The organism is Chloroflexota bacterium, assembly GCA_018829775.1.
Classification (GTDB): Bacteria; Chloroflexota; Dehalococcoidia; order Dehalococcoidales; family RBG-16-60-22; genus E44-bin89.
This window is the reverse complement of record JAHJTL010000061.1, coordinates 1-54687: the sequence shown is the minus strand read 5'-3', so window position 1 is coordinate 54687 and position 54687 is coordinate 1. Positions and strand designations below refer to the sequence as shown.

General features: G+C 53.7%; 71 protein-coding genes and 2 tRNA genes (1 of these 73 only partly in view). 51 read left to right on the top strand and 22 right to left on the bottom strand.

Translation table 11 applies throughout. The features are described from left to right. The 36 genes from rpsG to rpsI form a co-directional block, all read left to right on the top strand. On the top strand, positions 1-6 hold the 3' end of the coding sequence (gene rpsG, locus KKD83_06125; GenBank protein MBU2535723.1) for a 30S ribosomal protein S7. Its footprint begins 465 nt before the window's first position; 6 of the gene's 471 nt are visible here — the last part of the coding sequence; its start codon lies off the left edge, out of view; it ends in the stop codon at positions 4-6. Positions 7-70: 64 nt separating this feature from the next. After that, positions 71-2158, top strand: coding sequence for an elongation factor G (fusA, locus tag KKD83_06120; protein MBU2535722.1), 2088 nt, complete (start codon positions 71-73; stop codon positions 2156-2158). After that, on the top strand, positions 2151-2459 hold the full coding sequence (gene rpsJ / locus KKD83_06115; GenBank protein MBU2535721.1) for a 30S ribosomal protein S10: 309 nt from the start codon (positions 2151-2153) through the stop codon (positions 2457-2459). The genes fusA and rpsJ overlap by 8 nt, the downstream gene beginning before the upstream one ends. 14 nt (positions 2460-2473) lie before the next feature. After that, positions 2474-3097, top strand: coding sequence for a 50S ribosomal protein L3 (rplC, locus tag KKD83_06110; protein MBU2535720.1), 624 nt, complete (start codon positions 2474-2476; stop codon positions 3095-3097). Positions 3098-3101: 4 nt separating this feature from the next. Beyond that, complete coding sequence (gene rplD, locus KKD83_06105) at positions 3102-3755, top strand: 50S ribosomal protein L4 (protein MBU2535719.1); 654 nt, start codon at positions 3102-3104, stop codon at positions 3753-3755. After that, a complete protein-coding gene (gene rplW / locus KKD83_06100; protein MBU2535718.1) occupies positions 3742-4026 on the top strand; it encodes a 50S ribosomal protein L23 in 285 nt (94 codons plus the stop codon). The genes rplD and rplW overlap by 14 nt, the downstream gene beginning before the upstream one ends. A gap of 22 nt (positions 4027-4048) precedes the next feature. Then, positions 4049-4879 carry a 50S ribosomal protein L2 gene (gene rplB, locus KKD83_06095; protein MBU2535717.1) on the top strand — a complete coding sequence of 277 codons (831 nt, stop codon included), beginning with the start codon at positions 4049-4051 and terminating at the stop codon, positions 4877-4879. An 8-nt stretch (positions 4880-4887) separates the two neighbouring features. Beyond that, the gene (gene rpsS / locus KKD83_06090; GenBank protein MBU2535716.1) at positions 4888-5175 is read left to right on the top strand and encodes a 30S ribosomal protein S19; all 288 of its coding nucleotides are present in this window, start codon (positions 4888-4890) and stop codon (positions 5173-5175) included. A 25-nt stretch (positions 5176-5200) separates the two neighbouring features. Then, complete coding sequence (gene rplV, locus KKD83_06085; protein ID MBU2535715.1) at positions 5201-5539, top strand: 50S ribosomal protein L22; 339 nt, start codon at positions 5201-5203, stop codon at positions 5537-5539. After that, entirely contained in the window at positions 5540-6718 is a 1179-nt protein-coding gene (rpsC, locus tag KKD83_06080; GenBank protein ID MBU2535714.1) for a 30S ribosomal protein S3, read from the top strand. Next, entirely contained in the window at positions 6696-7118 is a 423-nt protein-coding gene (rplP, locus tag KKD83_06075) for a 50S ribosomal protein L16 (GenBank protein ID MBU2535713.1), read from the top strand. Before rpsC ends, rplP begins: the two co-directional genes overlap by 23 nt. Before the next feature lie 26 nt (positions 7119-7144). Then, a complete protein-coding gene (gene rpmC, locus KKD83_06070) occupies positions 7145-7345 on the top strand; it encodes a 50S ribosomal protein L29 (GenBank protein MBU2535712.1) in 201 nt (66 codons plus the stop codon). 4 nt (positions 7346-7349) lie between these two features. Then, a complete protein-coding gene (rpsQ, locus tag KKD83_06065; protein ID MBU2535711.1) occupies positions 7350-7631 on the top strand; it encodes a 30S ribosomal protein S17 in 282 nt (93 codons plus the stop codon). A gap of 18 nt (positions 7632-7649) precedes the next feature. Further along, positions 7650-8018, top strand: a complete 369-nt coding sequence (rplN, locus tag KKD83_06060; GenBank protein ID MBU2535710.1) for a 50S ribosomal protein L14 — start codon at positions 7650-7652, stop codon at positions 8016-8018. Positions 8019-8030: 12 nt separating this feature from the next. After that, positions 8031-8342, top strand: a complete 312-nt coding sequence (rplX, locus tag KKD83_06055) for a 50S ribosomal protein L24 (GenBank protein ID MBU2535709.1) — start codon at positions 8031-8033, stop codon at positions 8340-8342. Then, positions 8343-8894 (top strand): 50S ribosomal protein L5, encoded by a 552-nt coding sequence (rplE, locus tag KKD83_06050; protein MBU2535708.1) that lies wholly within the window; start codon positions 8343-8345, stop codon positions 8892-8894. A 2-nt stretch (positions 8895-8896) separates the two neighbouring features. Then, positions 8897-9082, top strand: coding sequence for a type Z 30S ribosomal protein S14 (locus KKD83_06045; GenBank protein MBU2535707.1), 186 nt, complete (start codon positions 8897-8899; stop codon positions 9080-9082). Between the two features lie 18 nt (positions 9083-9100). Then, complete coding sequence (gene rpsH / locus KKD83_06040; GenBank protein ID MBU2535706.1) at positions 9101-9499, top strand: 30S ribosomal protein S8; 399 nt, start codon at positions 9101-9103, stop codon at positions 9497-9499. A 22-nt stretch (positions 9500-9521) separates the two neighbouring features. Next, positions 9522-10073, top strand: a complete 552-nt coding sequence (gene rplF, locus KKD83_06035; GenBank protein ID MBU2535705.1) for a 50S ribosomal protein L6 — start codon at positions 9522-9524, stop codon at positions 10071-10073. Positions 10074-10075: 2 nt separating this feature from the next. Beyond that, the gene (gene rplR, locus KKD83_06030; protein MBU2535704.1) at positions 10076-10441 is read left to right on the top strand and encodes a 50S ribosomal protein L18; all 366 of its coding nucleotides are present in this window, start codon (positions 10076-10078) and stop codon (positions 10439-10441) included. 37 nt (positions 10442-10478) lie between these two features. Next, complete coding sequence (gene rpsE / locus KKD83_06025) at positions 10479-10991, top strand: 30S ribosomal protein S5 (GenBank protein MBU2535703.1); 513 nt, start codon at positions 10479-10481, stop codon at positions 10989-10991. Beyond that, positions 10984-11175 (top strand): 50S ribosomal protein L30, encoded by a 192-nt coding sequence (gene rpmD / locus KKD83_06020; protein MBU2535702.1) that lies wholly within the window; start codon positions 10984-10986, stop codon positions 11173-11175. The genes rpsE and rpmD overlap by 8 nt, the downstream gene beginning before the upstream one ends. Continuing rightward, positions 11162-11626 (top strand): 50S ribosomal protein L15, encoded by a 465-nt coding sequence (gene rplO, locus KKD83_06015; GenBank protein MBU2535701.1) that lies wholly within the window; start codon positions 11162-11164, stop codon positions 11624-11626. Before rpmD ends, rplO begins: the two co-directional genes overlap by 14 nt. Positions 11627-11633: 7 nt before the next feature. Continuing rightward, positions 11634-12917 (top strand): preprotein translocase subunit SecY, encoded by a 1284-nt coding sequence (gene secY, locus KKD83_06010; protein ID MBU2535700.1) that lies wholly within the window; start codon positions 11634-11636, stop codon positions 12915-12917. An 8-nt stretch (positions 12918-12925) separates the two neighbouring features. Beyond that, positions 12926-13591, top strand: coding sequence for an adenylate kinase (locus tag KKD83_06005; GenBank protein ID MBU2535699.1), 666 nt, complete (start codon positions 12926-12928; stop codon positions 13589-13591). Next, positions 13588-14337, top strand: a complete 750-nt coding sequence (map, locus tag KKD83_06000) for a type I methionyl aminopeptidase (GenBank protein ID MBU2535698.1) — start codon at positions 13588-13590, stop codon at positions 14335-14337. Before KKD83_06005 ends, map begins: the two co-directional genes overlap by 4 nt. Position 14338: 1 nt before the next feature. Further along, positions 14339-14557 carry a translation initiation factor IF-1 gene (infA, locus tag KKD83_05995; GenBank protein ID MBU2535697.1) on the top strand — a complete coding sequence of 73 codons (219 nt, stop codon included), beginning with the start codon at positions 14339-14341 and terminating at the stop codon, positions 14555-14557. Positions 14558-14573: 16 nt separating this feature from the next. Then, positions 14574-14687 carry a 50S ribosomal protein L36 gene (rpmJ, locus tag KKD83_05990; GenBank protein ID MBU2535696.1) on the top strand — a complete coding sequence of 38 codons (114 nt, stop codon included), beginning with the start codon at positions 14574-14576 and terminating at the stop codon, positions 14685-14687. A 22-nt stretch (positions 14688-14709) separates the two neighbouring features. Then, entirely contained in the window at positions 14710-15099 is a 390-nt protein-coding gene (rpsM, locus tag KKD83_05985) for a 30S ribosomal protein S13 (protein ID MBU2535695.1), read from the top strand. A gap of 19 nt (positions 15100-15118) precedes the next feature. Then, positions 15119-15511, top strand: coding sequence for a 30S ribosomal protein S11 (rpsK, locus tag KKD83_05980; protein MBU2535694.1), 393 nt, complete (start codon positions 15119-15121; stop codon positions 15509-15511). Between the two features lie 12 nt (positions 15512-15523). Then, positions 15524-16150, top strand: a complete 627-nt coding sequence (gene rpsD, locus KKD83_05975) for a 30S ribosomal protein S4 (protein ID MBU2535693.1) — start codon at positions 15524-15526, stop codon at positions 16148-16150. A 21-nt stretch (positions 16151-16171) separates the two neighbouring features. Next, positions 16172-17218, top strand: a complete 1047-nt coding sequence (locus tag KKD83_05970; GenBank protein MBU2535692.1) for a DNA-directed RNA polymerase subunit alpha — start codon at positions 16172-16174, stop codon at positions 17216-17218. Further along, positions 17208-17561 carry a 50S ribosomal protein L17 gene (gene rplQ / locus KKD83_05965; protein ID MBU2535691.1) on the top strand — a complete coding sequence of 118 codons (354 nt, stop codon included), beginning with the start codon at positions 17208-17210 and terminating at the stop codon, positions 17559-17561. The genes KKD83_05970 and rplQ overlap by 11 nt, the downstream gene beginning before the upstream one ends. 60 nt (positions 17562-17621) lie before the next feature. Further along, positions 17622-18371 (top strand): tRNA pseudouridine(38-40) synthase TruA, encoded by a 750-nt coding sequence (gene truA, locus KKD83_05960; protein ID MBU2535690.1) that lies wholly within the window; start codon positions 17622-17624, stop codon positions 18369-18371. Next, positions 18320-18826: a 50S ribosomal protein L13 gene (gene rplM / locus KKD83_05955; protein ID MBU2535689.1), complete on the top strand. Its 507-nt coding sequence runs from the start codon at positions 18320-18322 to the stop codon at positions 18824-18826. Before truA ends, rplM begins: the two co-directional genes overlap by 52 nt. Further along, on the top strand, positions 18827-19225 hold the full coding sequence (rpsI, locus tag KKD83_05950; GenBank protein MBU2535688.1) for a 30S ribosomal protein S9: 399 nt from the start codon (positions 18827-18829) through the stop codon (positions 19223-19225). Positions 19226-19313: 88 nt separating this feature from the next. Here the strand turns inward: rpsI and KKD83_05945 are convergent, their stop codons facing one another. From KKD83_05945 to ahcY, 6 genes are all read right to left on the bottom strand, one after another. Beyond that, positions 19314-20750, bottom strand: coding sequence for a phosphoglucomutase/phosphomannomutase family protein (locus tag KKD83_05945; protein MBU2535687.1), 1437 nt, complete (start codon positions 20748-20750; stop codon positions 19314-19316). Continuing rightward, positions 20734-21459 (bottom strand): diphthine--ammonia ligase, encoded by a 726-nt coding sequence (locus tag KKD83_05940; GenBank protein MBU2535686.1) that lies wholly within the window; start codon positions 21457-21459, stop codon positions 20734-20736. Before KKD83_05940 ends, KKD83_05945 begins: the two co-directional genes overlap by 17 nt. Further along, a complete protein-coding gene (gene aroF / locus KKD83_05935; GenBank protein MBU2535685.1) occupies positions 21443-22459 on the bottom strand; it encodes a 3-deoxy-7-phosphoheptulonate synthase in 1017 nt (338 codons plus the stop codon). Before aroF ends, KKD83_05940 begins: the two co-directional genes overlap by 17 nt. Positions 22460-22580: 121 nt before the next feature. Then, the gene (locus KKD83_05930) at positions 22581-23141 is read right to left on the bottom strand and encodes a hypothetical protein (GenBank protein ID MBU2535684.1); all 561 of its coding nucleotides are present in this window, start codon (positions 23139-23141) and stop codon (positions 22581-22583) included. 37 nt (positions 23142-23178) lie between these two features. Further along, positions 23179-24387, bottom strand: coding sequence for a methionine adenosyltransferase (metK, locus tag KKD83_05925; GenBank protein ID MBU2535683.1), 1209 nt, complete (start codon positions 24385-24387; stop codon positions 23179-23181). A gap of 30 nt (positions 24388-24417) precedes the next feature. Continuing rightward, entirely contained in the window at positions 24418-25680 is a 1263-nt protein-coding gene (gene ahcY, locus KKD83_05920; GenBank protein MBU2535682.1) for an adenosylhomocysteinase, read from the bottom strand. A gap of 129 nt (positions 25681-25809) precedes the next feature. Between ahcY and KKD83_05915 the strand changes: the two genes are divergently transcribed. Next, a complete protein-coding gene (locus tag KKD83_05915) occupies positions 25810-26220 on the top strand; it encodes an archease (protein MBU2535681.1) in 411 nt (136 codons plus the stop codon). A gap of 11 nt (positions 26221-26231) precedes the next feature. After that, positions 26232-27689: an RtcB family protein gene (locus KKD83_05910; protein MBU2535680.1), complete on the top strand. Its 1458-nt coding sequence runs from the start codon at positions 26232-26234 to the stop codon at positions 27687-27689. An 11-nt stretch (positions 27690-27700) separates the two neighbouring features. On the opposite strand, the gene trpS is transcribed toward KKD83_05910, so the two are convergent. Together trpS and KKD83_05900 are read right to left on the bottom strand one after the other, a co-directional pair. Next, entirely contained in the window at positions 27701-28684 is a 984-nt protein-coding gene (gene trpS / locus KKD83_05905; protein ID MBU2535679.1) for a tryptophan--tRNA ligase, read from the bottom strand. A gap of 53 nt (positions 28685-28737) precedes the next feature. Further along, positions 28738-29433: an amino acid racemase gene (locus KKD83_05900; protein MBU2535678.1), complete on the bottom strand. Its 696-nt coding sequence runs from the start codon at positions 29431-29433 to the stop codon at positions 28738-28740. Between the two features lie 149 nt (positions 29434-29582). Between KKD83_05900 and KKD83_05895 the strand changes: the two genes are divergently transcribed. Further along, positions 29583-30428, top strand: coding sequence for an SDR family oxidoreductase (locus tag KKD83_05895; protein ID MBU2535677.1), 846 nt, complete (start codon positions 29583-29585; stop codon positions 30426-30428). A 12-nt stretch (positions 30429-30440) separates the two neighbouring features. Here the strand turns inward: KKD83_05895 and KKD83_05890 are convergent, their stop codons facing one another. The 4 genes from KKD83_05890 to KKD83_05875 are packed head-to-tail and all read right to left on the bottom strand — an operon-like array spanning position 30441 to position 34048. After that, complete coding sequence (locus KKD83_05890; protein ID MBU2535676.1) at positions 30441-31484, bottom strand: hypothetical protein; 1044 nt, start codon at positions 31482-31484, stop codon at positions 30441-30443. Positions 31485-31493: 9 nt separating this feature from the next. Next, positions 31494-32132 carry a corrinoid protein gene (locus KKD83_05885; protein MBU2535675.1) on the bottom strand — a complete coding sequence of 213 codons (639 nt, stop codon included), beginning with the start codon at positions 32130-32132 and terminating at the stop codon, positions 31494-31496. Between the two features lie 14 nt (positions 32133-32146). Further along, positions 32147-33241, bottom strand: a complete 1095-nt coding sequence (locus KKD83_05880; protein ID MBU2535674.1) for an Ldh family oxidoreductase — start codon at positions 33239-33241, stop codon at positions 32147-32149. A gap of 15 nt (positions 33242-33256) precedes the next feature. Then, positions 33257-34048 (bottom strand): SDR family oxidoreductase, encoded by a 792-nt coding sequence (locus KKD83_05875; GenBank protein MBU2535673.1) that lies wholly within the window; start codon positions 34046-34048, stop codon positions 33257-33259. A 123-nt stretch (positions 34049-34171) separates the two neighbouring features. Between KKD83_05875 and KKD83_05870 the strand changes: the two genes are divergently transcribed. Continuing rightward, entirely contained in the window at positions 34172-35335 is a 1164-nt protein-coding gene (locus tag KKD83_05870; GenBank protein ID MBU2535672.1) for an amidohydrolase/deacetylase family metallohydrolase, read from the top strand. Between the two features lies 1 nt (position 35336). Here the strand turns inward: KKD83_05870 and KKD83_05865 are convergent, their stop codons facing one another. Continuing rightward, positions 35337-36332, bottom strand: a complete 996-nt coding sequence (locus KKD83_05865; protein ID MBU2535671.1) for an aldo/keto reductase — start codon at positions 36330-36332, stop codon at positions 35337-35339. A 184-nt stretch (positions 36333-36516) separates the two neighbouring features. On the opposite strand from KKD83_05865, the gene glpX reads away from it, so the two are divergent. After that, positions 36517-37518, top strand: coding sequence for a class II fructose-bisphosphatase (gene glpX, locus KKD83_05860; GenBank protein MBU2535670.1), 1002 nt, complete (start codon positions 36517-36519; stop codon positions 37516-37518). A gap of 36 nt (positions 37519-37554) precedes the next feature. Here glpX and KKD83_05855 read toward each other — a convergent pair whose 3' ends face one another. Together KKD83_05855 and KKD83_05850 are read right to left on the bottom strand one after the other, a co-directional pair. Then, entirely contained in the window at positions 37555-38817 is a 1263-nt protein-coding gene (locus tag KKD83_05855) for a class II fructose-bisphosphate aldolase (protein MBU2535669.1), read from the bottom strand. Between the two features lie 10 nt (positions 38818-38827). Next, on the bottom strand, positions 38828-39943 hold the full coding sequence (locus KKD83_05850) for an ATP-dependent 6-phosphofructokinase (GenBank protein MBU2535668.1): 1116 nt from the start codon (positions 39941-39943) through the stop codon (positions 38828-38830). A 120-nt stretch (positions 39944-40063) separates the two neighbouring features. Here KKD83_05850 and KKD83_05845 point away from each other — a divergent pair, with 120 nt between their 5' ends. Then, entirely contained in the window at positions 40064-41185 is a 1122-nt protein-coding gene (locus KKD83_05845) for a mandelate racemase/muconate lactonizing enzyme family protein (protein MBU2535667.1), read from the top strand. Between the two features lie 14 nt (positions 41186-41199). On the opposite strand, the gene KKD83_05840 is transcribed toward KKD83_05845, so the two are convergent. Then, on the bottom strand, positions 41200-42177 hold the full coding sequence (locus KKD83_05840; GenBank protein ID MBU2535666.1) for an ornithine cyclodeaminase family protein: 978 nt from the start codon (positions 42175-42177) through the stop codon (positions 41200-41202). A gap of 144 nt (positions 42178-42321) precedes the next feature. On the opposite strand from KKD83_05840, the gene KKD83_05835 reads away from it, so the two are divergent. Then, positions 42322-43599 (top strand): ArgE/DapE family deacylase, encoded by a 1278-nt coding sequence (locus tag KKD83_05835; GenBank protein MBU2535665.1) that lies wholly within the window; start codon positions 42322-42324, stop codon positions 43597-43599. A 9-nt stretch (positions 43600-43608) separates the two neighbouring features. Beyond that, on the top strand, positions 43609-44862 hold the full coding sequence (locus KKD83_05830; GenBank protein ID MBU2535664.1) for a Zn-dependent hydrolase: 1254 nt from the start codon (positions 43609-43611) through the stop codon (positions 44860-44862). Here the strand turns inward: KKD83_05830 and KKD83_05825 are convergent. From KKD83_05825 to KKD83_05815, 3 genes are all read right to left on the bottom strand, one after another. Then, on the bottom strand, positions 44829-45161 hold the full coding sequence (locus tag KKD83_05825; GenBank protein ID MBU2535663.1) for an alpha/beta hydrolase: 333 nt from the start codon (positions 45159-45161) through the stop codon (positions 44829-44831). The two genes, KKD83_05830 and KKD83_05825, sit on opposite strands and share 34 nt — an antisense overlap. A gap of 108 nt (positions 45162-45269) precedes the next feature. Further along, positions 45270-46325 (bottom strand): PD-(D/E)XK nuclease family protein, encoded by a 1056-nt coding sequence (locus KKD83_05820; GenBank protein MBU2535662.1) that lies wholly within the window; start codon positions 46323-46325, stop codon positions 45270-45272. Between the two features lie 56 nt (positions 46326-46381). Further along, positions 46382-46657: a hypothetical protein gene (locus tag KKD83_05815; protein MBU2535661.1), complete on the bottom strand. Its 276-nt coding sequence runs from the start codon at positions 46655-46657 to the stop codon at positions 46382-46384. Between the two features lie 151 nt (positions 46658-46808). Between KKD83_05815 and KKD83_05810 the strand changes: the two genes are divergently transcribed. After that, the gene (locus KKD83_05810) at positions 46809-47084 is read left to right on the top strand and encodes a DUF167 domain-containing protein (protein MBU2535660.1); all 276 of its coding nucleotides are present in this window, start codon (positions 46809-46811) and stop codon (positions 47082-47084) included. Between the two features lie 225 nt (positions 47085-47309). On the opposite strand, the gene KKD83_05805 is transcribed toward KKD83_05810, so the two are convergent. The 3 genes from KKD83_05805 to KKD83_05795 all read right to left on the bottom strand — a co-directional run bounded on the left by KKD83_05805 (position 47310) and on the right by KKD83_05795 (position 49440). Beyond that, positions 47310-47385, bottom strand: a tRNA-Ala gene (locus tag KKD83_05805). Between the two features lie 49 nt (positions 47386-47434). Beyond that, on the bottom strand, positions 47435-48241 hold the full coding sequence (locus tag KKD83_05800; GenBank protein MBU2535659.1) for a transcription elongation factor GreA: 807 nt from the start codon (positions 48239-48241) through the stop codon (positions 47435-47437). Positions 48242-48261: 20 nt separating this feature from the next. Then, a complete protein-coding gene (locus tag KKD83_05795) occupies positions 48262-49440 on the bottom strand; it encodes an NAD(P)/FAD-dependent oxidoreductase (GenBank protein MBU2535658.1) in 1179 nt (392 codons plus the stop codon). A gap of 172 nt (positions 49441-49612) precedes the next feature. Here KKD83_05795 and KKD83_05790 point away from each other — a divergent pair. The 6 genes from KKD83_05790 to KKD83_05765 all read left to right on the top strand — a co-directional run. Further along, positions 49613-49689: transfer RNA gene (locus tag KKD83_05790), tRNA-Pro, on the top strand. A 103-nt stretch (positions 49690-49792) separates the two neighbouring features. Then, a complete protein-coding gene (locus tag KKD83_05785) occupies positions 49793-50770 on the top strand; it encodes a tyrosine-type recombinase/integrase (protein ID MBU2535657.1) in 978 nt (325 codons plus the stop codon). 90 nt (positions 50771-50860) lie between these two features. Further along, positions 50861-51697 (top strand): hypothetical protein, encoded by an 837-nt coding sequence (locus KKD83_05780; GenBank protein MBU2535656.1) that lies wholly within the window; start codon positions 50861-50863, stop codon positions 51695-51697. A gap of 423 nt (positions 51698-52120) precedes the next feature. Next, positions 52121-52669, top strand: a complete 549-nt coding sequence (locus KKD83_05775) for a hypothetical protein (GenBank protein MBU2535655.1) — start codon at positions 52121-52123, stop codon at positions 52667-52669. Between the two features lie 467 nt (positions 52670-53136). Then, the gene (locus KKD83_05770) at positions 53137-53718 is read left to right on the top strand and encodes a hypothetical protein (GenBank protein MBU2535654.1); all 582 of its coding nucleotides are present in this window, start codon (positions 53137-53139) and stop codon (positions 53716-53718) included. Positions 53719-53860: 142 nt separating this feature from the next. Beyond that, on the top strand, positions 53861-54687 hold an 827-nt coding region (locus KKD83_05765), incomplete at its 3' end, for a DNA polymerase III subunit beta (protein ID MBU2535653.1).

Below are 54687 nucleotides of genomic sequence, written 5' to 3'. Positions count from 1 at the left end.
TGGTAAAAGGTGAATAATCATTAACACGAAGATTATGACAAAGAACCCGAATCCAGTAAAGGCAAAAGCGATGCCGAGAAGTTTTTCTTTAGAAAAAATCAGAAATATAGGGATTATTGCCCATATTGACGCCGGCAAGACCACCGTTACCGAGCGGATACTGTATTACACCGGCCGTACCTACAAGATTGGAGACGTGGATACCGGTACCGCCGTGATGGACTGGATGGAGCAGGAGCGCCAGCGTGGCATCACCATAACTGCCGCCGCGACCACCTGCTACTGGCATGAGCACCGCATCAACATCATCGATACGCCGGGGCATGTGGACTTCACCGCCGAGGTGGAGCGCAGCCTCAGGGTACTGGACGGCGGCGTGGTGGTCTTTGACGGAGTGGCCGGAGTCGAGGCACAGTCAGAGACGGTCTGGCGACAGGCCAACCGTTATCGCGTGCCCAGAATCTGCTTTATCAATAAGATGGACCGCGTCGGCGCCAATTTCAAACGTACCATCTCCATGATTGAAAAACGCCTGAAGGCGAAACCGCTGCCCACCCAGATTCCTCTGAGCAGCGGTGAATCATTTGAAGGCGTCATCGACCTCATCGAGAACAAGGCGTGGCATTATGACGGTAAGCCCGACTCAGAGCCACAAGAAGCCGCCGTTCCGGAATCGGAACAGAAACGCTGCGATGAATACCGTCATGACCTGATTGAAAAGCTGGCCGAGCATGACGACCATATCCTGGAAGCCTATCTTGAGGGCCATGAGGTCAGCCCATCGATGATAAGACAGGCACTGCGCACAGTAACTCTGGCGAACAAGGGTGTGCCCATTCTCTGCGGCAGCGCCCTGCGTAATAAAGGCGTACAACTACTCCTTGATGCTATTATCAGCTACCTCCCCTCCCCTCTTGACGTGCCGCCGGTGCTGGCGATCGATACTACCTCGGAAGCAGAGGTCGCCCGCCCCGCTAGCGATGAAGCCCCGTTTTCCGCCCTTGCTTTCAAAGTTGTTTCCGACCCGTTTGTCGGTAGACTTGTTTATCTCAGGGTTTACTCCGGAATCATGAAAGCGGGCAGCCAGGTCTGGAACTCAACCACAGGCAAGCGGGAACGCATCGGGCGCTTGCTCCTGATGCATGCCAACCGTCGTGAGGAGGTAGAAGAGGCTGACACCGGCTCCATCGTCGCCACTCTGGGTTTGAAGAATACCTTCACCGGTGACACCCTCTGCGATATTTCCCAGCCGGTGCTGCTGGAATCAATCCGATTCCCCGAGCCGGTTGTCTCCATTTCCATTGAGCCCAAGACCAGGGCCGACCAGGATAAAATGTCCCAGGCCCTGCAGAAACTGACCGAAGAAGACCCCACTTTCAAAGTTACCTACAATGAGGAAACGGGACAGACCATCATCTCCGGCATGGGCGAACTTCACCTTGAGGTCATCGTCAACCGGCTGATAAGCGAATTCGGCGTCGGCGCCAACGTAGGCAAACCAAGGGTCGCCTACAAGGAGACGATTACCGTACCGATACAGGTTGAGGGCCGATTTGTGCGGCAGTCGGGAGGACACGGCCAGTACGGTCACGTATGGCTGGAACTCGAGCCCATGAGTCGGAGCGGTGGTTTTCAGTTTATTAATTCCCTCAAGGGTGGCGTTATCCCCAGGCAATACATCCCTGCCGTTGAGGCAGGTATAAAGGAAGCAATGGAGACCGGCGTCCTCGCCGGCTATCCCGTGGTCGATATCAAAGCCACCATCTATGACGGCAGCTACCACGATGTCGACTCCTCCGAGCTCGCTTTCAAAATGGCCGGCTCTCTGGCGCTGAGAAACGGGGTCAGAAAAGCCAAGCCGGCTCTCCTTGAGCCTATAATGAAACTGGAAATCGTCGCACCGGAGCAGTTCCTGGGGGACATCATTGGCGACCTCAATGCCAAGCGGGGACACATTGAGCATATTGACGCTCAGGGTGATGTGTACGCTATCCAGTGTCTGATACCGCTGGCCGAGACCTTCGGCTATGCCACCAGGGTGAGGTCGCTCACCCAGGGCAGAGCAACACACTCGCTTGAATATTATAAATACAGGGAATTACCGGCCGACCTAACGGAAGAAATAACTGCACAGGCAGTGGGGAGAGGACATGCCTAAACAGAAAATCCGCATCAAGCTAAAAGGATTTGACTATCGGATAATTGACCAGTCGGCAGCTCAGATCGTCGATGCCGTGGAGCGTACCGGCGCGGTGGTGGTTGGGCCAGTACCTTTGCCCACACATATCAAGAAATACAGTGTAATCCGCTCCCCGTTTATTGATAAAGATTCACAGGAGCAGTTTGAGATACGTACGTACAAGCGCATCATTGACATCGTTGAGACCACTTCAAAGACAATTGATGCCTTAACCAAACTGAACCTGCCCTCCGGAGTGGAGATAGATATCAAGTTATAGAAGAGTGAAAAAAGATGGTACAGGGAATTATCGGTAAAAAATTGGGCATGTCTCAGGTGTTCCGTGACAATGGCACACTCTCCGCGGTAACCGCCATTGAGGCCGGGCCGTGCACCGTTACACGGGTGAAAACGACGGAAAAAGATGGTTATAACGCCGTTCAGCTCGGCTTTGGTGAGGTCAAACGACTCAACTCATCGCAGCGCGGGCACCTCAAGGAACTTGGCCATTTTAAATATCTCCGTGAATTCAGGCTGGATGATATCAAGGACATTGAAGAGGGACAGAAGATTGACACCAGCCTTTTTAAGTCAGGTGACCTGGTTGATATTACCGGTCTATCAAAAGGTAAAGGCTTTGCCGGCGTGGTCAAAAAGTATGGCTTTGCCGGCGGGCCCAAAACGCATGGTCAGTCTGACCGACATCGCGCCCGGGGTTCAATTGGCGCCGGTACCTCGCCTGGCCGTGTTTTTAAAGGATTGCGTATGGCTGGCCACATGGGTGACCAGCGCGTGACGGCGCGCAACCTTGAGGTGTTTGAAGCCGACCCGGAACGCAATCTCCTGCTGATAAAGGGGGCCGTACCGGGTGCCAAGAACGGCCTGTTGCTGATAAAGAAGGCAAGGAGGGGGAAGTAAGGAAGTGCAGGTCCCAGTCTACGGTCTCACCGGCGAAGTAATTGACCAGATTGAAATCAGCGACCAGGTCTTTGCCGTGCCTTTCAACGAAGGTGTGGTACATCAGGTGATGGTCGGGACGCTGGCGAACGCCCGTCAGGGCACCGCCTCGACCAAGACCAGAAGCGAGGTCGCCGGGAGCAGCCGGAAGATGTTCCGCCAGAAAGGCACCGGGCAAGCACGGGCGGGCAGTCGCCGGTCACCAACACGGCGGGGGGGAGGCATTACTTTCGGGCCGAGGCCGCGGGACTATCACCAGGATACGCCAAAGAAGATGCGCCGTCTGGCCCTGAAATGTGTGCTCTCGTCCAAGGTGAAGGATGAAGAGTTAAAAGTAGTACAGGAACTGAAGCTTGAACCGAAGACAAAATATATGGTGCAGATGCTCAACGCCCTAGGGGCAGACTCCTCGGCACTGGTGGTAACGGCCGGACCGGAGGAGCATGTGATAAAAGCGGCGCGCAATATAAAGGGAATCAAGACAATGCCGGCAAATCTGCTCAATGTACTTGACATCCTCTCGCACAAGGTGCTATTGATGACGGTGTCCGCAGTACGCCGTATAGAAGAGCTCTGGGGAGAAAAAGCGGTGGAAGAGGTTAAAGATGCATCTGTTTGATGTCTTACAACGTCCGTTGATAACGGAGAAAAATACCATACTGCAGGTGCAGAATAAATATGCGTTTGAAGTGGCCAAAGAGGCGAACAAGCCTCAGATAAAGCAGGCCGTGGAAAAAGCGTTTCGAGTTAAAGTGATTAACGTGCATATTATCAATGTCACAGGGAAGACCAGAAAGGTAGGCAGACGTCTGTACTCCATACCACCCTGGAAAAAAGCGATTGTTACCTTAAGACCTGAGGACAAAATAGAATTCTTTGAAGGTGTTTAGAACGGAAAAAGGGGGATATTGAGTGGCCATCAAGGTATTTCGCCCAACCTCGCCTGGCAGACGGGGAATGAGCGGCCCGACATTTGAAGAGATAACCAAGGACAAGCCGGAGAAATCGCTGCTTGCGCCGCTGAAGAAGCAGGCTGGGCGCAACAACCAGGGGAGAATAAGCGTTCGCCACCGGGGCGGTGGTGCGAAACGGAAACTCCGCGTGATTGACTTCAAGCGCGATAAAACTGGCGTGCCGGGCAGAGTGGCAGCGATTGAGTATGACCCGAACCGCTCCGCCCGTATTGCGCTCATTTATTATGCTGACGGAGACAAGCGGTATATCCTTGCCCCGGTTGGGCTGAACATCGATGATACAGTCATGTCCGGTCCAGATGCCGAAGTAAAGCCGGGCAACGCGCTGCCACTGAAGTCTATCCCAAGCGGTACCCCCCTTCATAATATTGAGATGGAGAGGGGAAAGGGAGGACAGATGGTACGGAGCGCCGGCACGGCAGCGCAGCTGATGGTCAAGGAAGGCGAGTACGCCCTTTTGCGCATGCCTTCCGGTGAAATGCGACGCGTCCGCGGCGAGTGCATGGCGACTATTGGACAGGTGGGTAATGTTGACCACCAGAATATTGAGCTTGGAAAAGCGGGGCGGAAACGGCTGATGGGCTGGCGCCCCACAGTGAGGGGCTCGGCAATGTCGCCGCGAGACCACCCTCACGGCGGTGGTGAAGGCAGAAGCCCCATAGGGATGCCCGGGCCGAAGACGCCATGGGGTAAACCGGCGCTCGGCTACCGTACCCGCAAACCAAAAGCTTCCGATAAATTAATTGTAAAACGAAGAAGCGGTAAGTAGAGGTAACAATGTCAAGGTCGGTAAAAAAGGGACCATATATCGATGCCAAGTTGATGAAGAAGGTTGAGGCCGTCATCAAGTCAGGCCAGAAAGCGGTCATCAAAACCTGGTCACGCTCATCCACCATCCTGCCACAGATGGTGGGGCTAACCATCGGTGTGCACGATGGCCGCCGGCACATGCCCATCTTCATCACCGAGAATATGGTAGGGCACAAGCTTGGCGAGTTCGCCCTGACCCGGACTTTTCGCGGTCATGTCTCCAGGTCGGAAAGAGCAAGCCAGGTGAGAAAATGATAGGCAATTACGGGTAAGGTATCAAATGCAGGTACGAGCTTTTGCCAAAGACACGGGAATATCGGCGCGTAAGGTACGGCCGTTGATTGATATGGTGCGGGGCAAGACGGTTGATGAAGCGCTGACATTGCTCAGGTTTGCGTCATCGCCGAATGCCAGGTTGGTGGCAAAGACAGTAAAGTCCGCCGCCGCCAGTGCGGAGAATAACTACCAGTTGACACCGTCGGATTTGAAAATCATCAGTATCTACGCCAATGAAGCACCAAGGATGAAACGGTTCTATCCCCGGGCGCGCGGTCGAATCAGCCCCATATGGAAGGGTTCCAGTCACATAACGGTTATCGTTGCCGATGAGGAGGCATAATTGGGTCGTAAGGTTCATCCGATAGGCTTTAGAATTGGTATCATACAGGGCTGGCAGGCCAAATGGTACGCCGATAAGCATTACGCCGAGTCGCTGCAGGAAGACCTGAAGCTGCGGCAGGCGATCCAGTCCAAGTATGCGGACGCCTCAATCTCCCTCGTGGAGATTGCCCGGCAGGCAAAGGACGTGGCGGTTACCATCTACACCGCCCGCCCCGGCATCGTCATCGGGCGGGGTGGACAGCGCGTTGATGAGCTGAGCGCTTACCTGGAAAAACTCGTCGGCAAAAAGGTCCGCCTGAATATCCAGGAAATCCGCCAGCCGGAACTGGATGCCGCGCTCGTTGCGCGAACGATTGCCGAGCAGATTCAGCGCCGCATCGCCTACCGCAGAGCGATGAAGCAGGCGATTTTCCGCACCATGCAGGCTGGCGCCAAGGGAATAAGGGTCAGCTGCTCCGGTCGACTAGGTGATTCCGAAATCGCGCGACGTCAGACAATGCACGAAGGGCGGGTTCCCTTACATACATTGCGTGCGGACATTGACTACGGTTTAACTGAAGCACACACCACCTTTGGCAGAATCGGCATCAAAGTATGGATTTTCAAAGGGGAGGTTCTTCCTGAGCCAAAGGAGCTGGCCATAGAGGGAGCGCCCGCAGAAATGGCCACTGAAGCCGAAGCCGTTTCTGAGCCATCCACTGAAGTCAAACCGGAAGCGGAGATGGCTGAACCCGTTGCCGAGATGACCTCTGAAGCCATTGAGGAAGCCGCGCCTGAGGCGGCCCCTGTTGAAGCAGAAGCTGAAGCAGTCCCTGAGGCAGTTACTGAAGAAAAAGTGGAAGAGGTGCCGGCCAAACCATCCCGAAGGCGAAAAGCGGCCGCACCAGCAGAGGAAAAACCGGCTGAGGCTACGGCTGTGGAGACGGTTGAAGCGACTGCGGAAGAGAAACCGGCGGCAAAACGAAAGACCAGAGCCGCGAAGCCTGCTGAAAGGGAAGAGGCCACTTCGACAGAAACCGCCGAGGCGGTTGCCGAAGAGAAGGTCGCCGAAAAACCTGTAAAAGCGACCGTTAAAAGAAGCCGGAAGACGAAATCAACCAGCGAGGCTGTCGCCGAGGCAGAATCTTCCAGCGTAACCGAAGACGAGGAGAAAGATGCTACAGCCGAAACGGGTTAAATATCGCAAATCCCACAAGGGACACCGAAGGGGGAGTGCCCAGGCAGGTAACACCACGCTCTTCGGTGATTATGGCCTGCAGGCACTGGAGTCGGCCTGGATGACCTCGGAACAGATTGAAGCCGCCAGACGTGCTATCACCCGATACATGCGCCGTGGCGGCAAAGTATGGATACGCGTCTTTCCGGATAAGCCGGTCACCAAAAAGCCGGCGGAGACCCGTATGGGCAGTGGCAAGGGCAGCCCTGACCACTGGGTAGCCGTGGTTAAACCCGGGAGAATGCTGTTTGAGCTGGCGGGGGTTGGCGAAAAGACCGCCAAAGAGGCGATACGCCTGGCCTCGCACAAAATCCCGTTTGCTACAAAATTCGTTATCCGGGAGACAAGTGCTACCCTTTAGTGATGACGTTATAAAGGAACTGGCCAATGGTTAGAATTGATGAATTCAGGGCGCTGAGTACGGAGGACCTGAAAAAACAAATAGAAGAATCAAAGCAGGAATTGCTTAACCTGCGTTTTCGGCTGGCAACGAGGCAGCTGGTGAACCATCGTGAGCTGCCGATGGTAAAGAAGCGGATTGCCCGCATTAAAACCATATTGAAAGAAAGAGAACTGGGGATAAGGTAGCGTTATGGAAGAGAAGCGTAAAAGCAGAATTGGACGCGTGGTTAACAACCGTATGGATAAGACGGTGGTGGTTGCCGTCAACACACCCAAACGCTTTCCGAAATACCGAAAAACCATTACATGGGTTGCCAAATACCAGGCGCATGATGAAAAAAATGAGTGCCGGATAGGGGATGTGGTCAGTATCATTGAGACCCGGCCGCTTTCCCGTCACAAGCACTGGCGCGTTGCCGAGATAATCACCAAAGGAGAGGTCGCCGAGGTTCAACCGCAGGATATATCGTAACCATCAGGATTTAAGACTATGATTCAGTCATACACCAGATTGAGAGCCGCAGATAACACGGGAGCCCGGGAAATCATGTGCATCAACGTGCTCGGTGGCACGAGGAGGCGGTACGCCCGGGTAGGCGATATTATTGTCGCCTCGGTGAAAAAAGCCATTCCGGGTGCCACCACGAAAAAGGGCGAAGTGGTGCGGGCGGTGATAGTACGTACCGCCCAGCCCTACCGGCGTCCTGATGGCTCATACATCAGGTTCGATGAAAACGCCGCGGTAATCCTGACCGATAAAAACAATCCCCGGGGAACCCGCATCTTCGGCCCGGTGGCCCGGGAACTCAGGGACAAGGACTTCACCAAGATAATTTCCCTGGCGCCGGAAGTACTTTGAAGGTAAACGCTGATGAATATAAGAAAGAATGATACAGTACAGGTAATGGTCGGTAAGGATAGAGGGAAAAGGGGCAAAGTGCGTTTTGCCTATCCCAAGAAAAACCGTGTAATCGTGGAAGGGATTAACTTCATCAAGAAACACTCCCGGGCACGGGGGCAGGTCAGGCAGGCCGGTATCATTGACCAGGAGGCACAGATTGATGTCTCCAACGTCATGTTACTGTGCGGAAAATGTAATCACCCTACACGCGTGGGTTTCACCTTCCTCGAGGATGGGAGAAAGGTAAGGGTCTGCCGCAAGTGCAGAGAGGTGATTGACTAGATGTCGCGGTTGAAGGATAAATACCGGAAAGAAGTGATATCCGCCCTGATGGAGCGATACGGATATAAAAATGTAATGGAAGTACCGCGCCTGATTAAAGTGGTGCTTAATATCGGCCTCGGCGAGGCGATTCAGAATGCCAAAGCCCTGGAGTCGGCCGAGGCTGACCTGTCCGCCATTTCCGGGCAGCACCCGGTTATCACCCGCGCCAGGAGGTCAATTGCGAACTTCAAGCTGCGGGCAGGCATGCCCATCGGTATGAAGGTAACCCTGCGCGGTGAACGGATGTATGAATTTATTGACAAGCTTATGAACGCAGTTCTGCCCCGGATGCGGGAGTTTTCCGGGGTTCCGCCAAACGCATTTGACGGACGGGGCAATTATACCCTTGGCCTCAAAGAGCAAATCGCGTTTCCGGAAATAGACTACGATAAGATAGAGAAGCTGCGCGGTATGGAAATAGCAGTCGCCACCACCGCAAAGACGGATGAGGAAGGCAGGCATCTTCTCGAGCTGCTCGGCTTGCCTTTTGCCAAGGATGGAACGGAGTAGGAATGGCAAAGAAATCAAAGATAGCAAAAGCGAGTAGACCGAGTAAATTCAGAGTACAGCAGCGCAACCGCTGCTATCTGTGCGGACGGCCGCGTGCTTATATCCGCCAGTTTGGTCTGTGCCGAATCTGTTTCCGCCGACTGGCGCTGGTCGGTCAGCTCCCGGGAGTAAGAAAATCAAGCTGGTAGAAAAATCGAGAGGATAATATGCCTGTTACTGACCCAATTGCCGATATGTTAACCAGAATACGTAACGCCCTGATGGCCAAACATGAGCAGGTGCTGGTGCCGTCGTCAAGGCTGAAACTCTCCATCGCCCGCATTCTGAAGGAAGAGGGCTTCATCAACGATTATGAGGTAGTCCGTGGAAAACCGCAGCGGGTGATTAAAATTCAATTGAAATATTATGACCATAATAAGCCCGCAATCAGTGGCATAAAGCGGGTGAGCAAACCCGGACTGAGAGTCTATGCCGGGGGGAAGGAAATACCCCGTGTCTTTAGCGGGCTTGGCATTACCATTGTCTCCACTTCCAAAGGTGTTAAAACCGGGAACCAGGCGTGGCGCCAGGGAATCGGGGGGGAACTACTTTGTTCTGTATGGTAATCAGAAAACGGGGTGACATCGCATGTCAAGAGTAGGACGGATGCCAATAGCCATACCCTCGGGGGTAACGATAACTATTGATGAAAACCGGGTCAAAGTGACCGGCCCGAAAGGCGAGCTTAGCCGCACTATCAATCCGGAGATTTCCATTACCCAGGAGGATAACACACTCACTGTGGCACGGCCCAGCGACGACCAGGAACACCGTTCCCAGCATGGTCTGGCACGGAGCCTTATCAATAATATGGTAACTGGCGTGTGCAGTGGCTTTGAAAAACAACTGGATATCGTCGGGGTGGGCTACCGGGCAGAGAAAGTCGGGGAAAAGCTGGTTATCCGCGTTGGCTACTCCCATCTAGTGGAAGTGGAACCGCTGCCGGGAATCACCCTATCCGTGGAAGGTAACAACCGTATCAGGGTCACCGGAATCGACAGGGAAGCGGTTGGTGAGATGGCGGCCAGAATTCGCAAAGTTCGCCCTCCTGATGCCTATAAAGGCAAAGGAATCAGATATGCCGGAGAAATAGTCCGCCTCAAGCCGGGTAAGGCCGGCAAGGTTGTCGGGAAGAAGTAGCCATGACCAAAACAACGCCGAGAATAGCAAGACACAAGCGCCACAAAAGGGTGAGGATGCAAATAAAGGGCACAACGAGCAAGCCCCGCCTGTGCGTGTTCCGCAGCCTGAACCATATTTACGTACAGGTCATCGATGACACCAAAGGGCATACGCTGGTTGCCGCCTCAACTCTCGACCCGGAAACCAAGGCTCAGCTGGATGGCAAAACAAAAGCAGGCCAGGCGGAACTGGTTGGCACCGCCATCGCCAAGAAAGCTTTAAGCCAGGGTATCAAAGAGGTTGCCTTCGACCGTGGTGGCTATAAGTACCACGGGCGGATTAAAACCCTGGCTGAGGCAGCCCGGCAAAGTGGTTTGAAATTTTAAAGGAATTATAGAAATGGCCGAAAAACTTATTCAAACGATGAGCAGACTGGACACTACTGACCTGGTCTTGAATGACCGCCTTATGTATATTAATCGGGTGGCCAAGGTGATGAAGGGGGGCAAACGCCTCAGGTTCAGCGCACTGGTGGTCACCGGCGACGGTAACGGTCACGTTGGGCTGGGAATCGGCAAGGCCAATGAGGTACCCGCAGCGATAAACAAGGGCGGCGCTTCGGCGAAGAAGAACCTGATCAGGGTACCCATGGAAGGGGGTACCATACCGCATGAAACAATCGCCGAGTATGGCGCTGCCAGGGTGATGCTCAAACCAGCCGCTCCGGGCACCGGTGTGATTGCCGGCGGCAGCGTTCGTGCCGTGCTTGAGGCCTGCGGCATTAAAGACATCTTGACCAAGTCCCTGGGCAGCGACAATCATGTAAACGTGGCCAAGGCAACGATACTCGGCCTGAGTCAGCTCAGGAACCCGAAAGATGAAGTTGCCCGACGCAAGGCAACGGTCGGTGAAGGGGAGGCGGAAACAGGTGGCTAAGCTGCGCATTACCTGGGTGAAAAGCGCTATCGGCTATAATGAATCTCAGCGACGTACGCTGGTTACGCTCGGTTTCCACCGGCTCAACCAGAGCGTCGTTCATGAGGATTCTATGTCCCTGCGGGGTATGATAAATAAGGTAAGACATCTCGTCAAGGTGGAGGAAGCAAGTGAGGCAAGATAACATCGCGCCACCGCCGGGTTCCAAGAGAGCGCGAAAGAGGATAGGGCGTGGTAATGCCAGTGGCCACGGCACTTATGCCGGACGTGGCCTGAAAGGACAGAAGTCCCGCAGTGGCAATAAGATGCGCCCGGGCTTCGAAGGCGGGCAGTTGCCACTGATCAAACGCCTGCCCCAGAAGCGCGGTTTCGTCAACATTTTCCGCAAAGAGTACAGCATCGTTAATCTGGATAAGCTGAATATTTTTGAGGAAGGCAGCGAGGTTACCCCTGAAAAGCTTCATGCTGCCGGTCTGGTGAAGACGTTAAAGCACCCGGTGAAAATCCTGGCCAATGGTGAGGTCAGTCACGCCGTTATTGTGAAGGCAAACAGGTTTTCCACGGCCGCGAAAGCCAAGATAGAGGCTGCCGGCGGAAAAGCCGAGGAGGTGGAGTATGCGGCCCAGACCAAGTAGGCCGCGCCTGCTCCAGGCAATGCTGGATGCCTTCAGCCTGCCGGACCTGAGGCGCCGCATCCTTATCACCATCGGCATTCTGGTCATCTTCCGCTTTATCGCTCACGTGCCCCTCCCCGGCGTGGACCAGAGCGCCCTGCAGTCGCTGTTTGAACGCAATGCCCTGCTCGGTATGCTGGACATGTTCAGCGGTGGCGCCTTGCGACGGCTCAGCGTGGCGGCGATGGGTGTTTATCCGTACATTACCGCCTCGATTATCATGATGCTTCTGGTGCCGGTAATCCCCCGCCTCAATGCCCTTTCCCGCGAGGGAGAATCCGGTAGAAACAAAATCAATCTCATCACCCACTGGATGGTGGTACCGTTGGCCTCAGTGCAGGGTTACGGACAGCTCGTCTACCTGCAGCGCGAGGGAGTGCTCTCCAGCGCCGCACCGCTGCCCATGGTGTCGATGGTGCTGTCTATGGTGGCCGGTACCATATTCCTGGTATGGCTCGGTGAGCTGATTACGGAATACGGCATTGGCAACGGTATATCAATCATTATTTTTGGCGGCATCGTGTCACAGCTGCCGGAAATGATTGGCCAGGGCTTCCTGGCCAGGGAGAACTTTGCCGGTCTGTCGGCCTATTTGATTATCGTGGTCCTCACCATTATGGTTATCGTCATCTTCACCGAGGCGCACCGCCGCATTCCGGTGCAGTACGCCAAGAGCGTTTTTCGCAGCGGACGTATGTACCGTCAATCCGGAACGACGCACATTCCGCTCCGGGTGAACGCGGCTGGCATGATACCACTCATCTTCGCCATGTCAATCGTCCTCTTTCCGGGCATCGTTGCCAGCTACTTTTCCAACCCGGTCGAGCCAAATTTCGCCGACTGGGTTATGAGACTGTTCAACCCGAATGCTGCCCTGCCCCTGGGGCTGTTCTACTGGGGTCTTTACTTCGCCATGGCGATGGCCTTCGCCTTCTTCTACACCATGGTGATTTACCAGCAGCAGGACCTGCCGGGAGTCCTGCAGCGTCAGGGAGGATTTGTACCCGGCATCCGACCGGGAAAAAACACTCAGAGCTACCTTAACGGTGTCATCAACCGCATCACCTGGGGCGGGGCTCTTTTCCTTGCCTGCATTGCGGTCATGCCTTTCGCTGCCCGGCATATAACCGATGTCCAGGTCATACAGCTCTCCAGCCTGGGGCTTCTCATTATGGTGGGCGTGGTGCTGGACACCATGAAACAGCTTGAAGCACAGCTCGTGATGCGCAGATATGAAGGCTTTATCAGGTAGGTATAAAGTTGTATAATATAATTTTTATGGGAGCACCCGGGGCCGGCAAGGGAACGCAGGCCTCGATGGTTGCCCGGAAATTAAACCTGGTTCATATCTCGTCCGGCGACCTGTTCCGGCAGGCGCTGGAGCAGGGAACGGAGCTGGGGAAAAAGGCAAAAGCCTATATGGAAAAGGGGGTACTGGTTCCCGACGAGATAACCATACAGATGGTCATGGAACGGCTGTCCGCTCCTGACTGCGAGAAGGGGATAATCCTGGATGGTTTTCCCCGCAACTTGCCGCAGGCGGAAGCGCTGGACAGCGCCTTGCGTGAGCAGGGTAAAGCAATTGATAAAGTGGTTTCCATCAGCGTCTCCGAAGAGGAACTGATTCGCAGACTGAGCGGCCGCTGGCTCTGCCGACAGTGCCAGGCGGTGTACAACATGGTTAACTCCCCGCCCGGAGTGGCGGGAAAATGCGATAAGTGTGGGGGTGAGCTTTACCAGCGCCCCGATGATAAACCGGAAACGGTAAAGAAGCGGCTTGACGTATATTTTGCCGAGACAGCACCACTTATAGATTATTATCGCCGTCAGGGCAAGTTACTGGAAATTGAAGGAGAAGGCAGCGTGGAAGAGGTGGCACAAAGAATCGTGGCCGCCCTTCCCGCAGAGAAACTGGCCACTCGATGACGATTATTATCAAAACTGAAGATGAAATCGCGGCCATGCGCCAGGCAGGCAGAATCGTCGCGATGATATTAAAAAAAATAGTGGAGCAAATCAGACCGGGAATGGAAACGAAAGAGCTGGATACCATAGCTGAGAAAGAGCTGAAAAACCACGGGGCTAAATCATCATTCAAGGGCTATCGTGGCTTTCCGGCCAACCTCTGCGTTTCAATAAATGACGAAATAGTGCACGGCATTCCGGGAAATCGGGTGCTGCGTGAAGGTGACATCGTTTCCTTGGATTTCGGAGCCATTTGTAATGGTTTTCAGGGTGATGCGGCATTGACCGTTGGCGTAGGCAGAATAAGCAAGAAAGCGGAAGCGCTCATTGAGACGACAGAAGGTGCCCTGAAAACCGGCATCAGCGCCGCCCGTGCTGGAGCTAAGCTGGGAGATATCTCCTACGCCATACAGAACTACGCCGAATCCAGAGGTTATTCCGTAGTTCGGGAATACACGGGTCATGGTATTGGTCGCGACATGCATGAAGAGCCACAAATACCCAATTTCGGCCTGCCCGATTCGGGTCCGGTGCTGAAAAAGGGAATGATCCTTGCCCTCGAACCGATGGTGAATGCAGGCGACTGGCGCACCCGTGTTGGTGACGACCAATGGACGGTCTTTACGGCTGATGGCAGCCTATCGGCACATTGTGAGCATACCATTGCCATTACTGACGGCGGACCGGAGGTTCTTACCAGAGAATAATATGCCTAAGAAAGAGACAATTGAGGTTGAAGGAACGGTATTGGAAGCGTTACCGAATGCCATGTTTCGCGTTGAGCTGGCGAATGGACACGTTGTGCTGGCCCATATCTCCGGCAAGATACGGATGCACTACATCCGGGTCCTGCCCGGGGACAAGGTGCTGGTTGAGCTTTCTCCATACGACCTCAATCGTGGTAGGATAGTATACCGATTCAAGTGAGTCGAAGGATTTGACAATGAAAGTAAAAGCATCCGTAAAAGTACGATGTGAAAAATGCAAGGTGGTGAAACGGCACGGCGTGGTCAGGGTTATCTGTTCCAACCCGAAGCACAAACAGCGCCAGGGATAAGCCGAGGTAAGGAGGTAGCAGAATGGCACGAATTGCTGGAGTTGACATACCGAGAGATAAGCACACCTGGGTATCTCTGCAGTATATTTACGGTATTGGCCCTCATCTGAGCCGCCGGATTCTGGCCCAGACCAGCATCAACCCGGACACCAAGGTGAGTGAACTTACCGAAGATGAGGTAAATCGCCTCCGCGAGGTTATCGACAAGCAATACAGGGTCGAGGGCGAACTCAGGCGCGAGGTTCAGATGAACGTCAAGCGCCTCATTGAAATCGGCAGCTACCGTGGCAGCCGGCATCGTTATAACCTGCCGGCGAGGGGGCAGCGCACCCGAACCAATGCCCGAGCCCGGCGGGGTGTTCGCAAGACAGTAGCCGGCAGAGGTCAGAGACGAGGCATGGCTAAGAAATAAGTAAGACAAGGAGTCTTTTATGGCACAGAAGAAGCAAGCGAGAACAAGACGGCGGGAACGGAAGAATATTCCAGCAGGGAAAGCCTTTATTCAGTCCACCTTTAACAATACTATTGTTACCCTCACCGACCCCGAGGGCAATGTCATTGCCTGGGGCAGTTCCGGCACCGCCGGTTTCAAAGGCTCCCGCAAGGGTACTCCCTACGCCGCTCAGATGGCAGCTCGTGAGGCGGTACGCAAGGCAATGATGCACGGCCTGCGTCAGGTCGAGGTCTACGTGAAGGGACCAGGTAGCGGTCGTGAGGCAGCCATCCGCTCGCTGCAAAGTTCTGGACTGTATATTACGGGCATTAAAGATGTTACCCCCATCCCCCATAACGGCTGCCGCCCGCCAAAAAGACGAAGAGTGTAGAAGAGAGGGAAAATGGCAAGATACGTTGGCGCAGTATGTCGGATGTGCCGCCGCAGCGGCGTAAAGCTCTTCCTGAAGGGCGATCGGTGCTTTACACCCAAGTGCAGTATTGAGAAGCGGCCGAGGCCCCCGGGACAGCAGTCCCGCCGGCGGCAGAGAATATCCGACCGCGGCATGCAGCTTCGTGAGAAACAGAAAGCCCGCTACAGCTACGGCATGCTGGAGAAACAGTTCCGGAGGACCTTTACCGAAGCGGGAAGGCAGGCAGGCGTTACTGGCGATAACCTGCTCATCCTGCTGGAGAGGCGACTGGACAACATCGTCTATCGCCTAGGTTTCTCTGACTCACGTAATCAGGCGCGCCAGCTGGTCTGCCACGGGCATATTACGCTCAACGATCGGCGGACCGATATCCCTTCGGCACTGGTCAAGGAGGGGGACACGATTAGCTGGCGGAAAGAAAGTGCCAAGTCGGAATATTACAAACAGCTTGCGCAGACCATTGAATCCAAGACAGTGCCAGAATGGTTGAGTCTGGATAAGAAAAAGCTGGTGGGGCAGGTGGTTTCTCTGCCCACACCAGAAGACATAGAAGCCACGTTTGACGGCAAAACAATCGTGGAACACTACTCGCGATAAAGAGTAAGGAGGTAGAGACTTTTGTCTCGTCTGATAATTCCGAAAATCGATTGCAGAGAGAGTAAGGACAACTACGGCCGGTTTACCGCCGAGCCGCTGGAACGCGGTTTTGGCGTTACACTCGGCAATGCCCTGCGTCGTATATTGCTGGGTTACCTCCCTGGTGCGGCAGTAACGCAGGTCAGGATCGAAGGCATCAGGCATGAATTCACCGCCATTCCTCACGCCAAGGAAGATGTCACCGAATTTTTACTCAACGTCAAGGCGATACGGATAAAGCCGCTTTCCGGCCAGCCCGGTAAACTGGTCCTCGATATACAGGGTGAGGGTCAAGTTTGTGCTGCGGATATCAAACCATCAACCGACTTTGAAATCTCCAATCCGGAAATTAATCTGATCACGCTTGATTCACCGGAAGCCAAGCTCTATATTGAGTTTGATATCGAACTGGGCGAGGGTTATCGGACCGCTGAGTCAAATGATAGTATGCCGGTGGGGACAATTCCCGTTGATGCCATCTTCTCTCCGACACGCAAGGCCAATTTCACCACCGAGCCAGTTCACGTGGGGCGTGAGACCAGCCACGAGCGGCTGGTTCTGGAAGTATGGACCGATGGCACTACAACTCCAGTTGATGCCATCAGCCGCGCGGCCAGCATACTTATCGAGCAGCTCAGCCCGTTTGTTGAGTACATCAAGGTATCCCAGATGAAAGCTGAAGAGCAGCTTATCCGTCTCTCCATACCCGATGAGAAATACAATATGCCCGTGGAACAGCTGGACCTCTCGGTGCGGACGATGAACTGCCTCAGGCGCGGCGGCATCGCCACGGTTGGCGAACTTATCAGTAAAAAAGCAAAGGATTTACTCCAGCTGCGCAACTTCGGCCAGAAATCGTTTAATGAGATAGGGGATAAACTGAAGGAACTGGGGCTGTCCCTCTCGTCACAGGTTGGCGCAAAAGAAGAAACGCCGCCAGAAGACGCATCACCAGAAGAGACAGACACGGCCATAGATATGTCAGAAGAAAGCGAGTCGCAATCCGGAGAAGCAGAAGATGAGGCATAACGTAGCGGGAAGAAAATTAGGCAGGACGACCAGTCACCGTAAAGCATTGTACCGCAATCTCGTGACCGACCTGCTGAGATACGAGAAAATCGTTACTACCGAGCCCAAGGCGAAGGAAGTACGTAGCCTCGCCGAAAAAATGGTCACTCTTGGCAAGGAAGGCGGCCTGAGTGCATTTCGGCAGGCACTGTCATTTATTTATGACAAGAATGTGGCGGACAAGGTTTTTTCCGAGCTGGCCACAAGATACGCCGAGCGACACGGCGGTTACACTCGCATTGTGAAGCTTGGTCCCAGACTGGGAGACAGTGCACCCATGGTGCAGCTTTCACTGGTCGAGTAACCACCATCATTATTACAGCAAGAAGAGGTTGTCAGCTTGGCAGAGCACACCAAGATGGTACTGATTATGGAATATGACGGCACAAACTACCACGGTTTTCAACTGCAGGTCAGTCAACCCACCGTTCAGGGCGAGGTTGAGTCGGCATTATTGAAGCTGACCGGAGAAAGAGTTCGCGTGCTGGCGGCAAGTCGCACTGACACCGGCGTTCACGCCCAGGAGCAGGTGGTGAGCTTACGCACCACCTCATCGCTGCCGGAACACGCGTTTATCGGCGGCTTGAATCACTATCTGCCCGATGATATTGCGGTGAGGGACGCTTTCCGGGTCAATGATGTATTCAACGTTCGTCGTAATGCGGTAAGTCGAGAATACCATTACATTATATTGAATCGAACCGCCCGCTCCCCTATCCGGCATCGCTTTGCCCACCATGTTCCGGGCAAACTGGATATAGCGGCGATGAATAAAGCCTGTCAGTGTCTCGCCGGTGAGCATGATTTCGCCTCATTCGCCACGGCTCTGGAAAGCCGTATAAAGAGCACGGTGCGCCGTGTCCACCAGGCCGATGTGATAAAGGATGGCGACCTGATTACTTTTCGCATAATCGCCAATTCTTTTCTGCCCCACCAGGTACGGAATACCGTTGGGGCGCTCATCAGGGTGGGTCTGGGTAAGATGACAGCTGACGAATTTCGTAGTATATTAGAAGCAAGGACACCCGGGCTGGCAGGCCCAACTGCGCCTGCCCAAGGGTTATGCCTGATGCGAGTGAATTATCCACATTCCCGGGAGGAACTGCGCAATTGAAAACCTACAGCACCAAAATAAAGGACGTTGAGCGAAAGTGGCACGTGATTGATGCTTCAGGCAGGACACTGGGCAAGCTGGCCACGGAAGCCGCCGGCCTGCTCATGGGTAAACACAAGCCAACTTTCAGCTACAATCTGGATACCGGCGACCACGTTATCGTAATCAATGCCGAAAAAGTACAGGTTACGGGCAATAAGCTGAAGCAGAAGCACTACTACCGGCATTCCGGCTATCCGGGAGGATTCAAAAGCATATCACTGGAAAAAATGATGCAGGATAACCCAACGCGGGTCGTCGAGCACGCCATCAGGGGTATGCTGCCACATACGCGACTGGGTGCCGAGATACGGAAGAAACTCAGGGTTTATACCGGTGATACGCACCCGCATCTCGCGCAGGTAGCACAATCATCAGGCACCAAGCCAAAGACAGAAGAACAGAGGGTAAGCTAAATGGCAACAAAACAATCCTATTTTCACGGTACCGGACGGAGAAAGACATCTGTAGCTCAGGTAAGGATTATGCCCGGCAACGGCGCCATAATCATCAATGGTGTGCCCTATGAGGAATTGTTCCCCAGCCTGGAGCACCGCCGCGCGATACTGCAGCCTCTTCTGGTCACGGAAAGCCTGGGCAATTACAACGCCATGGTCAAGGTGAATGGCGGCGGCATTACCGGCCAGAGCGGCGCCATCTCACTCGGTATTGCCCGCGCTCTTGTGGAGGCGGACGGGAGCCTCAAGCCCATACTGCGCCAGAACGGTCTGCTTACCCGCGACCCGCGGGTGAAAGAGCGAAAGAAACCCGGGCTCAGGCGAGCGCGCAAAGCACCTCAGTACACCAAGCGTTAAGCCTTAACAATCATTATGGTGAAATATGAGAGAGGGGCTTCCGCCCCTCTCTTTTTTGTCTCTAATAAATTGTTTGAAAATATTAAGCCTATTTCTGTCTGATTCCGGCCAGTTTCTTCCCGGATTCCAGCAGCCTTTCCACTTTGGCGTCAGAGCTGCTCTCTGCGTAGATGCGGAGCACCGGCTCCGTGCCGGAAAACCTTATCAGCAGCCAGCTGTTATCCGCCAGGATATACCGGAAGCCATCGGCAGTATCGATTTTGTTAACTTTTACCCCTTCAATTAAGTCCGGCGGATTGTCGCGCAGTCGATTGATGATTGTATTGCGTTCCGCTTCCGGAAACTCAGCATCTATCCGATGGTAATAGTGCGGTCCGACCCTGTCATAGAGATAGGACAGAAGCTCTGAAGGCGTTTTACCCGTCTTCATCATGAAATCGAGAAAATAGAGGCTCGCCAGGATGCCGTCACGCTCGGCAACGTGGCCGCGGAAACCGTAGCCACCACTTTCCTCCCCGCCAATCAGCGCGTTCTCGGCGTTCATTATCGGGGCCACATACTTGAAGCCCACCGTCGTCTCAAATACCGGTACGTTGTACAGCTCGCCCAACCGGTCAATCATGCTGGAGCTGGTCAGTGTTTTCACCAGCGGTCCCCTCTCCCCACGTGCCTCCAGAAGGTAGAGGCAGAGCATGGCGAAAGTCTGTAGCTGGGTGATGAAGCTGCCATTTTCATCTATTATGCCTACGCGGTCGGCATCGCCATCTGTCGCCAGGCCAATGCTGGCCCCCTGCTCCCTGACCAGCGCCGATAACCTCTTCAGGTTGAGGGCAATCGGCTCGGGTCGCACCATACCTGGGAAAAGCGGATTGCGTTCACCGTTTATCTCGGTTACCTTGGTATCGCCACCCTGCAGCATACTTTTCAAATAACCTATACCGGCACCGTACATGGAATCTATTATTATGTCAAGTCCAGCTTTGCGTATTGCATTTAAGTCTACAAGCTTCGCCACCTGTTTGAGATAAACAGGTGCCAGGTCAATGTGTTCCACCAGCCCCTCTTCCACAGCCTTTTCCAGTGGCATCCGTGCCGGCTGTCCTTCAGCCAGTATCCGATCGATTGCCTTTATTATTTCAGCGGTAATATCATCCGGTGCACTGGCTCCGTGCCAGTCTTTATATTTGAAACCGTTCCAGATGCCGGGATTGTGGCTGGCGGTGATAATGATGGCACCGGCTGCCTTTCTGGCCAGCACACCGTAACTGACGACGGGCGTTGGCGTTGCCCTATCACACAGGTAGGTCCTGACTCCGCTCGCGGCGGTCACCTCGGCGGCGGCGGCGGCAAAGTCCTCGGAAGCAAAACGGGTGTCATAGCCGATAATCAATCCCTGTTTGGTCATCCCCGCCTGTTTCAGGTAGTCAACGACCCCCTGCGCGCAGACCCGTACATTGTCAAAGGTAAAATCCATGGCGATTATGGCTCGCCAGCCATCGGTACCGAATTTAATGACGTTTTTCATCAGCACTCCCTTCACTGGGTAACAGATCACGGAAATAGTATGAGTCCCTGGTGACGGTTCTGCCCAGGGCGAACGGGATACTCTGCCTGAATATCGGCCCGGCGAAGACGAAGGAGTGGAACTCACCGTTTTCACCCGCGGGGTCAACGCCTGGCGGCAGCTCGGACAGGAAATTCTCATCAAGCACTTTACCTAAAAAACTCCTGGGCATTAATTTGGTATTAACGCAGGTAATCACCGCTTTGAAACCCAGGGAGATAAAGGAACGGGTAAGCTCTAGAGTTTCACGTCCCCAGATGGGCAAGATGGGAGTCATCCCTAATCTGGACAGGTTCTTTTCCCGGTACTCCTTGATCCACTCCAGGAAGATATCCCCGAAAACCACGTGATTTATGCCGTCTGATTTCACCTTGCCAAGGACATCCATCAAACGGGACTCATATTCCTCTTCCGAGCATTCCCTGGGTATCGGTATCTTTATTAAGGGTAGTCCCAGCGCCCGCGACTGCTGTTCCAGCAGCGTGCGGCGCACGCCATGCATGCTCACCCGGTCGTGAGGCTCGCTTATCGAGGTGAGCAAAGACACGACCTGATAGTTGCCGTCTCGCTGAATCTCATAAAGGCTGAGGGCGCTGTCTTTACCCCCGCTCCAGGATACGATGACCTTTTCCATCATAGATAAGTAGGTGCCATTATATATATCTGCCAATCGATTTGGCAATTGCTTTCAACTCTGTCATCAGCCGGGTGAAGTCGGATATGGTCAGCGATTGCAGGCCGTCCACCAGCGCTTCCTTCGGGTTGGGGTGGACTTCAATAAGGATTCCATCAGCCCCGGCCGCTACGGCGGCTTTGGCGATTGCCGGCACCAGCGAGTAGTGCCCTGCCGCATGGCTTGGGTCGACAATCAACGGCAGGTGACTGAACTTCTTTACCACCGGCACGGAGGAGATATCCAGCGAAAAGCGGACACTGTCCTCGAATGTCCTGATGCCGCGCTCGCAGAGAATGACCTGGTTATTTCCCTCGGCCAGCAGATAATCGGCGGCGGTCAGCCATTCCGTGATGGTGCTGGAAAAGCCGCGCTTGAGCATGACCGGCCGCTGGCTTTTCCCCACCTCGGTTAGCAGGGCGAAGTTCTGCATGTTGCGAGCACCAACCTGAAGAATATCCGCTGATTTGATTACAAGCTCAACGTCGTGCGGGTCAACGACTTCGGTTATTACCGGTAAGCTGAAGGTCTCTCTCGCTTTGGCCAGCAGTTCCAACCCCGCCTCCTCCAATCCCTGAAAACTGAACGGAGAGGAACGCGGTTTATAGGCTCCACCGCGCAGCACTGCTGCTCCCGCTTCTTTCACTGCCTTGGCCACTTCCATAAGCCGCTCTTCATTCTCCACCGCACAGGGGCCGGCCATGACCACGACATGCTTCCCGCCGATCTGCACCTTGCCCACGTTTACCACGCTGTCTTCACTCTTGAACTCGCGGGAAGCCAGCTTATACGGCTTCATAATACGGGTGACGCTTTCCACACCGGGAAGTACGGCAAAAGTATCCGTAGGCACCTGCCCGGTATTGCTGCCTAGGATGGCGATGACTACCTTGTCCGTGCCAAGGTTCAACTGTACCTGGAAGCCGAGCGATTTGGCGCGCTGCACGACGCTGTCAACCTGCTGGACATCAACCCCCCTCTGCATTTCAACTATCATTTCTCTTCACCCAACATTATTTTATTAGGTGACCTTCCCCCTTTGTCCTTCCCTCCTATCAGGGAGGAAGGAAGGGTTATAAAAGGGGGGCTTCGCCCCTTTAGAACCTCTTAATTTTTTCTCAATTGAGTGGCTTAGGGAGTCTCTGAACAAATATCGAAACTCCTTGGCATAACAGAAATACAACTAGTGGTGTAAGAATCAATCCTAAGATAAGACCTGCCATACCCCAGGCAGAATCAGATAAGTTACCGCTAGCCATAAGTCGAATGCTTGGCGGAAGGGAAGCCATAACTACGCTTAATAAACCTAAACCCACGCTGATTATTCCAAGTCCTACACCTATACGCACAATATCATCTGGATGAGATGAAAATGCGTGAAGTCTTCCAGAGAGTCCGACCTCTTTTATAATCAACTCGATTCCCTCTGGCGGGTCAGTCCAACCAAGAGCATTTCTGTACCATTCGTTGATTTCTATGCGCCCCTCTTTCTTTGGTGTACCCCGAATCTGACAATATGCTTTCCTTTTGTATGCCTCAATCTTGACATAGGCTCCATTCCGAATACCTTTACGCAAGTTTTCCGAAACTCTTATCCAACCCTTATGTTCATCATCCTTATTTGCTAAGGAAATCGGTGACTTTAACTTGATGACTTTTTTAGGTTTCCGCCAACACACTATTCGACCCCTCTAACCTTCTTAAGAAATTTATCCTCTACCCCAGTACCTCTTTTCTCAGCATATCTGCCTTGTCCGTCTTCTCCCAGGATAGGTCAATGTCGTCCCGGCCGAAGTGCCCGTAGCAGGCGGTCTGGCGGTAAATGGGGCGGCGCAGGTTTAAATACCGGATGATGGCGCCCGGCCGCAGGTCAAAATGTTTGTTTACCAGCCCAAGAAGCACCTCATTGCTGACCTTGCCCGTGCCGAAGGTCTCGATGGAAATGGAGAGCGGGTGGGCAACGCCGATGACGTAGGAGACCTGAATTTCCAATCGCTCCGCCAGCCCCGCCGCAACCAGATTCTTGGCCACGTAGCGCGCGGCATACGCCGCCGAACGGTCAACCTTGGTCGGGTCCTTGCCGGAAAAGGCACCGCCGCCGTGCCGGGCAATGCCGCCGTAGGTATCGACCAGTATCTTCCGACCGGTAAAGCCGGTGTCAGATACCGGCCCGCCGATGACAAACCGGCCGGTGGCATTGACGTAGTACTGCGTTTCCTTGTCCAGAAGCGATGGCGGGATGACTTTCCTGACCACGTGCTCAATAATATCCTGCTGAATTTTATCGTGGGACGGGTCGGGGTCGTGCTGGGCACCGATGACCACATTGGTCACCCGAACTGGCTTCCCGTTACTGTACTCCACGGTAACCTGCGACTTGCCATCGGGGCGGAGGTACGGCAATGTCCCCTTCCTCCTCACCTCGGCCAGTTGTCGGCACAGCTTGTGCGACAGAGAAATCGGCAGTGGCATCAGTTCCGGGGTCTCGTTGCAGGCGAATCCAACCATCATTCCCTGGTCGCCGGCCCCGATTTCGTCCATTTCGGTGGCTGATTTCTCGGTCTTGGCCTCCAGCGACTTATCCACACCCAGCGCTATGTCCGCCGACTGCTCATTGATGGAAACCATCACGCCGCATGACTGGAAATCAAATCCGTATTCGGGGCGGACATACCCGATATCTCGAACCACCTGCCGCACTATCTGCGGTACCTCCACGTAGCAGTCGGTGGTTATCTCCCCCATGACAATGACCAGACCGTTGGTCACCGCTGTTTCACACGCTACCCGACCATATGGGTCTTGCTTCATTATTGCATCCAGTATGGCATCCGATATCTGGTCGCAAATCTTATCCGGGTGTCCTTCTGCCACTGACTCGGATGTCATCAAGTAACTGGATGAGCTCGCAAAACTACTGGTCATTTTGGCCTCCATTTGAATAACTCCAAGATTCTATGTTCCCTCTTCCCAGCCCGCCAGATATTTCCTCTGCTCCTCGGTCAGGCTGTCAATCTCAACGCCCATCGCGGTGAGTTTCAACCTGGCAACCTGCCGGTCAATATCCTCCGGCACTGGGTGGACGCTGGTCTCCAGCTTGCCATCATTCTTGGCCAGATATTCAAGGCACAGCGCCTGATTGGCAAAACTCATATCCATGACGCTGGCCGGATGGCCTTCCGCTGCGGCCAGGTTTATCAGTCTCCCTTCCCCCAGCAGATACAGGCTGCGTCCGTCTGTCAGCGAGTACTCATCAACGAAGTCACGTATTTTCCGCGTGCTTTTTGCCATGCTCTGGAGAGCCGGGATATTTATTTCCACATTGAAGTGTCCGCTGTTGGCCAGAATGGCGCCGTCCTTCATGGCCTCAAAGTGTACCCGGTCAATGACGTTCTTGTCGCCCGTAGTGGTGACGAAAATGTCACCGATTCTGGCTGCTTCCATAAGGGGCATGACCTGGAACCCGTCCATCACCGCCTCCAGTGCCCGCACCGGCTCTACCTCAACAATGATGACATGAGCACCCAGGCCCTCGGCCCGCATGGCCACGCCGTGGCCGCACCACCCGTAGCCGCAGACGACCACCTTTTTCCCCGCCCACAAGATATTGGTAGCACGGGTAATTCCATCGATGGTGCTCTGCCCGGTCCCGTAGCGATTGTCAAAGAGGTACTTGGTCTGCGCATCGTTCACCGCGATAATGGGATACTTCAGCTTTCCGGCACCGGCCATACTTCGCAGCCGGACCACGCCGGTGGTCGTCTCCTCGGTCCCGCCAATGACGTTATCCATCATCTCCTGTCTTTTGGTATGCAGCGTGGTCACCAGGTCGGCACCGTCGTCCACGGTGAGCTGAGGTTTATGGTCTATGGCGGTATTGATGTGCTTGTAATAGGTCGTCTCGTCTTCACCCTTGATGGCATTGGTCGGAATATCATACTCTACCAGCGCCGCCGCCACGTCATCCTGCGTGCTCAGGGGATTGGAGGCGCAGAGAATAAGGTCGGCACCTCCCGCCTTCAATGTCAGCGCCAGGTTGGCCGTCTCGGTGGTGACGTGGAGACAGGCTGAAATCCGCAGTCCTTTCAGCGGCTTCTCTTTGGCAAACCGCTCTCCTATAAGCCTCACTACCGGCATCTCCCGAAAGGCCCATTCGATGCGCCGTCGGCCTGCCTCGGCCAGCGACTGGTCTTTTACATCGTAGTTATGTAAAGCCATTGTGCTCCTTTGTCAAAATCGACGCCATGTTAATTAATGATACAGGGGATTCAGCTTTTATTCAAGAAAACCTCCCCTATTTTATAGCTGCCACTATGCGATATAATATTAGTTGTACGGAAAGTAAAAATGAAACGATTCGAGCTTATCGAGCACACGGCTGACATGGGACTGGTCGCCTACGGGCATGACCTGGCTGAGGCGTTTGCCAACGCTGCCTATGGCCTATTCTCCATTATCGCCGACCTCGGCAGGGTACAGGAAAGAGAGTCCTGTCAGGTAGAGCTTAAAGAAGAAGACACGGAAACCCTGCTCTTCGAGTGGCTCAACTATTTACTCTATATATTCGACGTCGAGATGCTGCTGCTGAAGCGGTTTGATATCGAACGTTTTGATGGTTCTGTCTTGACGGCAATCTGCTACGGTGAAAAGTACGACCCTTCCCGCCATCGCTTGAAGACGGGGGTGAAGTCGGCTACCTATCACATGCTGAAGGTTGACCGGGAGAAGAATCAGGTACAGGTTATCCTGGACGTGTAGGAGGTGACAGGATGGCGCCGTGGAATGGACCGCTGGAAAAAATCGATGACTATCGCTGGCGAATACCGAGAAGCTACAAGCAGGGCATGCGTGTGCCCGGCATTATCTACGCTGACGCCGATATGGTAAAGCAAATTCGCCAGGAACAGGCCTTGGAGCAGGTGGTCAACGTCGCCTTCCTGCCCGGCATTGTGGACTACTCGCTGGCCATGCCCGATATCCACTGGGGCTACGGCTTTCCCATCGGCGGAGTGGCGGCAATGAGGGTGGATGATGGCGTGATTTCGCCGGGAGGCGTTGGCTTTGACATCAACTGCGGCGTACGCCTGCTGCGCACGAATCTGATGAAGGGTGACGTCATCCCGAAAATGAAGCAACTTATGGACGCCCTGTACAACAGCGTGCCCTCAGGCGTTGGCTCCAAGGGTAAAATCAGGCTGAAGGGCGGAGAGATAAATGATGTTTTGAGAAAAGGCTCTCGCTGGGCGGTGGAACACGGGTACGGTAGGCCGGAAGACCTGGAGAGCACCGAGGAAAACGGCGAGATGGCCGGGGCCGACCCGTCCAAGGTCAGCGGGCGAGCCAAGGAGCGCGGCACTCCACAGCTGGGCACACTGGGCTCGGGCAACCACTTCCTTGAGGTGGCACTGGTTGACCAGATTTACGAGCCGGACATTGCCGGGGCCATGGGCATCAACGAGGTCGACCAGGTGATGCTTTACGTTCACTGCGGCTCGCGCGGTCTGGGCCACCAGGTAGCCGATGACTACATCAAGGAGATGGTCAGGGCAATGACCAGATACGACATCGACCTCCCCGACCGCCAGCTCGCCTGCAGCCCGGTCAAATCCCCGGAGGGCCAGGCATATCTGGCCGCAATGCGCTGTGCTGCCAACTACGCCTGGGCCAACCGACAGTGCATCGCCCACTGGGTGAGGGAGTCGTTCTGCCAGGTGCTGGGAATAAAAGAAGCCGATGCCGGCCTGGAGCTTATCTACGACGTCGCCCACAATATCGCCAAGATAGAGGAATACGTGGTCAATGGTCAGAAGCTGAAGCTATGTGTGCACCGCAAGGGTGCTACGCGGGCTTTTCCCGCCGGCCATCCCGACGTACCCAAGAAATATGCTCAGATCGGTCAGCCGGTGCTCATTCCCGGAGATATGGGGCGGTTTTCCTACGTGCTGGTCGGGACGGAGCAGGCGATGAAGGAGACGTTCGGCTCCACCTGCCACGGTGCCGGCAGATTGCAGAGCCGGTCCGCAGCGAAGAGGCATCAAAGCGGAAGAGATGTACTTGAGTCGCTGCAGTCACGCGGCATAACGGTGCGTGCCGGCAGCCTCTCTGGACTTGCCGAGGAGGCTCCAGAAGCCTACAAAGACGTTTCCTTGGTGGTGGGCATTGCCCACAATGCCGGTATCTCGAAAATCGTGGCCAGAACGAGGCCAATCGGGGTTATCAAAGGCTAGGGACAGCGCGATTACCCTATCCCCACCCGTTCTTTGACCAGAGCCAGGGTCTTTTCGGCCGTCGGTCGGACCTTATCTGCCCCCTCGGCCAGCAGCCGGTCAATATGTGCCGGGTCGGCGGTCAGCTCACGATAGCGGGTCTGCACCACATTGACGCTTTCGACGACCACCTCAGCCAGTTCCCGCTTCAAGTCCACGTAGCCTTTGCCCTCAAACCGCGACTCAATCTCTTCTCTGCCCTGCCCGGTGAACTGCTCGTAGATGACGAGCAGATTATTTATACCGGGACGGTTTTCGTCAAAGCGTATCTCGCGCAGGGAGTCGGTGGTCGCCCGCATGATTTTGCTCCGCATATCATCAGGGGAATCGAGCAGATTTATAGCGCGACCCGGCTGCTCCTCGCTCTTGCTCATCTTCTGTGTCGGGTCGTCGAGACCCATGATACGGGCGCCCGTCTTGGCGATGACCGCTTTGGGCACGGTAAACGTCTCGCCGTAGATGGTGTTGAAGCGCTGGGCCGCATTTCGCGCCAGCTCAACATGCTGTTTCTGGTCCTCCCCCACCGGCACCTCGTCAGTATTGTAGAGCAGGATATCAGCCGCCATCAGCGCCGGATAGTCGAAGAGCGCGGTGCTGACCTCCTCCCTCTGTTTCTGCGATTTTTCCTTGAACTGGGTCATGCGCCGCATCCAGCCCATCGGGATGTAGCAGTTGAGAATCCAGGTCAGCTCGCTGTGTTCATGGACGTGGGACTGGACAAAGACACTGGCTATAGTGGGGTCAATCCCGGAGGCAATGAGCAGCCCCGCCACCTCCCGTATCTTTGCCTTCAGTACCTTGGGCTCCTGGGGAACGGTGATGGCGTGGAGGTCGACGACGCAGAAGATGCTGTCATACTCGTGCTGTATCTTCAGCCAGTGCTGGATGGCACCGAGGTAGTTGCCGATATGCAGGTCACCGGTGGGCTGGATGCCGGAAAAGACGCGCTTTTTCATATATTTACCATGCTCCTCTCGATTCATTTAAAGCCGTTTTCACGCTTCTCATTTTACGCTGTCTCGATTGCTTTCTTCAAGGCCGCCCTAGCCAGCAGCCGCGTCGAGTCCAGCACCGGCAGCGGTGAGCTTTCCTGCGTTACGATTAAAGGTATCTCGGTGCAGCCCAGGACCACGGCGTCGCAGCCACGGTCTTTCAGCCAGTTGATAACCCCGGTGAAATAGGCGCGCGATTCATCGGTGAAGATACCAGCCACCAGCTCGTCCAGAATAATCGAGTTGATGCGCTCGCGGTCCTCTTTCTCCGGAATCATATGCCCGATGCCGGCAGCGTCAAGCTTCTTTCTATATACCGGGCCTTCCATCAAAAAGCGCGTGCCCAGTATGCCGAGTTTCTTAAGATTATTACGTTTAGCCTCCTCCGCCACCACCCCGGCGATGTGCAGCCAGGGAATCGGCGATTTATCAACGAATAGCTCAAAAGCCTGGTGGATGGTGTTGTCCGGGCAGATGGCGAATTCCGCGCCCGCCCCGGCTACTTTCTTCACGGAAGCAAGCATGAGGTCGGCAATGCTCTTCCAGTCATCGGCCTCAATGTACCGCATATAGTCGGCAAGGGAAAAGGTGTGCATGGTGACCTCGGGGTGGTCGTATTTCCCCAGCAAAGCCGGTGCTTCGGTGCAGATGGTGCGATAGCAGAGCGCCGCCCCCTCCGCGCTGCAGGCAACGATGCCAATGTGCTTGTTCATACTGTTCTCCTCTCGTTGATAGTAACCATTCGGTTCAGGACGCTTTTCCGCTATTATATCACTCTTATGGAGGGGTTTGGATTTCTTTCTGCCCTGTGATAAGATGGAGGCACTCACCAAGTTCCAATTCAGCGACCCTGGAGACCGGCATGTACGATTTCAAAGGCAAAGTGGCGCTGATAACCGGGGCAGCACGCAAGCGCGGTATGGGCCACGCCACGGCGATACGTCTGGCCAGGTGCGGCGCCGACGTGGCGGTGAACGGGCGCTACCGCCCGCCGGAGGAGTTTCCCGAGGAGGAAAAGGCGGAGGGGTGGCGGGGGCTGGAGAGCCTGGTTGAGGAAATCGAGTCCTTTGGCGTGAGAGGGCTGGCCATCACCGCCGACATTACCGATAGAAAACAGGTCCAGGAAATGGTGGAGCGGGTCGTCAACGAGTTCGGACACCTGGATATCCTCGTTGCCAATGCCGGGGTCTATGTGCCGCAGCCTTTTCTGGAGACCGAAGAGGAACAGTGGCACCGCCATATCGCCGCCAACCTCACCGGCGTTTTCCACTGCGGCCAGACGGTGGCCAGGCATATGGCGGAGAGAAAGAGCGGCGTTATCGTCAACGTCGCTTCTCTTTCGGGTAAGGTGGGGCGGGCCAATGTCAGCGCATACACGGCTTCCAAATTCGGCGTCGTCGGTCTGACCCAGGTCATGGCCGTCGAGCTGGCGCCCTACAACATCAGGGTCAACGCCGTCTGCCCGGGTCGATTTCTCACCGACCTGAGCGACTACGGGAAGGCTGCAAAAATTGCCAGCGAGAAAGGAATAAGCGTAACCGAAGCCGCCCACAGCATCCACGCCGACGCGGTGCAATTCACTCCGCTGGGACGCCTCGGCTACCCTGACGACGCAGCCAATCTGATTGCCTTTCTCTGCTCGGAGGAGGCCAGCTTCATTACCGGGCAGTCCATCAATGTTGACGGCGGTCGGTTGACCGCCCATTAAATATTTTATTGACTAGTCCAGCGCCAGGGGATACTGCCCGAACTCCCTGATTGCCTTGACCATCGCCAGGTAATTTTGGGGATTGACGCCGGAATGAATCGAGTTGCTGGACATGCATATCAGCCCCCCACCCTTCCCCGCCTTCCTGATGACCTCCCTGGTCTCCCGGCGCACTTCTTCCTCCGTCCCTGAGACGAGGCTGAAGGCACAGCTTACGTTGCCGCACAGACAGATTTTATCGCCAAAGGTGGCCTTGGCCTCGCCGATGTCCATCCCGGCCATGGGGTCGATGGGGTGCAGACCGTCGGCACCGGCATCAATGATGGTGTCATAGATGGGCCAGATATTGCCATCCGTATGCTTGATTACGGGGACTCCCCGACTATGTGCGAAATCGACGAGCTTCTTGAAAGGCGGCGCCAGAAACCTTTCCGTGAACTCACGGGAGACCATCGGCCGCTCGGTCATCGCCCAGTCGCCGTTTATCCAGAAGATATCAACGCCCATATCGATGCAGTTCCGCATATACCTCAGCTGGTAGTCCATCATGAATTCATTGGCCCGGTAAATGAATTCGGGGTTTTTCACCATGGCACGGAAATAGTTCACGTCGCCGAGGAAGTTTTCACGGCCGAGAGCAAAGATATCGGTCACCCCGACCACGATGGCCCGTTCTCCTTTGAAACGTTTTACAAGCTGCTTTAAATGTTCGTACCGCCACTCTTCATCAGGGTCGGGAAGCTTGTAGCCGTCAAGGTCTTTCTCGGACTTAATCGCGGGCTCCATCGGGATGGGATTGTCTTCGGATGAGTAGCGAACGAGGCCGCCCCACTGGTCGCGTTTGACCTTCTCACCCTCGCCCACATTTTCGTAGCTCCAGGAATGCGTCCGGTCAATAAACCTGACGCCGTCCAGGTCCAGGTGCTCGACAATATCTTCCTCTGAAGCACCGGGCAGTATGGCCTCCCTCACCCTCTTGGCAATCCGTTCGAAATGGGGCACCCGGTCCGGTTCCTGTATTTTGAGTGCTGTCATCACCCGTTCCAGTCCGTTCATTTCTCTCTCCTATGATTTTCCCACCAGTTTTGCCGCCACGAGTGCCGCCACGGGACCGTCTTTGGCGTGGGCATCGGCACCAATCTGTGCCGCCCACTCCGCCGTGGTCGGTGCCCCGCCAACCATTATCTTCACCTTGTTTCTCAGCCCGGCAGCTTTCAAAGCCTCAATGGTCTGGGCTGCGTTGGGCATCGTCATCGTCAGCAGAGAAGACATGCCGACGATATCATAGTCGCCGGTGGACACCGCCGAGCAAAATTCCTCCGGGGAAATATCCACGCCCAGGTCGGTCACCTCCCAGCCATTTCCCCTCAGCATCATGATAACAATGTTCTTGCCCAGGTCATGGACATCACCCTGTACCGTGCCGATAAGGTATTTCCCCATATATAATGCGCCTTCCTCACCCATCATCGGTTTAAGGTACTCCATCGCCTTGGCCACGGCGTCCCCGGAGACGATTAACTCCGGTAAATAGTACTCGCCTTTCTCGAAAAGCTCCCCAACCTTTCGGAGGCCGGGAATCAGCCCCGTATTCAGGATATCAGCGACCCGGATACCACCCTCGACAGCCTTTTTCGTCAACTCCTCAGCAGTGTCAATATCGCCCTTGACCACTGCCTGGCTCAGCTCTTCCAGATTCACCATAACACCCCTTTCCTTTAGAGTCCCGTCGGTAGCTTTATGCCCAACCGCTCGGCAACGCTGCTCAGGTTGCGAATAGTCCCTTCGGGAAGCGGAATACCGTTCCTGGAGCGGTCGTCAAAGGTTTTTTCCTCCGGCTCACCCGGGACCATTATCTCTTTGAATCCATCCGCCTTGGGCAGCCCCTTTATGCCGTCGATGAGGTTATCGATATGCTCTTTGTAGCTCGCCACATCGGTGAACTGCCCGATATCTATGGCGGCGACCACGCTGTTCTGGATGGGCCGGGGCAGGTGGTCCGGATGTGCGCCTTTTACCTCCGCCTGCTTGGACTCCGCCTTCTTTTCCATGAGCCGCGGCTCAAGCAACGGGTTTCCGATAATGACGCTGGAGATACACTCAAACAGCATCGCCAGGCCGGAGCCCTTTGGTCCGCCTACCGGCAGGAAAGTGACCGCCTGAGTGGGGTCGGTGGTGGGATTGCCCTCTTTATCCAGCGCCCAGCCTTCCGGTATGGGAACGCCTTTGTCCACCGCCAGCCAGATTTTACCCCGCGCCGCCACGCTCGTCGCCATATCGAGGAACAGCACGCGGTGTTTGTTCGCCGGCACGGCGATGGTTATCGGGCTGTTGGATACGCCAGCTGCCTTCGCCCCGAAAGGCGCCATATTGGGCGGGCTGCAGACGAATACGATACCGGCCATATCGTTTTTCGATGCCATTTGCGCATAATAGCCCATGGCACCCTGATGGGTGTGATTGCAAATGAACCCCCAGCCGATACCGGTCTGTTTTGCTTTCTCCATCACTTTATTCATGGCAAAGACGGTAACTAGCGGCCCGAAGGCCTGGTCAGCCTCCACGACGAGGGTGGCCGGCGTCTCTTTGACCACCTTGATATTTGGCTTGGGGTTCATAATGCCGCGGTCAACATTGCCTACATACCAGGGAATGCGCAGCACGCCATGGGAATCGACCCCGCGCAGGTTTGCCCAGAGCAGCACATCGGCTTCAGTGGCTGCATCCTCTGGTGACATTCCCACCCGCACAAATACCTCCTCGGAGAACTCACGAAGAGATTTCTCAGATACCTTTACTTCACTCTGTGCCATTACGCCTCCTTTGAATTACCCCTTGTGCTCCTGAATGATATTGCCACCGTCAATGACAATCTCTATGCCGGTGATATACTTTGATTTATCCGAAGCGAGAAAAACCGCCAGGTCCCCCATCTCCTCAATCGTCCCCAGGCGGCCCAGCGGAATTTCCTTGCCAACGTGTTTAACATACTTATCCTCTGAATCCCAGCCCCTGTGCCTGGCCACGCTGCGGAACATCGGCGTATCAAAGGAGCCGGGACAGATGGCGTTCACATTGATGCCGTACTCCGCCCCCTCGAGCGCCAGCGTCCGGGTAAACGCCGACACGGCGCCTTTCGATGCCGCATAGGCCGTCATCCCCTTACCCGAGACCAGCGGCCCGGTAACCGAGGATATGTTGATTATTTTCCCATACCGTTGTTTTATCATGAGCGGCATTACCGCTTTGGTGCAGTTCCAGACACCTTTGATGTTCACGTCAATGACGCTGTCCCTGACATCATCAGACATCTCCACAAAGGGCATTGAGGGCGCAATTGCCGCGTTGTTCACCAGTATATCCACCCGCCCGAACTGGCTGACCACCTGCTCCACCGCCCGGTTTACCTGTTCCACATCGGCAACATCCAGCGGAAAGGCCACTGCCTTTTGCCCCAACGCTTTGAGGTCAGCCACATGTTTCTCAAGGCGCTGTACATCACGACTGAACAGCGCTACCGTGGCTCCTTCTCCGGCAAAGGCCTTGGTGATTCCCTCCCCCAGCCCCCTGGAGGCTCCCGTAACTATGGCAATTCTGCCCTTTAATGTCTGTGTATTCATGGTCATCCTCAATAATTCAATTAGAATAATGGGTAATAGACAACGCTCGTCCGCATTATAACAAAATATATTAATCGATTGAAAGTTGTGGTAAGATATACGGCAAATGAAAGGAGGTCTGCCATGTATGACATATTGATAAAGGGCGGCAGGGTGATTGACCCGGCACAGAATATAGATGGCACGATGGATATAGCCATTAACGGAGATAAGATTGCCGCCGTGGACAAAGATATTTCCCCGCAGGAAGGCCAGCAGGTGATAGATGCCAAGGGTAAGATTGTCACCCCGGGACTTATTGATATGCACGTCCACGTTTTCGATAGCATCATGAAGATTGCCATTGAGCCTGATATCGCCGGAGTGAAACAAGCCGTGACTACAGTGGTGGACGGTGGAAGCGCCGGTGAGAAAACGTTTGCCGCGTTTCCCAAGTATATCCTGCCTGCAGCGCAAACTAAAGTCTTCTGCTTCCTTCACCTGTGCTCTCTTGGCTTGATTCCCGAACCGGAACTGAATGACTGGGACGAGGTGAACCTCGATGCCATGGCAGAGACCATAGAAGCCAACAAGGGTATCATCAAGGGAGTTAAACTGCGGCTCGTCGGCAAGCTCGTCGCCAGCGCCGGCATCGAGGTGGTCAAAACGGCCAAGAAAATCGCCAAGCAGTTCGGCCTGCCCATTATGGTTCATATAGGTGACGTGGATAAACAGGTGCCGGCAACATTGACTCCGGAATGTCTTTCCGTGATGGAGCCCGGTGACATTCTGGCCCACGTTTATTCCGGTAACCAGGGTAATGTCCTGCGACCCGATGGCACGATATTGCCGGAATTGAAGGCAGCCAGGGAACGAGGAGTCATAATGGAGACGGCCAACGGACGGAGCAATTTCTCCTTCGCCGTGGCGCGCAAATGTCTGGCGGAAGGTATATTGCCGACCATTATCAGCACCGACCTCAACCACCGGTGTCTGAAAGACCGAACCTTCAGCATTCCTGTCAATATGTCGAAATTCATGGCACTGGGGCTGGACCTGAAGCAGGCGGTTGCCATGACCACTATCAATCCCGCATGCGCAATTCATGAAGAGGACAAGATAGGCAGCCTTAAGCCGGGCATGGCCGCGGACGTTTCCATACTGGAACTCCAATCCGGCGCCTGGACATTAATCGATACGCCAGGAGAGACCATAAAGGCAGACAAGCTGGTTATGCCAATAACAGCCATAAAAGATGGGAAAGTAATCCCGGCAGAGCCAGTGGCCTTGCCGCCTACGGCAAGCTGAATCAGCGGTAGAGCTGCTGCGCCCCGTAGAAAAATCGGGGCGGCCTGAGCTGGTGCCAGACCTCGTCGCAGGCGTTTAATTCCTCTTCGGTCAGGGTCAGTTCCACCGCGCCGATATTTTCCTCCAGCTGCTTTATCGAGGTGGCACCGCAGAGAACAGCGGTAATCGCCTTGTTGTTCAGTATCCAGGCGAGGGCGAACTGCGCCATGCTCCGCTCGTGTTTCCGGGTAATCTCCTTGAATTGTGCCACCGCCTCAAAATCTCCGGGCTGCCAGTAGCGGTCGCTGTACATCTTTCCCATCATTTTGTTGCTGAACCGCGTGCCTTCAGCCGGAGGTTTGTTCGGGTCATGCTTGCCGGTAAGCAGTCCACCGGCGAGCGGATTGTAAACGCAAACTCCCACTCCTTCGTTGACACAGAGAGTCAGCATCTCATCTTCAATGCCCCGGGTAATCAGGTTGTACGGCGGCTGCGTGCAGTCATACCGCGCCAGATTGAGGACATCACTCACCCATAATGCTTTGCAGATCTGCCAGACAAGGTAGTTGGAGCAAGCGATATAGCGCACCTTCCCCTGATGAACCAGGTCGTCCAGAGCGCGAAGCGTCTCGTCAATCGGCGTGGCATGGTCCCACCGGTGGGTATAGAAGATATCGATATAGTCGGTCCCCAGTCGACGCAGGCTGCCCTCTACGCCGTCCATAATATGTTTCCGCGATGTGCCAATATCATTCACCGTCGGACCTGACTGCCAGCCGCCTACCTTGGTGGCCAGCACCACGTTATGTCGCACGCCCTTTAACGCCCTGCCCACGATTTCCTCGGACAGACCATTAACATACTGGTCAGCAGTATCGATGAAGTTAATGCCGGCATCCATCGCCCACTTTATCAGTTTTGTGGATTCTGCCTCATCTATCTGATTGCCAAAGGTCATGGTGCCCAGGCAGATTTCAGAAACCATCAAACCAGACCTACCCAGTTTTCGGTACTTCATGTCAATATTCCTCCATATCCTGCATTCGTGTTTTGTGCTTTATTTTAGCATTTAATCCAATCTTTCGGCAAAAATCTTACTGATTTCCGCAACGTTGACAGTGCAAGGTTGAAGCGATAAGATAAAAAGCCAGGGGAAATGGGTGGTACGCTGAACTCATTATATCAGTCAATGAGGTAAGATAATGGAAGATGCACGTTCACGTCGGCCGATTGAACGGAATATCGCCATGGAGCTGGTGCGCGCCACCGAGGCGGCCGCCATGGCGGCCGCCCGTTATCTGGGCATGGGCAATAAGGAACTGGTGGACCAGGCGGCAGTGGATGCCATGCGCTTCGTGCTGGGTTATGTAAGAATGGATGGCACCGTGGTCATTGGCGAGGGTGAGAAAGACGAAGCACCCATGCTCTACATCGGCGAGCACATCGGTGGTGGTTCGGAGCCGCAGGTGGACATCGCGGTCGACCCGGTAGATGGCACCACACTGGTGGCCAATGGTCTTCCTGGAGCCGTATCAGCCGTGGCGCTTTCGGCACGGGGTACCATGAACTGTCCGAGGCAGTTTGTCTACATGGATAAAATCGTCACCGGGCCGGAAGCCAAGGATGTAATCGACATCAATGCGCCGGTTGAGGAGAACCTGAAAAACATTGCCAGCGCTAAAAAACGCAATGTATCGAACCTGACGGTGGTGGTCCTGGATAGACCGCGCCACGAAAAGCTGCTTTATGAAATCAGAAGCGCCGGGGCACGGGTGAAGTTGATATCTGCCGGCGACCTGGTGGCGGGCGTTGAGGCAGCTCTGCCCGAGACGGGAGTGGATGTTCTCATGGGTGTCGGCGGTACCCCCGAGGGCGTGCTCACCGCCGCGGCATTACACTGCATTGGCGGTGTTATTCAATGTAAGGCCTGGCCGCGGGATGATAAGGAGCGGGATGCCGCTCTGGCAGCCGGTATGGACCTTGATAAGGTCTATTATACGGAAGACCTGATAAACAGTGAGGACGTATTTTTCGCCACCACAGGAGTCAGCACCGGTGAACTGCTGAAAGGCGTACGGTACTTCAGTGGCGGAGCCGCGACCCAGTCCCTGGCCATGCGCTCCAGTTCCGGCACCATCCGCTGGGTTGACGCTATCCACAACTTTGACCGGCTGGACAAGCTCGGCTCTCTCGAGCTCCCTTAAAAGATATTTTCGTCGAGGCTGCGCCGCACTTGTAGGTTATTTGACTACGTGCTTGTTGACCAGGTCTCTGGTATCCACCACATTCAGTTTCTGAAAGAGATAGACAAAGCGCTCTTCCAGCGTTACCCCAATCTCCTTCAGGTTTTCTACCGGGAGGCTCCACATTTCTTTCTTGAAATCGCCAAAAGCCTTCTTACGCGTTTTATACAGGAATTGTTCCTCGGTATCGTCCGACTTTCTCTCGTCGCTGTACTGCTGGAGTAAATGCTGGTTTATTCTCTGCGTCAGTTCCTGCGGGAAATGGGGACTATCATAGATGATGTTCTGAAATCCGGTGGCCAGATGGACTTCTACCGTACCTACCTCCGGGAACAGATGAAAGGCTTCATCAGGGAGCGTGGAAGCGCCGTGCTGCACGGCACCACCCATGCCATACTCCTCACGAGCCACCTTGGAAAGCTCTTTCAAAGTATCGAAATCAAGCGCCACGCTGGCTATTGCCCCATCCGGCAGGACTACCCCCCCGTGCGTAGTGCCGGTCTGCACGCTGATTTTCGAGATTCCCCTGACGTCCGGCTCCAGCCGGGCACGATACCCGCTCATAAACGCTCTTAGGTCCTCCACCGTGCTGTTCTGTTTGCCAACCTCCCCGATTTCACCTCCGACGGAGATGGTAACCCCCTCCGGCTCGATACTGCGGATGAACCTGGTCATCTCCGCAGTGACGCGGCAGTTCTCTTCCTGCTGCTGTTCCAGAGTATCTTTTTCCAGGTCAACCAGGGTGGAGGCATCGATATCGATATTGAGAAAGCCGGCATTTACCGCCTCACGTATTAACTCCCTGATGGTCTCTGTTTCCTGTTTGGGGTCGGTGCTGTACCTCTTCCGGTTCATCTGAAAATGGTCGCCCTGAATGAAAACGGGGCCCTGATATCCCTCCTTAATGGCCGCCGCCAGCACACAGGCAACATATTCCGCCGGCCTCTGCCTGGTATAGCCTATCTCGGAGCGAGCGAGCTCAAAGATAAAGGCGCCGACCTTGTGTTTCAGCGCGGCGCGGAAAACAGCCCGGGCCACCTGATAGGTCATGCCCCGGATATTGATTGCCGGAACGGTCTTGTTGTGGTAAGCTCCCTTCCCGGCAGCCTCATACAAACCCTGGATGCTTGCCGGATAAATGCCCTGGCTTGCCGCCAGTTCTCGAATCTGCCGTCGACTTTCCTCCCTGGCCTGCTCATCGCCGAAAACCGCCTGCTCCACCAGGCCGTCAATTCTATCGCCGGTTATCGATGTACTCATCTTTCCCACCTCACTTGCTGTGCCTGAAAATAGTCCGCCGCCCGCTGTACCGCTCTATATCATAATCTTTATCGATGCCCACGTAGCTCGTCCTACCTATGACTCTGTCCATCGGGCAGGAGGTGACCTGGCCGTTTCTAAAGCATACCATCCTGCCGAAATCCCCGGTCATTATCAAATCAACCGCAGCAATGCCAAAATACCGCCCCATTCTCCGGTCATACGCGCAGGGGGCACCGCCGCGTTGCAGGTGGCTCAGTACCACGCACCGCGTCTCGACCCCGGTACCGTTATTGATTTCTCTGGCCAGAAATTCACCGATACCGCCCAGCATTTTATGTCCAAAAGCGTCCACGCCGTTCTGCCTGATGAATTCAGAGCTACCGATTGGCTTAGCTCCCTCGGCAACGAGGATGATTTCGTATCTTGTCCCCGACTTTCTCCCTTCGAGGAGCAGCTCGTTCACTTTTTCAATGGAAAAATCACACTCCGGAATTAAGATGATATACGCACCACAGGCTTCGCCGCCTTCCAGGGCCAGCCAGCCGGTATGCCTCCCCATAGTTTCCACCACAAATATCCTCCGGTGCGACCCCGCCGTGGTTCTCAGTCGGTCAACTTCCTCCGTAATTACGCTCACCGCGGTTTCAAAGCCGAGAGTATAGTCCGTTTCCACCAGGTCTTTATCAATGGTCTTGGGAATGCCCACCACATTGATACCTTTCTGCGCCAGCTTATTGGCCACGCCGAGCGTATCGTCACCCCCGATAGTGATCAGCGCATTTAGACCCAGCTTTTTAATGTTATCCAGCACCAGTTGTGACCGGTCATTCTCTGGATTGTAAGGATTGGTCCGGGACGTCCCCAGCATGGTGCCGCCATACCTGTCCCAGGTCCTTACTTTCTGCTCGTCCAGAGGAGTGATATAGTCCTCCATTTTCAGGCTGGCACCCGCCTCAAACATGAGACCGCTCCAGCCGTACCTGATGCCGAGCACCTCGTACTGGACCCCTCTTTCCGATTCCAGCCGTTTGTCCATGGCGGTCTTGACCACCCATTTAATCGCTGGATTAAGGCCGGCGCAGTCGCCACCGCCGGTCAGGATGCCGATCTTCTCTGTTGCCATGATAATAGCTTATAGATTCCCTCTCCGTATTGTCAACTAGCACGGTCGCCCCGGAAACGTTGACAAGGAAAATACAGGGGAATAAAATACTCACCAGCCGAAATGAGGAGGGTCACCCGGATGAAAATAACCAAAATCGAAGCCATTGAACTGCGCCTGCCGGAAAAAGAAGTCCATGAAGCAAAATATACATCGGCGCAGGACGCGGTGGTGGTCAAGGTCCACACCGATGAGGGAATCGTCGGCATCGGCGACTCTTATTCCTCTCCGCACGTGGTGAAAGCCATGATTGAGGCTCCCCTCAGCGGAGCCAGTGCCAGCGGACTGGCCAGGTTAATCATCGGCATGAACCCTCTGGACATCAAGCCCATCAACCACCTGCTTCAGGCCCGCAATATCAGGCTGGGCCGCCGCGGCATCATCTGCCACGCCATCGCCGCTATCGACATCGCCCTCTGGGACATTGCCGGCAAGTACTATAACCAGCCGGTCTATCAGCTCCTTGGCGGCGCCTTTCACAAGAAACTGCGCGCCTATGCCAGCATTCTATTCGGCCCCGATGGCAAGACCACCGCTGAAATCGGGAAGAGATGGGTGGACGAGGGGTTCACCGCGGTGAAGTTCGGCTGGACGCCGATGGGCCAGAGCGAAAAGCTGGACCTGGAGCTCGTGGAAGGGGGGCGACGGGGCGTGGGAGATAAAAACGACCTCATCATCGATGCCGGCTGCTGCTGGGACGCCAATACCGCCATCAAAAGAGCTCAACAGTTCCAGGACTATGGCGTGCTCTTCCTGGAGGAGCCGCTCAACCGCGAGAACGTCGATGGCTACCGGAAACTGACCAGCGTTTCCCCCATCCCCATCGCCGCCGGCGAAGGCGAGGCGGGCAGATTTTCTCACCAGAGCTTTATGGAACGGAGCGGCATCAACATCATCCAGATAGACCTGGAGAACACGGGCCTGACCGAGGCCAGCCGCGTAGCCGATTTCGCCGAAGACCACGGCGTGAAGGTGGTCAACCACTTTTACACCAATAACATCGGCTCTGCCGCCGGCCTGCACTTCCTGGCGTCCCGGCAGAGCGCCTTCATCATGGAGTACTGCGTTGAGGAGACGCCGATACGCTGGGACCTGACCAGGCAGAAAATGCCGGTGGTGGACGGCTACGTTGAGGTGCCGGAGGGGCCCGGACTGGGTGTTGACCTGGACGAGGAGGTCATCGAACACTATCGCGTAGGTTAATGATAAAGATAAGGCTATAATTCAACGTTCGTGCCGATGCCTGCCTGCACCGCTTTGTCATAGACCAGCTTGGCGGCGGCGACATCCTGAATGGCCAGCCCGTTGTACTTGAACAGGGTTATCTCCCTGGCGTCGGCCCGACCCGACTTCTTCCCGATAATCACCTCGCCAAGCTCGGCATACAGATGTGACTTATCAATCGCCCCTTCCTGAATGGGAATCATGATATCGCCCGCCTCTCTCAGGCAGGCGTCAGATGAGTCGGCGATTATTTTCGACCGCTTGATGATGGCCGTGTCCAGCTCACGGGCATTGGGGGTGTGGCTGCCAACGCCGTTGATGTGGGTCCCCTCTCTCACCAAACTCCCGTCAAACAAAGGTGTGGGCGAGGAGCTGGCAGTGCAGATGATATCCGCATCTTCCAGAATCTGCTCGGGTGATTTCGCCCTGACAATATCCATCTGAAGCTTTGAAGTCATCTCCGCGATAAACCGGCTCACCGCCTCATCATGAACGTCATACACATAGGCCTTGGCAATGTCTCTGGCGACCGTCATCGCCCAGAGCTGCGTTCGGCCCTGCGCCCCGGCACCGAATATCCCGACCTTCTGCCCTGTGTCTTCGCGGGCCAGATACCTGGTGGCGACCCCGCTGGCGGCACCGGTCCTGACCGCGGTGAGATAGCCGCCGTCCATAATGCAGATAACGTCGCCCGTTTCCGGGTCCTGAAGCAGCACTTTCCCAAGGATAGTGGGCAGGTTGTGCTTCGCCGGATTGTTTACGTAGCTGGTCACCACCTTGCAGGCGAGCGCTCCCATCTCTTTGAGATACGCCGGCATGTACAGCCCCAGACCTTCCTGCGTGAACAGGTTGATGCGGAGGGGCAGAACCGCGGTGCCGGAGGCAAGCTCGACGAAGGCCTTTTCCACCACCTCCATGCATTCTGCCATGTCCAGCACTTTCATTACGTCATTCTGATTCAGTAACAGCACTGTTTTCCTCTCTCATCACGTTTGATAGCAATATATCACGGACAACCGGTTCTGGCAATTGCCACAACGCATTGCCTCAAAGGTTGATTTCTGATACAGTGAGTGATAGTTTTGATTCTTTACCAATATGCGGAAGGTACTTGCATGGCCGAAAAGGACGATACTAAGAAAAAGATTTTTCGCCATATAGAGAATAAGCGCAGTGAAATTGTCCGCACCCTGAGCGAACTGGTCCGGATTCCCAGCATCACCGGCCAGGAAGGCGAGGCCCAGAAATACATGCACCGCCTGTACTCTGACCTGGGATTGAAGGTGACGTCTCGGGACGCTGATTATGATAAAATCAGCCGCCATAAGGCATACGTCAAATCCTCGTTTGATTACAGCGGACGCCCCAATATCGTCGGTGTCCTGGAGGGGAAACCATCGGCCAGGTCTCTGGTACTGAACGGGCACATCGACGTTGTCTCTCCGGAACCGGTTGCCGAATGGGAGTTCCCGCCCTGGGAGGGGCGGGCGGTGGGGAACAAACTGTACGGTCGTGGTGCCTGCGATATGAAGGCGGGGCTGATTGCCAACTGCTACGCACTGAAAGCCTTGTTGGAAAACGGACTCAAGCCGGAAGGCACGGTAATCCTGCAGAGCGTCATTGAGGAAGAACTGATGGCCGGAGGTGGTACGTTAGCCTGCCTGCTCGATGGGTTCACCGCCGACGGGCTTGTAATCCCCGAGCCAAACATGAAGATAACTATCGCTCATCCCGGTATTCTCTTCTGTAAGGTCAGGGTAATCGGGAAGTCAGCCCATGCCGGCGTGGCGCATACCGGCGTCAATGCCATCGGCAAGATGAACATCGTCTACGATGCCCTGGTTGAACTTGATGACCGGCGAGCGCAGGATAACCGCCATCACCTTTTCGAAAAACACGCCGGCCGCTCCTGCCACCTGAACATCGGAACCTACCATGCCGGCGACTGGGTTTCTACCGTGCCTGGATGGGCGGAGATTGAGTGCCGTATGTCCCACCTGCCCGCCGAAAGTGTGGATGAAGTAAAGCAACAGGTTCAGCAAGCGGTGAAAAAGGCTGCGGAGAGCGATGAGTGGCTGCGCCAGCACCCGCCGGAAGTCATCTGGCGCGAAAAACAGGTTATACCATGGGGGCAGGACCCGAACGACCCGTTTGTTCTGGCGTTCAAGTCGTCCGCCGACAGCACCCTGCAATCCGATTTCGATATTATCGGGGCTACGTGGGGTCTGGACACCCGCCTGGCACCGTTCTTCGATATGCCGGCTATCACTTTTGGCCCGAACGGCGGAAATATCCACGGCGTGAACGAGTATGTGGATATCGACTCCCTGCTCGATTGTACCAAAGTGCTTGCCGCCTTCATCATAGACTGGTGCGGGGTGCGGACCATTTAGATACTGGAGATGGCTATGAAAAATTTACAGGTTAACGGGAAAAGACTGTGGAATACCATTATGGAGACCGCCAGGTTCGGTGGTACCGATAAAGGCGGTGTCTGCCGCCTGACACTGTCTGATGCTGACCGTCAGGTGCGCGACTGGTTTGTTAAGCAATGCGAGGCTGTCGGGTGCACCGTCAACGTTGATGAAATGGGCAGCATCTTTGCCCGGCGTCCCGGCAAGATGGATACGCTGCCGCCGATTGCCATCGGGAGCCACCTAGACACACAGCCTTCCGGAGGCAAGTTCGACGGCATCGCCGGCGTCCTCTGCGGCCTCGAGGTGTTACGCACACTGAATGACGCTGGATACACCACCACTGCCCCCCTGGAGCTGATCGACTGGACCAACGAGGAAGGTTCCCGCTTCACGCCGCCGATGCTGGCCTCCGGGGTGTTCGCCGGTGTGTTTGAGCGCGACTTTGCCTATGACATTGAGGACCGTGACGGAAAGAAGTTCGTCGAGGAGCTGGAGCGCATCGGCTACCGCGGCGGGCAGAAATGCGGCGACCATAAACTTGGTGCCTACTTTGAGCTTCACATCGAGCAGGGGCCGGTCCTAGAGGCGGAGAATAAGATGATTGGCGTGGTCACCGGCATGCAGGGACAGAAATGGTATGAGGTCACCGTAACCGGGCAGGATGCCCATGCCGGCAGCACGCCCATGCACCTTCGCCACGACGCCATGGTGGCCTGCGCCAGGATGGTCGAGGCAATCCAGAGAATCGCCCTGGACCACGCTCCAGCCGTTTCGACGGTCGGCCTGGTTACCGTCAGGCCAAACTCGAGAAATGTAATCCCGGGGTCGGTCTTCTTCACCGTCGACATCCGCCACCCGGATGACAACGCACTGCTCCAGATGGACCGGGAACTCAGGGAAAAGGTCGATGCCATCGCCAGAGAGGCTGATGTAGAAGCCAAGCTTGTAAACAACTGGAACGTGGCCTCAATGGAGTTCGATAGGGAATGCATCAATCATGTACGCAACGCCGCCGAAAAGCTGGGTTACCGTCACCGCTATATGATTTCCGGGGCCGGCCATGATGCCGTCTATATTGCCAGGGTAGCACCGACGGGTATGATATTCATACCCTGCGAAAACGGCATCAGCCATAATGAACTGGAGAATACGACGCCGGAATATATAGCCGCTGGCGCCAATGTGCTTCTGCACACCGTCATGGCTTACGATGAAGCCAAAAATGAACCAATGAGCTGATTGACGGCTTCCGGTGCTTCCAGCATCGGGAAATGCCCGGTATCGCCGATGATTTCTATCTGTGCCCGGGGCACATGATTCTTAACCAGCTCCATCCACGGCGTGCTGGCTCCCGGCTGGAGAGAAACGCGTTCCAGATTCGCATTCACGGTGGTGCTCTGTATCATCAGTAGCGGTACGCTGATTTGGGCCAGGGTCGAGTCCATCTTCTCAGCATCCCAGCCACAGAGACTGGCAAACAGGGGAATGCCTACCTTCTCCGGTAAGGCCATCGCTCTTTTGAGGATACTGGCCTTCAACGAGGCATCGCTTCCACTGATAAACATATTGGCAAAAGCGCGGTGCATCCAGGCAGGACAGACCGGTAGTTTCTATATCTAGATAAGCGTCTAGGTATAAATGTTTCCTCATGGTTTACCTGGTCTTAGTCTTTGAACTTCCATTAATCGCTTAAACATCCTCTTGAAAAGAATACCCAGTTGTTCTATTTGCTTATCCTTTGTTGGTTTGTTCAAGACATTAGTGAGTGAGCTATGGCACCATATCCATCCGTCGTCTTTATACAAATCACCATCCTCTAATTTCTCCTGAATAATCCTCTCGTCCTTTAGAATTATATCTTTAATTCTCATGCCCATATACAAATTTTCCGAATCATTTGGGTCGATACCTACATTATATTTACCTTGTCTCAAACGGTATCCTATAAAGTCTCTATCGCCCTGATTATCTTTGAGGTTCAACTCAAAACAGAATCCCATAAACCAGTCGCTACCATATTCACTCGACTTGTTATCTAAAACCCTAAATTGCATTTCCTGCACTACTTGTTTGAGCATAGCTATAAGGCTTATAATCTGGCTTAATCCATTTTCGAAAGCTTCTTTATCGAGCTTGCTCATTATTCTGACCCCCTTTAATTCCAAAAATCCCAAAAACTGTTTCACCATATTCCCTTGAATGGTGTTATCATCTAGTCCTGCTTGTTTCTTCAGCTTTTCCAGCCAATCGTAAATCTCAAACCAGTAAGCCCTGCTATGAGCTTTCTTGGCCTCTTTCCAATCGCCATACAAGAGTCGCAGTAATACTAGTTTCTTCACTTTCTCAGGATATTTAGAGTCAGTAAGTTCAGATAAATATTTATCTATTTGCCCTGGGCGGAGACTGGATCGATCTTTAACTTCTATCCATATCCGTTTGGTTCTAGTGGTTATTTCTAAATCCAATCTGCTCCCAGCATCCGCTTCCTCACTCTTATAAAATCTCTGAGTTTCGAACGTAACTTTTTCACTGGTATCGAATGGTTCACCACAGATACAGCTTAATAATTCGGAGCAAACTTTACGACTCTTCGTGCCGTCACGTTTACCCCATAGGTTTTCAAGAAGATGAACGAGTGCTGCAGTCCAGTAGTCTTCTTGTTTCTTGTATTTTGACAGAATTTCAAAAATATTATGAGGCATCTAATCCTTCTCCTGTTATTTTCCCCCACCTCTTTGACACCCCTGTGTCAAAATCTCTACTTTTTCTGGTAAACTTCCACCATCGCCTTTGCTGTTTCTTTCACTTCCTCTCGCAATTCTGCCGGCTCCAGAACCTCCACCTTTTCTCCCCAGTCATCATGGCCGCAGGCAAAGCCGTGCACAAACACTAGCGGCGGGCTATCGGCACCCGTGCATTCATAAAAGAGCTTTGTTCCGTTAATATGCAGACATGACATGAATCTAAGATTGATGATTAAAAAATTTGGTGGAGCTACATGGACAGAACAAAGAACTCTTAGTCTGGCTTTCAAACTAGCCACCTAGCTCGACTTCTCTATTCTAATGATGAAAAGCGTAAGGCGCAAGGCGTAGCTTTATGGCGCAATGCTAATCTTCATTGTTGGTAGCTATTCAACAATAAGATGGTATGTGTCATCGCCACATGATAGAATAAGCAATATTATGGCGGAGGGAGTACAAACAAGAATCGTGGTTCGGGTTCAGCCTAATGCTGGTCAGAACCAGGTGTTAGGCTTCAAAGACGGGGTGCTGTATGTAAGAATTGCTGCACCTCCAATAAAGGGTAAAGCTAATCAGGAGTTAATCAAATTCCTCAGCGATATTTTGGAAGTGAGTAAGAGCAACCTGACTATTGAAAAAGGTATCGCTGGTAAGAGGAAAATTATAGGTATTAGTGGCTTAACGCAAGACCAAGCCATTAGACGCAGCTTGATATAGTACTGCTGGGAGTTACCTGCAAGAATTGGATGTGCTCTCAGGTGAAATTGCTGGCACAAATAGCCGCCTGGAGAGATCATACGATGCACTGGAAACGGGCAAGCTTGGGCTTGACGTTAAAGAGGTGGAGGTGACGGGTAATGATGTGTTGCTCAGTTATACAATGCCGCTCCCGCCTGATGACAAGTCTGAAGAAAAGATGGGGGTTCTTTATTCCGTCCACCATGGTGGAGATAGGGGGATTCGAACCCCCGGCCTCTGCGATGCGAACGCAGCGCTCTCCCAGCTGAGCTATATCCCCACCGATATTAAATTATAACACAGATGAATCAGCGGGATAACTCGCCTGCCTAGCGTTCAATCTGTTTGACCTGGTAGCGCAGCCTGCCCGCGGGCACCGCAACCTCAACCGTCTCTCCTTCACTCCGCCCGACAAGTGCGCTGCCCAGTGGGGAAGCACTGGAGATTTTACCCTGCGCCGGGTTCACCTCTCTTGGATTGACAATCTGGCAGCTTAGCTCTTCGCTGGAAGCCAGGTCCTGCAGGATAAGTCGGTCGCCAATGTTTATCTTGGGACCTTCCTTTGGCTGCTCTTCGATAACCTTGGCCAACTTGAGCGTTTCTTCCAGTTCTTTAATCCGCCCCTCCAGATACCCGCGCTGCTCCCTCGCTGCAGCCAGAGGCGCGTTTTCCTTAAAATCCTTATCGGCGGCAGCCCGGCGTATCTGCTCGATGAGCTCAGGTCGTTTGTTCCTCAGCACATTCAGTTCGTTTTCAAGCTCATCATATCCCTGACGCGTCAGTTCAATCACTTCAGGCAGTCCCCAGGTCCCCGGCGATGGGCTGGCCTTCACCTTCTTTGCCTTGAGATGGACGGTCAGATTTGCCTTGCTCCACCCTGCTTTTCTGGCATGCGTCAGAAAGGCACGCAACTGGTCAAGCTTTCGCCCGTAATCAGTATCAGATAAAGACAATCGCTCCGCATAGTTGGCCACTTCCCGCGCGTTGAGATTTACTAACGCCCGCTCCCGTCCAAACCAGCGGACAAACTTGTACACCTCCGGTTGGCTGACTTCCCTTTCTTTGGATGTCAGTCCAGCCAGAAACTGGCCAGCGGCTTCCTCCAGACTAATGTTTTGTGCGCTTTGGTCAGTCATAAAACCACCCAGACAAATTATTATATATCTTTGCCACCTCGGGAGGGAAGCCTGACGCCTCCGAGCACTCTGGCTACCACCGCACGTCCGAGCAGTTTCACGATTGCCCGACTGTGCCAGTCAAATGATACGTCTGTGGCTTCAAGTAGTGCCTTATCAATGCGGTTATTTTTAATCACATCGAATAAACGGTTTATCTGCTGATCACTTAAACGCTCGGAGAGTTTCCTCGCCCAGTAGCCAATCATTAGCTCCCGACCGATTTTGCGTTTCCATTCCCGCTCATACCGGGAAAGGTTTTTCGCCGATAAATCATTCTGCTGCAGGGCCCTGCTCAATATATTGGCCGCGATGTCGGCACAGAGCAGGCCGTAGTAAATGCCGCCGCCGGTGGTCGGCTTGACCTGCCCCGCAGCGTCCCCCACCACCAGAATCCTTGCGCCATACGTTTGGCGCAGCGGCCTGAGCGGTATGGCACCATAACCTGGTGCCCATTCGCCGGGCACTATCTTGCCTTCTGCTGCCAGCGATTCCAGCAGTCTTTTCAAATATTTTTCCGGCGCACGACGCGACAGCAGGCCAACCCGGGCATTTCCCATAGTCGTCGGCACGAGCCAGCCGAAGAAACCGGGTGCTGTTTCCCGACCAAAATACACCTCAACCTCATCCTGCTCTTTTGTGGTTACTTCCACTTGAGCACCGGCCACAAAATCGGTCATTTTTCCCAGCCCCAGCTTCTCAGTCAATCGGCTACCGTAACCGCTGGCAATGACCACCGCCTTTGCACTTAGGCCTCTTTCTTCCCCTTCACAATGTACCTCCACACCCTCCCTCGTCATTCGAATGTCATGCACGGTACGGTTAAATATGTATTGCGCCCCCGCATCTTGCGCCTGCCGGGCCATCGCCAGGTCAAATGCCGCTCTATCCAGAACACTGGCCTGATACTCGGTTCGTCTTATGTAAAGCGTTTTTCCCGCCGGTGAGAACAAACGTGCACTTTTCACCTTTCGCAGGATGACACTCTCATCAATGTCAAAAGCGCGGACACACTCCTGCCCGATGATGCCGGTGCAGCATTGTTTATGGCCCACCCTCCCCTTCTTCTCCAGGACGATGACCTCACATTTTTGCCTTGCCAGAAGGCAGGCCACGTGACTTCCGATTGGTCCGCCGCCAACAACAATAACATCGTGCATTATCAATCAACCGAGATAACAAAATGATACAGTAACCGATAAAACAATGCCATAATAAGAAATCCACAGCTGAAATTCAAGAAGCCAATCTGAGAGCATGTATTGTGACCGCCTCTTTATTGCCCGCTCCGCTGGGTTTGTGTTACTATATTGACGAAGTGCCAGCCCGGATCGGGGTGTAGCGCAGCCTGGTAGCGCACCTGAATGGGGTTCAGGTGGTCGTCGGTTCAAATCCGACCACCCCGACCATAGATAGGAGAGATCGGTTCTAGACAACCTGAATGAACCGAAGAGGTAGATATAGACTGAAGCTAGTCTAAACAACCTGAACCGGGCGGGCTCCCCAAAAGTTATGGTTCAGAATGATTCATGGGAGTGGTTATTCGAGGGATTCAAAATTGACCTAGAGACACAAGTTAAGCCAAAGACTGCCAAAGACTATTGTGATCACGTTTCGTACTTTGCTCGGTGGGCTCGAGATAATAACAAGGGCAAGGCATGCTCCATAACCAAGCGAGACATCCAAGAATTTCTCCATTTCGTAGCGTCCAACCCCGCCATTTTTTCTACCGGCAATGGAGCCAAGAGGGTAATTCAGCGCGACGAAAACTCACGATGGCACCACTATTTCCCGCTTAAACGTTTCTTTACTTGGGCTGTGGATGAAGGATATCTGACACAAAACCCAATCGATACCATTGTGCTAAAGCCGCCAAAGGCTGCTCCCATTGAGCCTTATAAGACGGAGCACATGGACGCCTTTGTCAAAATTTTGGACCATGATTGGCATATTGCCACAACCACCCGACAGAAGATGCTAGCTGCTAGGGACAAGGCTGTGTTATTTCTGCTCTTGGACAGCTTTATCCGCTTGGGGGAGTGTTCTCAGCTTACGGTTGGTGACATCGACCTCGTTAGACAAAGAGTACTAGTGCGGAATAGTAAGACGGACAAACCTCGCATTGCTGGCTTTGGCCCCCAAACTAAGAAGGCTCTGTGGCGCTATTTAGGCCTTCGTGGGGACGGTCTGGGACATGATGCTCTATGGATCACTGAGGAAGGGCGCCCTCTGGGCAAGCACGGCGTACAAGAAATAGTGCGCCGTCTTAAGAAAGATGCTGGGTTGCAGGGTCTGAAAGGCTCTGTCCACAAACTGCGCCACACTGGTGCAACCGTCACTTTAAAGCATACCAGAGATATGAAGGGTCTGAAATTACTACTCGGACATTCTACACTGGCTATGACGGAACGCTACACTCAATTCGTCGAGGCTGAAGACGCTCTCAAGGCCTATGATGGAGAAGGACCGTTGGATTGGATTAATAGTTGATAACAGCAAATTGGCATGATATAGTAGCCATCCAATTTAACTCAGTGAATGTGATATGTTATTCTTTCCTAGCATAGGAGGTAATGCTTAATGCCTAGATTATTACCCACTGATTGGATAAGGATAATCGCAATTAATTATCTGCTCCAATTGTATGAGCGAGAGATTGGCTTTGTGCAAGAATGGGAAAAAGCGAAAAAGCCTTTCATCCCTCTGATCGAGCAATTGGGGAAAGTGAGTACTCTTATTGAGGTTGAACATCTGTTGATGAAAAGCCCACCTGACGACTTAATTGATTGGATATCAGATTTGCAGAAGTTGCGAAATTACCTTCAAGATCTTCCGACTGGTACAGAATATGCTCAGAATTCATCCGAAATGCTAAAGAGTTACGATAGCCTGCAAGAAAAATTAACTCCATATGTCTTGAGCCTAAAAAGCGTTGCCTACGACTGGAATTTGCGAACTTCTTGGGCTGGTGAAGAACTCATGCGAATAAACGTTCAGAAAGTACAGCAAGATGTACTTAACGCTGCTGGAGTAACTACTTTCTTTGAGCTTTCTGACAGGCAGATTCAGACATTACTCAAGCAAGACGAAGGCTCATTACCCTCGGGCACCTGGCCGATTAATATATTATCCCTTTATTTAGCTGGTGGTAGGCGAGGCTTTATTAATAAGCTCAATAGGAGACTTGTTGAGTTTGAAAAGGAGTTGAAAACTCTGGGAGTAAAAGAAATACCAAGTGCTTTACATAGACATGCCGAATGGTGGTTTGATTACTATGTTCATAATACAAGTCTCGACGATATAGCTGATGGAACTATTGGGCCTAAAAATGAAGCAGGTCGTTATCCGGAGAATATCAGGAAGGCCGTACAAAAATTCTCAAAACTCACCGGCATTGAGCCGTTAGAAAGAACTTAAGAATTATTTTACTTTACACGTAAAATCAACTGAATAAACATAAATTTTCTATTAAGCTGGTGTAAAAACCAGCTTTTCTTTTTTCTATGGATCAGCAACAACAAAAAACTTCGGTTCAAGAGGCGGGTGCTAGAGGCGGCGCAGCCACGTATACCAAGTACGGAAAAGAACACTTTCGAGCAATCGGGAGAAAGGGACAAGCTAGTTTGGCAGCGAAGATAACACCACAACAACGCCGCATCTGGGGAGCCATGGGTGGACGTCCCAGAAAACGCCGTTATTCTGATATGGGGGAGAAAGGGTAATATTTACGAAGGGGGTTGGAGCCCGCCCGGTAATAGCCTTTTCTCCCCCAGACTGATTATACAATAGCTGACTGACAGCAAAAAGTTGAGGTAAAAATCAAGGTGGAGATAATCCTACATGGAGATTAGACCGATAATTGGCGGCTTTCTGCGACCTTTTGGATGTGCCTGGTTTATTATTGAGTTTTTAAAAGGTAATGGACCGCAGGGTTCAAAGGAGATTGATCCCGATATCGGCGCTCCGATGACAGACATTCATTTTGAATACAAGAGTGCCCTGCATCGAGCTCGTGCTAGGGATGCGGTAGAGCATCAAGAGGAAAGACGAATAAGGCGTGGCAGAACTGCCTACAGCGAAGAGGAATATCATGAGCGGCTGCAATACTATCTCAGCCGCATTCCATATAAACTGTACAAAATGAGATATGCCAGCTTCACGCGGTACTTCGGACACTTGAAACGTCTCGGATGGGTTGAGGAGACTGGTATGACCGAACCATCAGCCATTCAGGATGATTATCCGCCGGCTCCATCCCGGGTATATTATCACCTAACTGAGGCCGGTTGGAAGGCGACATCAGATGAGATATCCGATCCGATCAGGACTCTTTACCAGTACTCCAGGGAACAGCGCAGCGCCAAGAGAAGCCGTTACGCCAGGTATTAACGTAGAAAACCATTAGTTCGCACTAAGAACCGCCCCATTTTCGATTACAGAGCCTCCTTTTGATTCACCATTCCTGATACCCCGATTAAATCAAAAAGCCTCGTAAGGGGCTTTTTTGTTGTATGTATCCCTCCCTCGGAGGGGTGGAGGATGCAATTGCTTCCTCCGATATCACAATTGTTCCTTTTGTTCAACAATGAAACTGAAAACAATTGCACCTTAACAATTGAATAAAGCTCAAAACTGAACGCTTGCCTCACAGGGCAAATAAGCTCAAAGGGGGTCAAGCGATGACAACAGTAACATCATCACCAGCACCGCAAGGGCATTGTAGCCGATGCGGTAAGGTCTGGACACTAAATGAGAGGCAGGGCGTTTGTCAGTGGTGTGGTCACCTGGCAGTCTGCCAGTCATCACAAACAAAGCCCCGCCATATCAAGTCTAGCCGAAGGCGTAAGCAAAGGCAAATTGACGGTAACGGTAACGGCTATAACCACCTGGAAGGCGAATGGCTAACCTACTATAAGGTAGCTTCCCGCTTTGCCCACAAGGCGAAGGCAGAGGACACCGGGGACTTACTCCACGATATAATACTCACCCTTGCCGTAGCCGAGCGGAATAACGGTCATAAGCCCTTCACGGAAGCCGTGATGTATCGGATAGCCAGCCGAGCGCAAGCCGACTACTGGTTCAGGCATTATAAGCTCACGATGGGGTTAGATTGCGGACACTGTAGCCAGACGCAACGACATAAGTGTAAAGAGGACTACCTATATACCGAGTGTCCGAAGGCTATCAAGATTGAGAGCCTGAATAAGCCCATACTTGATAGTGAAGGCAATCTAACCGAATTGGGTGAGCTGATAGCCGATGATAAGGCGATTGACCTTGACGCCTGGGTAAGTGATAGCACGTGGGAAATTGGCTATAAACGGCGATTAGTGGAAATAGCATATAAGTTGAAAGCGGGTGAAGCCCTCAGCGGAAAAGATAGGGAATACCTCAGATACTGGCGACAAAAAGAGCAAAAACGGCTAGAACTATCCTGACGTTTTAAGGCACTTTCGGAGACTTATATAGTGGCAGCACCGTTAAGGCTAGCGTATCGCAGCTTAACGGAAGCTGACTACTAGGTGAAGCTGGCAGATTTGCCCACTAGCCAGATAGCCAATAGGGGGTTAAGTGGAAAAACTGAATATTGTGGGCAAGCGTTCAGGTAACGGCTTTGTAGCTCATAAAGCTACGCTGGTAAACGCTCTATCAAGGGCATTGGCTGAAAGGCTGATGTTGCTGGACTTCACGGTAGGGCGTAAGGGGTTACTCGGTTACCTTAAGGCGATTGCGGGGTCAAACGTGGTCAAGGTTGTCCCCGCCAATGGTGCTGATAGCGAGTCGCATAGCATCGGGAAACGCCTCAGGGTGATTTGCGGTAGCAATACCAGTTACCTTGAGGACATGGCATGGGTGGGGGATAAAACCCCCATGACCATAGCCGAGGTCAGGATAAGCCCTGCCAACACCGTCAAACCTAACATCGGGAATGTGGAGCTTGCCGAGGCACTTAACAGAACGCTATCCTTTACCGCTACCGAGGACAACAGACCTGTTTTACAGTGTGTGCTGTTCAAGGCTGGTGAGGGCAAGCTAAAGCTGGTGGGTGCTGACGGTTTCAGGCTGGCAGTCCAGACCATCGACTTTGACGGTGAGGGGCAAGCCCTGATAGTCCGTGACGACTTGGCGGGTATCGCCAACGCCCTGCGTAAAGCAAGACGGGTAAACCTGAGCTTTGAGGCAAGCGGTGAGAGCCTTGACGGAATGAAGCTGATTATTGATACCGAGGCAATTCGGTATAGCTTTGTAAGTGCCGATGGCACTTTCCCGGATTATGAGAAGCTCATTCCGAACGAGGCAAAAACCGTTGTCCACTTTGACACCGTTGAGGCTGGCAAGGCGATAAGCTCCCTTAAGGTGCTCGCCGATAGCAAGTCCTACCCGATAGACATTACCCTTGAAAACGG

Coding starts and splice junctions, on each gene's coding strand:
- rplX (MBU2535709.1), top strand. CDS start 8,031: ATGAATATAAGAAAGAATGATACAGTACAGGTAATGGTCGGTAAGGAT.
- KKD83_05810 (MBU2535660.1), top strand. CDS start 46,809: ATGGCGGAGGGAGTACAAACAAGAATCGTGGTTCGGGTTCAGCCTAAT.
- KKD83_05800 (MBU2535659.1), bottom strand. CDS start 48,241: ATGACTGACCAAAGCGCACAAAACATTAGTCTGGAGGAAGCCGCTGGC.
- rpsE (MBU2535703.1), top strand. CDS start 10,479: ATGAGCAGACTGGACACTACTGACCTGGTCTTGAATGACCGCCTTATG.
- rplF (MBU2535705.1), top strand. CDS start 9,522: ATGTCAAGAGTAGGACGGATGCCAATAGCCATACCCTCGGGGGTAACG.
- infA (MBU2535697.1), top strand. CDS start 14,339: ATGCCTAAGAAAGAGACAATTGAGGTTGAAGGAACGGTATTGGAAGCG.
- KKD83_05785 (MBU2535657.1), top strand. CDS start 49,793: ATGGTTCAGAATGATTCATGGGAGTGGTTATTCGAGGGATTCAAAATT.
- KKD83_05915 (MBU2535681.1), top strand. CDS start 25,810: ATGAAACGATTCGAGCTTATCGAGCACACGGCTGACATGGGACTGGTC.
- rpmC (MBU2535712.1), top strand. CDS start 7,145: ATGGTTAGAATTGATGAATTCAGGGCGCTGAGTACGGAGGACCTGAAA.
- rplV (MBU2535715.1), top strand. CDS start 5,201: ATGCAGGTACGAGCTTTTGCCAAAGACACGGGAATATCGGCGCGTAAG.
- KKD83_05795 (MBU2535658.1), bottom strand. CDS start 49,440: ATGCACGATGTTATTGTTGTTGGCGGCGGACCAATCGGAAGTCACGTG.
- rplN (MBU2535710.1), top strand. CDS start 7,650: ATGATTCAGTCATACACCAGATTGAGAGCCGCAGATAACACGGGAGCC.
- rplM (MBU2535689.1), top strand. CDS start 18,320: ATGCCTGATGCGAGTGAATTATCCACATTCCCGGGAGGAACTGCGCAA.
- rplE (MBU2535708.1), top strand. CDS start 8,343: ATGTCGCGGTTGAAGGATAAATACCGGAAAGAAGTGATATCCGCCCTG.
- KKD83_05835 (MBU2535665.1), top strand. CDS start 42,322: ATGGCCGAAAAGGACGATACTAAGAAAAAGATTTTTCGCCATATAGAG.
- glpX (MBU2535670.1), top strand. CDS start 36,517: ATGGAAGATGCACGTTCACGTCGGCCGATTGAACGGAATATCGCCATG.
- KKD83_05845 (MBU2535667.1), top strand. CDS start 40,064: ATGAAAATAACCAAAATCGAAGCCATTGAACTGCGCCTGCCGGAAAAA.
- rplQ (MBU2535691.1), top strand. CDS start 17,208: ATGAGGCATAACGTAGCGGGAAGAAAATTAGGCAGGACGACCAGTCAC.
- rpsH (MBU2535706.1), top strand. CDS start 9,101: ATGCCTGTTACTGACCCAATTGCCGATATGTTAACCAGAATACGTAAC.
- rpsS (MBU2535716.1), top strand. CDS start 4,888: ATGTCAAGGTCGGTAAAAAAGGGACCATATATCGATGCCAAGTTGATG.
- ahcY (MBU2535682.1), bottom strand. CDS start 25,680: ATGGCTTTACATAACTACGATGTAAAAGACCAGTCGCTGGCCGAGGCA.
- rpsI (MBU2535688.1), top strand. CDS start 18,827: ATGGCAACAAAACAATCCTATTTTCACGGTACCGGACGGAGAAAGACA.
- KKD83_05865 (MBU2535671.1), bottom strand. CDS start 36,332: ATGAAGTACCGAAAACTGGGTAGGTCTGGTTTGATGGTTTCTGAAATC.
- rplC (MBU2535720.1), top strand. CDS start 2,474: ATGGTACAGGGAATTATCGGTAAAAAATTGGGCATGTCTCAGGTGTTC.
- KKD83_05775 (MBU2535655.1), top strand. CDS start 52,121: ATGGAGATTAGACCGATAATTGGCGGCTTTCTGCGACCTTTTGGATGT.
- rpsQ (MBU2535711.1), top strand. CDS start 7,350: ATGGAAGAGAAGCGTAAAAGCAGAATTGGACGCGTGGTTAACAACCGT.
- rplW (MBU2535718.1), top strand. CDS start 3,742: ATGCATCTGTTTGATGTCTTACAACGTCCGTTGATAACGGAGAAAAAT.
- KKD83_05910 (MBU2535680.1), top strand. CDS start 26,232: ATGGCGCCGTGGAATGGACCGCTGGAAAAAATCGATGACTATCGCTGG.
- trpS (MBU2535679.1), bottom strand. CDS start 28,684: ATGAAAAAGCGCGTCTTTTCCGGCATCCAGCCCACCGGTGACCTGCAT.
- rplR (MBU2535704.1), top strand. CDS start 10,076: ATGACCAAAACAACGCCGAGAATAGCAAGACACAAGCGCCACAAAAGG.
- KKD83_05855 (MBU2535669.1), bottom strand. CDS start 38,817: ATGAGTACATCGATAACCGGCGATAGAATTGACGGCCTGGTGGAGCAG.
- KKD83_05890 (MBU2535676.1), bottom strand. CDS start 31,484: ATGAACGGACTGGAACGGGTGATGACAGCACTCAAAATACAGGAACCG.
- KKD83_05830 (MBU2535664.1), top strand. CDS start 43,609: ATGGCTATGAAAAATTTACAGGTTAACGGGAAAAGACTGTGGAATACC.
- KKD83_05885 (MBU2535675.1), bottom strand. CDS start 32,132: ATGGTGAATCTGGAAGAGCTGAGCCAGGCAGTGGTCAAGGGCGATATT.
- rpsJ (MBU2535721.1), top strand. CDS start 2,151: ATGCCTAAACAGAAAATCCGCATCAAGCTAAAAGGATTTGACTATCGG.
- metK (MBU2535683.1), bottom strand. CDS start 24,387: ATGACCAGTAGTTTTGCGAGCTCATCCAGTTACTTGATGACATCCGAG.
- KKD83_05870 (MBU2535672.1), top strand. CDS start 34,172: ATGTATGACATATTGATAAAGGGCGGCAGGGTGATTGACCCGGCACAG.
- KKD83_05895 (MBU2535677.1), top strand. CDS start 29,583: ATGTACGATTTCAAAGGCAAAGTGGCGCTGATAACCGGGGCAGCACGC.
- rpsM (MBU2535695.1), top strand. CDS start 14,710: ATGGCACGAATTGCTGGAGTTGACATACCGAGAGATAAGCACACCTGG.
- KKD83_05780 (MBU2535656.1), top strand. CDS start 50,861: ATGCCTAGATTATTACCCACTGATTGGATAAGGATAATCGCAATTAAT.
- KKD83_05820 (MBU2535662.1), bottom strand. CDS start 46,325: ATGCCTCATAATATTTTTGAAATTCTGTCAAAATACAAGAAACAAGAA.
- aroF (MBU2535685.1), bottom strand. CDS start 22,459: ATGATAGTTGAAATGCAGAGGGGGGTTGATGTCCAGCAGGTTGACAGC.
- rpsD (MBU2535693.1), top strand. CDS start 15,524: ATGGCAAGATACGTTGGCGCAGTATGTCGGATGTGCCGCCGCAGCGGC.
- rpsK (MBU2535694.1), top strand. CDS start 15,119: ATGGCACAGAAGAAGCAAGCGAGAACAAGACGGCGGGAACGGAAGAAT.
- rpmJ (MBU2535696.1), top strand. CDS start 14,574: ATGAAAGTAAAAGCATCCGTAAAAGTACGATGTGAAAAATGCAAGGTG.
- rplP (MBU2535713.1), top strand. CDS start 6,696: ATGCTACAGCCGAAACGGGTTAAATATCGCAAATCCCACAAGGGACAC.
- KKD83_05850 (MBU2535668.1), bottom strand. CDS start 39,943: ATGGCAACAGAGAAGATCGGCATCCTGACCGGCGGTGGCGACTGCGCC.
- map (MBU2535698.1), top strand. CDS start 13,588: ATGACGATTATTATCAAAACTGAAGATGAAATCGCGGCCATGCGCCAG.
- KKD83_05900 (MBU2535678.1), bottom strand. CDS start 29,433: ATGAACAAGCACATTGGCATCGTTGCCTGCAGCGCGGAGGGGGCGGCG.
- KKD83_05875 (MBU2535673.1), bottom strand. CDS start 34,048: ATGAATACACAGACATTAAAGGGCAGAATTGCCATAGTTACGGGAGCC.
- KKD83_06045 (MBU2535707.1), top strand. CDS start 8,897: ATGGCAAAGAAATCAAAGATAGCAAAAGCGAGTAGACCGAGTAAATTC.
- fusA (MBU2535722.1), top strand. CDS start 71: ATGCCGAGAAGTTTTTCTTTAGAAAAAATCAGAAATATAGGGATTATT.
- KKD83_05945 (MBU2535687.1), bottom strand. CDS start 20,750: ATGAAAAACGTCATTAAATTCGGTACCGATGGCTGGCGAGCCATAATC.
- KKD83_05880 (MBU2535674.1), bottom strand. CDS start 33,241: ATGGCACAGAGTGAAGTAAAGGTATCTGAGAAATCTCTTCGTGAGTTC.